Source organism: Actinophytocola sp., from assembly GCF_050699935.1.
In the GTDB taxonomy this organism is placed as follows: domain Bacteria; phylum Actinomycetota; class Actinomycetes; order Mycobacteriales; family Pseudonocardiaceae; genus Actinophytocola.
In genome coordinates this window covers 169,280-212,975 of the sequence record NZ_JBOHGB010000001.1, presented here as the reverse complement: position 1 = coordinate 212,975, position 43,696 = coordinate 169,280, and the positions used below count along the sequence as shown (strand labels likewise).

Sequence of the window (43,696 nt, the reverse complement as noted above, 5' to 3'; positions counted from 1 at the left end):
GCGCAAGGCCTCCGTCATGACCCAGATCCGCAACACGCGGCAGCTGCCACCGGAGGCTCCCGCGGTGCCGGCGGAGGCGCCCGTCGTACCGCCGGAGACACACGCGGTACCGCCGGAGGGCGCCCGTGCTGGCGCTGCGCCGGCCGGGTTCGCCGTGGGCGCTGCGCCTGTCGGCCGCGGCCGCCGCGGTGCTGCTCGTGGTGTCGGGTGTGCTCGGCGTGCTGCTCGTGCGCGCGGAGCGGTCGGGGCAGGACGTGGACACCCAGGCGGCCGCGATCGCCGAGATCATCCGCGCGGGCGACGCCCGGGTCGTGAACCAAAGTGACGCGTCGACCGGCCCGGTGACCGCGCTGATGTCCGTGTCGGCCAACCGGATGCTGCTGCTGTCCGATGACCTGCGCGCGGCGCCGAGCGGCAAGACGTACCAGGCGTGGACGATCGGCGAGCAGATCACGTCGGCAGGCCTGATCGAGCCGGCCGACGGCCACGCGTCGCTCGACGTGGACGGCATCGACGCGGCACAGGCGGTCGGCATCACGATCGAACCGGCGGGCGGCTCCGAGCAGCCCACCATGGACCCGATCCTGACGTTCGACGTGAGCTGAGCGTTGGACTCGCGGGTTCGGAGCGTTGGACTCGCGGGGTGGGTCAGCGTTCGGGTTTGGTCTTGCGGCCGATGAGCTCGCCGGCCATCTCGCGCGGGTCGAAGCCGTCGTGGCAGACCCGGTGCACGACCTCGGTGATCGGCATCTCCACGCCGTGGCGCAGCGCCAGCTCCCGGATCGCCGAGCAGGACTTGACGCCCTCGGCCACCTGTCCGTGCGCCGCGGCCTGCGCCTGCTGCACGGTCTCGCCCCGGCCCAGCCGCTCGCCGAACGCGCGGTTGCGCGACAGCGGCGAGGAGCACGTGGCGACCAGGTCGCCGAGACCGGCGAGCCCGGCGAAGGTCATCGGGTCCGCCCCCAGCGCCACTCCGAGCCGGGCCGTCTCCGCGAGGCCGCGGGTGATCAGCGTCGCCCGCGTGTTGTCGCCGAACCCCAGCCCGCCGGCCATCCCGCAGGACAGCGCGATCACGTTCTTGCAGGCCCCGCCCAGCTCGCAGCCGATCACGTCGGTGATGGTGTACGGCCGGAAGTAGCCGGTGGTGCACGCGTGCTGCACCGCGACGGCGCGATCGTGGTCGGTGCACGCGATGACCGAGGCGGTCGGCTGCTCGGCGGCGATCTCCTTGGCCAGGTTCGGCCCGGACACGACCGCCACCTGGCTCTCCGGCACGTCCATCACCTCGACGACGACCTCGCTCATCCGCTTGAGCGAGCCCAACTCCACGCCCTTCGCGAGGCTGATCAGCGTCACCGACGGGTCGATGAGGCCGCGCCACGCCGTCAGGTTGTGCCGCAGGCTCTGGCTCGGCACCGCGAGCACCACCGTCGCCGCACCGTCCAGCGCCAGTCTCGGGTCCGAAGTGGACCGGAGGCTCTCGGGCAGCCGGACGTCGGGCAGGTAGTCCGGGTTCACCCGATCCTTCGACACGGCCTCGGCGACCTCACGCCGCCGGGCCCACAGCGTCACCTCGCAACCCGCGTCGGCCAGCACCTTCGCGAACGTGGTGCCCCACGAACCGGCGCCGAACACCGCGATCGGACCCATGTCAGGCATGGTCGCCGGAACCGCCCGAACTGTCCTCGCGGGCCTTCGACGGCGCATAGAAACCCTCGGGCGCCGACTCCTGGCGGATCGTCGCGAGCTGGTCCTTGACCCGGCTCATCAGCAGGTCGGTGACCTCGCGCAGCATCTCGTTGGTGATCGGCCGGCCCCGGTAGGCCGACAGGTCGACCGGCTCGGACACATCGATGTACACGCGCTTGCGCGGGAACGGGCGGAACTTCTTGGCGTACCCGTCGAGGATGAAGTTGGTGCCCCACCGGGCCGCGGTCAGCACCGGCACGTCGTTCTCCAGTGCCAGCCGAGCGGCGCCGGTCCGCGAGCGCATCGGCCAGCCCTTCGGGTCCTTGGTGATCGTGCCCTCCGGATAGATCACCACGAACTTGCCGGTGCGCAGCGCCTCGTTCGCGGCCGAGAGGCTGTGGGACGCGCCCGACGTGCGGCGGTACACCGGGATGCTCCCGGAGCCCCGGATCATGTACTTGAACACCGGCACGCGGAACAGGCTGTCCTTGGCGAGGAAGCGCGGCACCCGCCCGTTGCGGTGCACGAACACGGCGTCCACCGGCGGGTCGATGTGCGAGACGTGGTTCATCACGAGCAGAATGCCGCCCGGGCGGCGAATCTGCTCGCTGCCGCTCGGGACGGCCTTTCCGAGCCAGGCGAGCGGGTAGAAGATCATCGCGGTGGCCCACACCCAGAACCCGCTCTTCTCGATTCGCGCCGGCACCAGTCCTCCTCGTTCTGTTGCCCGTGAGTATGGAGCACAATTCGAAACAGGCGCGCGGGTGCCCGGGAGCTGCTGATCAGGAGTGTTCCGAATAGTGCTCCAGCCCCGGCCGCGCGGGCGCCGGTCCGGGCCGTCCTGCACCATGGTTGCGTGGATGTCGACTTGGTGGTCCCGATCAAGCGGCTGGACCGGGCGAAGTCGCGGTTGCGCGGCGCGGGCAACGGCGCGGTCGATGGTGCGCACGCCGACCTGGTGCTCGCGCTGCTGGTGGACACGGTCACGGCCGCGGCCGGCGCCGAGGGCGTGCGGCGGGTGCTGGTGGTCTGCGAGGACGGGCGGGTGCCCGCGGCGCTGCGCGGCACCGGCGTCGAGTGCGTCGACGAGCGCGGGCTGCCGGGCCTGAACGCCGCGCTGTCCTTCGGCGCGGGCATGCTGCGCGAGCGGCGCGGCGGCTCGGGTGTCGGCTCGGGTGTCGGCTCGGGTGTCGGCTCGGGTGTCACCGTCGGCGCGCTGCAGGCGGACCTGCCGGCGCTGCGCACGGAGGAGCTGGCCGCGGCGGTCGCCGAGGCCGACGGGCGGCGGGCGTTCTGCGCGGACCGGGCTGGCACCGGCACGACGCTGCTCCTGGCCGCGGCCGGGGCACCGCTCGAGCCACGCTTCGGGGCCGGCTCGGCGGCCACGCACGCGGCCAGCGGGGCGGTCGTGGTCGGCGCCACCTCGGGTTCCCTGCGTTGCGACGTGGACACCCCGGACGACCTCGCGGCGGCCGCCGAACTCGGCCTCGGACCGCGAACGGCGTACCTGGCCGGGCGGATGGGAAAGTTGCCGCCACCGATCGAACGGGGCTGCCCCATCGGGCGGTAGTTGCAGGACAATGACACCGTGAGCACGGAGAGTATGGAGCAACCAGGCACCCCGCCGACGTCGAACGACAGACCGGCCGACGGCCTCGCCGCGACGCCGACCTCGAGCCCTGCCGCGACCCCCGCCGACGCCGACCGTGACACCGGCAGCGACACCGGCAGCGACACCGGCAACGACACCGGCAACGACGCTGACCGTGACACCGAGACGGTCGTCGCGCCCGAGCCCCGCGGCGTGCCCTCCGCCCCACCGGCCGTCACCCCGGATGTCGAGGAGACCGACCTCCCGGACCTGCCCGACGACCGTTACCTCAACCGCGAACTGTCCTGGTTGGACTTCAACGCCCGGGTGCTCGCGTTCGTCGAGGACGCCTCGCAGCCGCTGCTCGAGCGCGCCAAGTTCCTCTCGATCTTCGCGTCCAACCTCGACGAGTTCTACATGGTCCGAGTCGCCGGGCTGAAGCGCCGCGAGGAGACCGGCCTGTCCGTGCGCAGCGCGGACGGCCTCACGCCGCGCGAGCAGCTGGCCTACATCGCCAAGCGCAACCAGGAGCTGGTCGAACAGCAGTCCGCGGCCTGGGAGCGGCGGTTGCGGCCGATCCTCGCCGAGCGCGGCATCGTCATCGCCAGGTGGGCCGAGCTCACCGACGAGCAACGCGAGCGGCTGTCCCGCTACTTCCGCGAGCAGATCTTTCCCGTGCTCACCCCGCTCGCGGTGGACCCGGCGCACCCGTTCCCCTACATCTCGGGGCTGTCGCTGAACCTCGCGGTGACCGTGCGGGACCCGAAGGGCGGCGGCGAGCGGTTCGCCCGGGTGAAGGTGCCGAACAACGTCTCCCGGCTCGTGCCCGTCGACCACCACCGCGACGACCCGGACGCGACGTTCCTGCCGCTGGAGGAGCTGATCGCGGCGCACCTCGGCGATCTGTTCGCCGGGATGCAGGTGACCGCGGTGCACGCGTTCCGGGTCACCCGCAACGCCGACCTGGAGGTCGAGGAGGACCAGGACGAGGACCTGTTGCAGGCGCTGGAACGCGAACTCGCGCAGCGCCGCTTCGGCCCGCCGGTACGCCTCGAGGTCGCCGACGACATGAGCGAGCACATGCTCGAGCTGCTGCTGCGTGAGCTCGAGGTCGACCCGCACGACGTGGTCGTGGTGCCGGGCCTGCTCGACCTGTCGTGCCTGTGGCAGCTCTACAACGTCTCGCGCAGCGACCTGAAGGACCCGCCCTTCGTGCCCGCGACGCATCCGGCGTTCGGCGAGCGGGAGACGCCCAAGAGCGTGTTCGCCACGCTGCGCGAGGGCGACGTGCTCGTGCACCACCCGTACGACTCGTTCTCCACGAGCGTGCAACGGTTCATCGAGCAGGCGGCGAACGACCCGAAGGTGCTGGCCATCAAGCAGACGCTGTACCGCACCTCCGGCGACTCGCCGATCGTGGACGCGCTCATCGACGCGGCCGAGGCGGGCAAGCAGGTCGTGGCGCTCGTGGAGATCAAGGCGCGGTTCGACGAGCAGGCGAACATCAAGTGGGCGCGCACGCTGGAGAAGGCGGGCGTGCACGTGGTGTACGGCATGGTGGGCCTCAAGACCCACTGCAAGACCGCGCTCGTGGTGCGCCAGGAAGGTTCGGTCATCCGGCGCTACTGCCACATCGGCACCGGTAACTACAACCCGAAGACCGCGCGCCTGTACGAGGACGTCGGGCTGCTCACCGCCGAGCCGTCGATCGGCGCGGACCTCACCGACCTGTTCAACGTGCTGACCGGGTACGCGCGGCAGGACGAGTACCGCAGCCTCATGGTGGCGCCGTACGGGATCCGTCGCGGCATCGTGGAGCTGATCGAGCACGAGGTCGAGCACCGGCGGGCCGGGCGCCCGTCGGGGGTTCGCATCAAAATCAACTCACTCGTCGACGAGCAGGTCATCGACGCGCTGTACCGCGCCTCGCAGGCGGGCGTCGAGGTGGACATCGTGGTGCGCGGGATCTGCGCGCTCAAGCCCGGCATCGAGGGGCTCTCGGAGCACATCCGGGTGCGCTCGATCCTCGGCCGCTTCCTCGAGCACTCCCGGGTGTTCCACTTCGTCGGCTCGGACGAGCACTGGATCGGCAGCGCGGACCTCATGCACCGCAACCTCGACCGCCGCGTGGAGGTGCAGGTGCGGATCACCGACGAGAAGCTCACCGCGCAACTGGACGACATGTTCGCCTCCGCGCTCGACCCGGCGACGCGTTGCTGGGTGCTGGAGCAGTCCGGCGGCTGGTCGGCGTCACCGGCGGAGAGTTCGTCCGTGCGCGACCATCAGGAACAGATGCTCGCCAAGCACCACGCACAGGGCTAACAGATGGACGGGGAGATCGCGGCCGCCGGTGCGGTCGTGTGGCGCCCGGCCGAGCGCGACCGTACCGGCAAGACCGTGGAGATCGCGCTCGTGCACCGGCCGCGCTACGACGACTGGAGCCTGCCCAAGGGAAAGCAGGCGCGGGACGAGCGGTCCCGCGCGGCGGCGGCGCGGGAAGTGGCCGAGGAGACGGGGTTGCGCACCGCACTCGGCCGGCATCTCGGGCGTACGCGGTACCGGGTCACCCGCCCGGAGCCGGCTACCAGAGTCGTGGCGTACAAGGTCGTGGAGTACTACGCGGCACGGGCACTGGGCGGTTCGTTCCAGCCGGGCGACGAGGTCGACGCGCTGCGCTGGGTCTCCCCCGAGGCGGCGCCGGAGCTGTTGAGCTACGAGCACGACGAGCGCATCGTCGCGGCGTTCACCGCGCTGCCACCCGACACCACGACGGTGCTGCTGCTGCGGCACGCGAAGGCGGGCAGCCGCGCGGAATGGGCGGGCCCCGACTCGCAGCGCCCGCTGTCGTCGAACGGCCGCCACCAGGTACCGGCGATCGCCGCCCTGAGCGCACTGTACGGCGTCTCGCGCGTGTACTCGGCACCACTCGTCCGGTGCGTGGAGACCGTGCGCCCGGTGGCCGACTCCGCCGGTGTACCGGTGGCGGAGGAGCCGCTGCTGTCCGAGGAAGGCTACGTGGGCAACGAGGACGCCGCCCTCGCCCGGCTGCTCGAGATCGCGGGTGCGGGCGGGACGCCGGTGGTGTGCAGCCAGGGCGGAGTGATCCCGGACCTGGTGTCGCGAGTGGCCGGTGCGGCGGGGCTCGCGGTCGGTGACGTGGCGAGCAAGAAGGGCAGCGTGTGGGCCCTGTTCTTCGTGCGCGACAGCGAGCCGCGACTGGTGGCGGCGGACTACGTCGCGCAGCCCTGACCCGATCCGGTCGCGTACTTCGCCGATTCCTAAAGGATTCTCAGGATTGGGCGGCGGCGTCCGCCGGTGGCACGTGCCCGTCGTGGTGATCGAGCCACACCGATCTCCGTGTCCCCGGTGGAAAGCCACGAACGGTCCGAAGGCCACCCACCGGCACGGTGGATGGCCTTCGGACCGTTTCGTTTACTACTTCTTGCGAGTCGTGCGCGTCGCGGCCTTCTTCGCGGCCGGACGGGCCTTGGCGGTCGTCTTCGCCGTCGCCTTGGCCGGCGCGGCCTTCTTCGCCGTCGACTTCGCGGCCGTCGACTTCGCGGCCGTGGACCGGGTCGCCTTGGCCGGGGTGGCCTTCTTGGCGGTGGTCCGGGCGGTCGTCTTGGCGGCGCTCTTGGCCGCCGTCGAACGGGTGCCGCTCTTCGTTGCCGTGGCGCGGGTGGCCGGCTTGGCCGCCGTGGCCCGCGTCCTGGTCGTGGCCGCCGCACGGCTCGTCGCCGGGCGCGAGGCAGCGGCACGGGTCGTCGCCGTACGGCTCCGCGAGGTGGCGACCTTCGGCAGCTTCTTGGCGCCGCTCACGACGTCCTTGAACGTGGTGCCCGCACGGAAGGCGGGCACGTTCGTCCTCTTCACCCGTACCGTCTCGCCGGTGCGCGGGTTGCGAGCGGTGCGGGCAGCACGCGCGCGCTTCTCGAACACACCGAAGCCGGTGATGTTGACCTTCTCGCCCTTGTTGACCGTGCGCACGATCACGTCGACGAGACCATCGACCGCAGCGCCTGCGGCCTTCTTGTCGCCGAGGCGATCGGAGAGCGCCTCGATGAGTTGGGCCTTGTTCACCCTTCAGTCCTCCGTTGACCACACTTGCGTTCTCGGCCAAACCGGCCGACTTCTGGCCACCGTATGCCCATATCGCCACAATTTCCACGCGACGCGCCCAAAATCCCCGCTCGGGGGACCGGATTCTGTTGCGTGGCTGCCATTCGGCGGCCAGTTACGAGGGGAGTGTAGAGGTGGTGGTCGGCTTCCAATTCGGCCGGCCCCCTTCGAAGACCCCGATGGCGTCCTCGTGGCGCAGGGACAGGGCGATGTCGTCGAGCCCTTCGAGCAGGCGCCAGCGGGTGTAGTCGTCGATGTGGAACGGCGCGACGAAGTCCTTGGCGCGTACGGTCTTGTCCTCGAGGTTCACCGTGACCTCGGTGCCCGGATCGGCCTCGAGCAGCTTCCACAGCAGCTCCACGTCCGACTGGGAGCACTCCGCCGCGAGCAGGCCCTGCTTGCCCGCGTTGCCCCGGAAGATGTCCGCGAACCGCGCCGAGATGACCACCCGGAAGCCGTAGTCGCCGAGCGCCCAGACGGCGTGCTCGCGGGACGATCCGGTGCCGAAGTCCGGCCCCGCCACCAGGACGCTGCCTGCCCGGAAGGACCCCAGGTTCAGCACGAAGTGTTCGTCCGCCCGCCAGGCCGCGAACAGCCCGTCCTCGAAACCGGTTCGACTCACCCGCTTGAGGTACACGGCCGGGATGATCTGATCGGTGTCCACGTTGGACCTGCGCAGGGGGACGCCGACGCCGGTGTGGGTGGTGAAGGGTTCCATGGGTTAGCCCCTTTCAGCTCAGGTCAGCTCAGGTCAGCTCAGGTCTTCGATGTTGACGCTCGACCCTGCGAGCAGGTCTTCGGTGTTGACGCTCGACCCTGCGAGCAGGTCTTCGGGCGAGGACAGCGTGCCGCGCACGGCCGTTGCGGCGGCAACCAGCGGCGAGACCAGGTGCGTTCGGCCACCCTTGCCCTGCCGGCCCTCGAAGTTCCGGTTCGATGTGGACGCGCTGCGCTCCCCCGGCGACAACTGGTCAGGATTCATTCCGAGGCACATGGAGCAACCCGCCGAGCGCCACTCGGCGCCCGCGTCGGTGAAGACGTCGTGCAGGCCCTCGGACTCCGCCGCGGCCCGCACCCGCATCGAGCCCGGCACGACGAGCATCCGGACGCCCTCGGCGACCTTGCGACCCCGCAGCACCTCCGCCGCCGCCCGCAGGTCCTCGATCCGGCCGTTCGTGCACGAGCCCAGGAACACCGTGTCGACGTGGATGTCACGCAGCGGCGTGCCCGGCGTGAGGTCCATGTAAGAGAGTGCCTTCTCCGCCGAGTGACGCTCGTGCTCGTCCGCGATCTGCTCCGGGTCGGGAACCCGTTCAGACAGCGGCAAACCCTGGCCGGGGTTCGTGCCCCAGGTGACGAACGGGGTGAGCGAGCTCGCGTCGATGTCCACCTCGGCGTCGAACCTCGCACCCTCGTCGGTGCGCAGCTCCCGCCACGCGGCGACGGCCTCGTCCCACTCCGCGCCCGTCGGCGCGTGCGGACGGCCCTCGAGGTAGGCGAACGTCGTCTCGTCCGGTGCGATCATGCCGGCGCGGGCGCCCGCCTCGATGGACATGTTGCAGATCGTCATCCGCGCCTCCATCGACAGCTGCTCGATGACGCGGCCGCGGTACTCCAGGACGTAGCCCTGGCCGCCGCCCGTGCCGATCTTCGCGATGACCGCGAGGATGATGTCCTTCGCGGTCACGCCGGGCCGCAGCTCGCCGTCCACATTGATCGCCATCGTCCGGAACGGGCGCAGCGGCAGCGTCTGGGTGGCGAGCACGTGCTCCACCTCGGAGGTGCCGATCCCGAAGGCCAGCGCACCGAACGCGCCGTGCGTGGAGGTGTGGCTGTCACCGCAGACGACCGTGGTGCCGGGCTGGGTGAGGCCCAGCTGCGGGCCGATGATGTGCACGATGCCCTGCTCCGCGTCGCCCATCGAGTGCAGGCGGATGCCGAACTCCGCACAGTTCTTGCGCAGCGTGTCGACCTGCGTCTTGGAGACGGGGTCGTCGATCGGAAACTCGATGCCGACCGAAGACCCGCCGACCGAAGACCCGCTCGCGGGGTCGAGCATCAGCGTCGTCGGAACGTTGTGGTCCTCGGTGGCGAGGGTCAGGTCCGGCCGGCGCACCGTGCGGTTGGCGAGCCGCAGGCCGTCGAACGCCTGCGGGCTGGTCACCTCATGGACGAGATGGAGGTCGATGTAGAGCAGGTCGGGTTCGGCCCCGCTCCCCTGCCGGACCACGTGCTCGTCCCATACCTTCTCGGCAAGCGTCTTCACCATCTGGATTCACCGTCGACTTCCACCATGCGTGTGCCAATGTGCGTTCCACGAACCGGGAGACTGGACTTCCCATATACCGGGAACCTAATATCGAGACGTGGGACAGCATAGCGGCATCGGCGTTCTCGACAAGGCAATGGCCGTCCTCGAGGCCGTGGCGAAGGAACCGTGCGGGCTCGCCGAGCTCTGCACGCGGACCGGACTGCCCCGTGCGACGGCGCACCGGCTCGCGGTCGGGCTGGAGGTGCACCGCCTGCTACGGCGGGGATCCGACGGCCGCTGGCGTCCCGGCGCGGCGCTCGCGGAGCTCGCCGGCGGCGCGGTGGATCCGTTGCTGGACGCGGCGAGCGCGGTGCTGCCACGGCTGCGGGACCGTACCGGTGAGAGCGTGCAGCTGTACCGCCGCGACGGCGCGCACCGCATCTGCATCTCCACCGCGGAGCCGCCGAGCGGCCTGCGCGACACGGTTCCGGTCGGCGCGCGGCTGTCGATGTCCGCCGGCTCGGGCGCGAAAGTGCTGGCCGCGTGGACGGATCCGGCCACGCAGCGCACCCTGCTGGCCGACGCGGTGTACGGCGAGCGGGCGCTGCTGGAGGTTCGGCGCCGGGGCTGGGCTCAGAGCGTGGGCGAGCGGGAACCGGGAGTAGCCAGCGTTTCCGCGCCCGTGCGCGACTCCGCGGGCGCGGTGGTCGCGGCGGTGTCGGTGTCCGGTCCGATCGACCGCATGGGCCGCCGGCCGGGTGCGCGGTGGGCGGCGGACCTGCTCGCCGCCGCGGACGCGCTGCAGGCCCGCCTCTGATCCTTCCGGCGCACGCTCACACGCAGTCCGGACTGGCCACGGCGAGCCAGGTGCTGACCCGGCGGGCCGCTGTCATACTCGCCCACGCGGCCAGTTCGACCAGCGTGTCGTCACCGGGTGCGGTGCGGCGGAACGCATCGACGAGGCCCTCGTCGACCTGGTAGGAGGCCAGCGCGATGGCCAGGGCCAGGCTGCCGGCCGGGCGGTCGGCGGCCGCGAGCTCGGCGACCGCCTCGTGCACCCAGGACCGGCTGATGCCCGGCGCCTGGCCTTCCCATGTAGACAGTCGATCGCGGACGAGGTCGCGCACGCTCCGCGGTACCGACCGGGCGCCGGCGGCCTCCGTGGCCGCGTAGGCGCGAGCGAACGCGTCGGCGACGACCGCGTTCGGACGCGCCCAGCACAGGTCGTCCGGCAGCGGCGCGGCCGGCAGCAGGTTCAGCGACGCGCCCGGCCGCGGCCCGCCGCTCGCCGAGGGCCGCAGGACCCCGCCGAGCACCCGCCGGGCCCGTGGCTTGGCGGACTCCGGCACGTGCGCCGGGAACGGAGACTCGCGAAGGAACACGTTGACCATGCGGTTGTAGTAGTGGAACGCCACGGCGACGCCGATCAGCTCCGACGCGGGCTCCGGCGGGAACGGCGGCGGGACCGTCGCCGTCGCGGACGCGCGTGCCCACCCGATGATCGCGTCGGGGTCCGACCGGCCGGCCGCGTCCGCGATGCCGTCCAGCGTCATGCTGTGCACGTCCTCGCAGTACGGGCAGCTGTTGGCCATCGACACCCCGGTGGCCACCGCCTCCTTGCTCGCCCGGTCGGCGACGCCGTGTGCCAGAAGGGTTTCCCGCAGGACCATCCAGGACGCGGCCAGCGTCCGCGGAGCCGCGGAGTGCAGCGCGACCGGCGGCGCGAGCATCCTGAAGTCCCGCTCCACCTGCCGGTACACGTCGGCGACCAGCCCGCGGGCGTGCCGCCGCTTGACGACCCGGATGTGGCGGGTGTCGTTGAGCGACCGGCGTACCGCGAACCGGACCAAACTGGCGACCATCGCTGCTCCCTTGATCAGGCAGAAGGGTTCGTGCGGGCCAGCACGGCACCTACCACGAAGTCCGGGTACCGCTCGGCGATCGCGTCCACGTCGGGGAGGACCGTCACGTCGGCGAATCCCGCCGCCTCGAACGTGGCACGCCATGCCGCGGGCGTCAGGAAGCCGTGCGTCGGCCGCTTCACCGGATCGGTGGCGACGTCGGTGAAGCTGTCCAGGAAGTCGAAGATGATCTCGGCATGGATGGGCCGTGCGAGCTTCGTCGGCCGCACGCACTCCGAGACCACGACCGTCCCACCCGGCCTGAGCGCCTTCGCCGCCTCGGCGATGACGAAGTCGAGATCCGGTGCCACGTGGAAGCAGTTGACGGAGTAGACGGCGTCGAACGTGCCTGGCCCGACGCCCTGCGCCTCCCAGGACATCGTCATGTCCAGGCGCGCCGACTCCACGGTCGTCGACGGCGAGGCAGCCGCCTGCGCCGCCTTCTCACCGTGCCGGGCGAACGTCTCGGCGACCTCGGTGAACCGGTAGCGCGTGACTCCGGAGCCGAGCTCGCGCAGGGCCTGCTCGGCCGCGCTGCCGCAGCCGCCGCCGATCTCGAGGATCTCTAACCGGCCGCCGGCCGCGGGTACCAGGCGGGACAGTGCCTCCGCGCCGATCGTGTTGTTGATGGCGTAGAGGAGGTTGTCGTTGGAGAAGTACTTCAGCCAGAGCGGGAGCTGCTTGGGCGCGAAGAGGATCTCGTCGCCCGTCGCCTCGCCGCTGAAGTAGGTCTTCGCCTCGTCCACCAGCGTCCGCAGGATGTCGACGGCCACCGCGGCACCCGGCTCGCGCGCGGCGAGCTCGGCCGCCACCTCGGCGAAGTCCTGCGGCTCCACCGGCCCGAGGTAGTACTTTCCGTTCTCCCGCTCGAGGATGTCGGAGTCCGCGAGCTTCTCGTAGAGGAACCTCAGCGGAACCGTGCGGCGCCACGGGATCGAGAGCTCCTTCTTGGCCTGCTGGACCGAGATCCCGGCGTTCGAGGGCAGCGCGCCGATCGAGTCGAGGATGCTGTTCGCCGTCGCGTCGACGAGCCGGGCGAAGGTCTCGTTCGCCGCCAGGAACCGGTACGGGAAGAGCTCACGGACCCGCTCGTCGGCGATGGCGGCGCGCAGCTCCGCGAACTCGGCCGCCTTGGGGTGCTCCTCTGGTGGACCGTAAGGGCTGTCCGCGAGGTTCTCCATGGTGCTCTACCCGACTTTCCGTGCTCATGCCGCGATGCGGCCTGCCGATGTCCAGGGGTGGACGGTCATGGGGAGGCCGCCGCCGAGGCGCAGCGACATCATCGGCTCCGGCTTCACCCGGAAACCGGGCACCTTCTCGAGTCTCAACTCGCGCGCCAGCGTGGAGATGATGAAGGTGGCCTCCATCATCCCGAGGTGGTTGCCTACGCAGAACCGGGGCCCGGCGCCGAACGGGATGTGCGCGTAGCGAGGCCGGTCCGTCCGCACGTCCGGGTCGAACCGCTCCGGGTCGAACCGGAGCGGGTCGACCCAGTACCTCGGGTGCCGGTGCAGGGTGTACGGGCTGATCAGCACCTCCGCGCCCGCGGGCACGTGGTAGCCGCCGACCTCGTCGTCGCCGACCGCCCGGCGCGGGAGGATCCACACCGGCGGGAACAGGCGCATGGCCTCCTGCAGCACCATGTTCGTGTAGCGCAGCCGGGGCAGGTCCTCGTAGGTCGGGCGGCGGTCGCCGTAGACGGCCACCGCCTCCTCGCGCAGCCGGTCGGAGACCTCCGGGTGCTGGCTCACCAGGTCCAGCGTCCAGCCGACCGTGCTCGCCGTCGTCTCGTGCCCGGCGAGCAGCAGGGTCACCAGCTCGTCGCGCATGCGGCGGTCGGCGACCCGCTTGTCGGCCTCCTTGGCGGTGGAGGCGATCAGCCGGGTCAGCACGTCGTCGCCGGACTCGGACGGGTTGGCCTTCCGTTGCGCGACAAGGATTCCCACGACGCGCTCGAGGTGGGCGCGGGCCGCGCGGAACGCCCGCTGTCCCTTCAGCGGCAGCCACCGCGGCACCAGGCCCAGGGTCTCCATCTCGAACATGGCCTGGTCCTGCACGGCCTCGAAGGAGTGCTCGACCGACTCGAACGCGCCCAGGTCGGTGTCCAGCAGGGTGGCGCCGAGCACGCCCAGGGTGAGCGCGGTGACCTCGGACAGCACGTCCACCGGGTCGCTGCCCTGGTGCGCACGCAGCCGCTCGACCAGGCCGAGCGACTCGTCGACGATCACGTCCGCCTGCGCGGCGATGCGCTTGTGCTGGAACACCGGCTGGATGGTGCGCCGTTGTTCCTTCCACAGCGCGCCCTCGGAGGTCAGCAGCCCGTCGCCCAGCGCCCGCTTGGCCTCGGTGTAGCCGATGCCCTTGTGGTAGTTGGCCGCGTTGTCCGCGAGCACGTGCTTGGCGTGATCGGGGTGGTTGAAGATGTAGAGCTTCTTCGGGCCGATCGCCACCCGCACCGCGTCGCCGTACTCGCTGACCGCCTCGCTCATCAGGCCGAGCCGGTCCGCGCGAAGTTGGCGCAGGATCCCCGGGGCCGCCCGGCGGGGCGGCCCCGGAGGCACGCGGCCGCGTGGGGCGGTCATGCCGCGGCCGGGCGAGCCGCGGGCCCGCCGGTGTCGGTGCGGCTGTCGGTGCCGCTCTCATTGACCACCTCGAGCGGCGACGTGGCCGCCTCGGCCGCGGCGCGCTGCTCGGCCTCGAACCGCACGCGAGCCTTGTTGACGAAGTGCAGGCCCCACAGGAACATCCCGCGGATCAGGCACACGATCGCCGTGGCGAAGAACAGGCCGTAGGCGATGTGCGCGACCATGAAGAGCCCGTAGAACACCGCCACGCCCGCGCCGAACGCGAACTGTGCCCCCGGCTTCGACGGGGTGGTGCCCGGGTCGGTCACCATGTAGTTGGTGTAGAGGATGAACGCGACGCCGGTCATGACCGCCAGCGCGCCCAGGATCGACGTGTCGAACAGCAGACCGCGCAGGATCGCCTGGAGGGCGAACACGCTCAGCCAGCCGAAGATCAGCCACATCCTGTTGGTCAGCTTGGCGTTGAGCATCGTGCCGGTCACGACGATGACACCCACGATGATCCAGCTGACCGTGTCGTCGACGTGCTCGGTGAAGTGGTATGGCGGCGCGATGCTGCCCCAGGGGAACAGGATGAGCACCATCAGGATCCCGAAGTTGGACGGGTTCATGTAGTGCCGCAGGTTGCCGCGCACCGGGGCACGCAGGATCCACTTCGCGGCCACCGCGAGGGTCACCGCGAACATCATCACCCAGATCCGGTCGTTGACGTAGATCAGCATGTTCAGCGCGAGGCTGGTGATGTGCGCGGGGAACAGGAACTCGATCAGGCCCCTCGCCCCGCCGCCGGCATAGCGGGGGGCGCGGCCCTCGACGCGGGCGCCGATCGCCTCCAGCACCAGTTCGACGGTGTAGCCGGTGGCCACGGCCACGAACGGCCAGATCCACGGCTGCTCGAAGCCGAGCACGGTGAAGCCGAGGATGTTGAAGATCGTGATCGAGATCGCGAACCTGCGCAGCGCCTTGACGACCTTGGCGTTCTTCGGCGGCCCCCCGGCGGGCGGCTTCCCGCCGGGCTTCGCTTCCTGGACAACCATTTCCCTTCTCACCTCTCCATGACCCGGTCGCCAAGCACGAGCGAGTGCCGGCCCTGGCTGAGCTCGAGATCCTGCTGGTGCACGTCACCGTGGCGGTCCCGCCACCGCAGGTGCACCTGGACGGGGCCCTTGGCGTCGCCGAGGCCGATGTGCACCTCGCTGCTGCGCCGGCCCGCGTGGCCGCTGCCGCCGTCGACGCGCTGGATGTACGTCTCTCCGTCCGCCGTGGTCACCGTGACCTGGGCACCGGTGACCGGCGAGCCCGGCGCGGGGGCGGTGCCCACCGTCTCCTCCGGCTCGTGGGACAGCGCCAGGTTCAGGTGCCCGCCCGGTGCGGGTGCCTCGTTGTGGTAGAAGATCGGCTCGCCGTACTGGCGGGCCACCGCCATGTCGAGCAGTCCGTCGCCGTCGGCGTCACCGGTGGCGATGCCGCGGGTCGGGATCGGCACCGCCAGGCCCAGCTCGGGGGCCAGGTCGGTGTAGCGGCCGTCCTCGCCCTTGACGAAGAAGCGCAGCGTCTCGCTGCCGGCGATGTCGTCACCGGAGTTCGCGTTGGGCCAGGTCAGCGGGTTGGCCACCAGGGAGTCGTTGGCCATGGCCAGCTCCTGCAGCTGCGGCCAGCGGTTGGTGCTTCCCTTGATGAAGCCGTTCGTCTGAGCGATCTGCTGCTCGCCGGAGTTGGCGAAGTCGGCGATCTTGACGTCCCAGGCCCAGCCCGCCCAGGCGGTGCCGTTCTCGCCACTGTCGTCGCGGAACGGCGCCTCACCGTCGCGCAGCTGCGCGCGTAGGTCATCGGAGTTCTCGGCGGTGTTGGTGTAGAAGAAGTTGCTCTCCACGATGCCCCACGAGACGGTCAGGTTGGAGACGAACGCGTCGTAGAGCCCGTCGTGGTCGAAGTCGCCGAAGTCGACACCCATGCCCTTGAACGAGTCGGAACCGATCCGCTTGGACTTCGGCGTCCCGGGTGTGCGGGTGGTGGTCACGTTGGAGAACTTCACCTGACCTGGCCCCGACCGGTTGTACAGCAACCGGTCGGGGCCGAAGTCGTTCGCGATGTACAGCTCGGGCAACAGGTCCCCGTCCAGGTCGTTGGCGCTGACCCCCAGCGCCCAGCCACCCCTGGCCTCCTCGGGGATCGCCTCGGCGGGGACGCGCTCGAAGGTGGCGGTCGGGTTGTCACCCGCCGAGGCGCCCGTGCTCAGCAGGATGTGCGGCCCGCCGCCGTTCTGGGCATGCGAGAGGGAGTGGTTCATCGTCACGCCGCCGTCGGCCGACGGGTCGAGGACCGGGCTGTCGGGGAAGTAGTTGCCGATGAAGATGTCGTCGTGGCCGTCACCGTCGAAGTCGCCGACGGTCGCCGCGTTGCTGTTCCACTGTGGACCGTCGTACACCCCGTTGGCGTCGGCGTTGTCGCCGGTCACCGCCTCGACGGGCGCGTACGCCGCCGGAGAGAGGCCGTCGTGGTCGGCCCTGGCGAGGTGGATGACCGGGGTGCGGCCCCACATGTAGACCAGCAGGTCCATCCGGCCGTCCTCGTTGACGTCGGCGGGCACGCAGCCCATCGGTGCCATCACGTCGTTGACCGGCAACGGCTCCGGGCGCAGCTCGAAGGGCTCGTAGCGCCCGTCGTTCCCGCCCGGCGTCGGCGTGATGATCACCTGGTCGGTGCGCGGGTCGACGAGGCACAGGTCGTTGGGCAGGCCGTCACCGTCCAGGTCGTTCATCGCGACGGACGCGCCGACCGAGGAGATCCAGGCGTCGATGTGCTTGTACGCCTGGTTGACCTGCCTGATCGACTGCTGCTTGTCCGACGCCGGCAGCGCCAGGCTGTGGCCGGCGAACGCGTAGTCACTCGCCAGGTCGGTCCGCTCTTCGGCCGAGCTCTGCGGCAGGGCGACCGCGAAATAGCAGCCGACGACGACCACGAGCGCGATGACACCGGTCAGCTGCCTGCGCAGCAGGCCTCGTACCGCGTTCATGTGTTGACACCTCCAAGGGAAACGAATTCGTCGGCGAGTCGCCGCCGCCAGACCTCATACGCCGGCAGTTCGCCCTCGACCTGGTGCTCCGGGCGCAGTTCGCTCGTGATCCGGGCCGCCTCCTCCGGCGTCGTGCCGCAGAACACCTGGGTGGCCAGCGCCGTGTGCGGGGGCACGATGCCGGCACGCACGCGCGCGTCCGCGGCGAACGCGCACCCCTGCGCCACGTTCACCCGGTGCTGGCCGGCGCGGCGCGCCAGTGTCCGCAGGTCCTGTTCGGCCGCGCCGTCGTCCGCGCCGCCGGCATAGGTCGCCGCGAGCCCGGTGCCGCTGTAGAGCTCGGCACGACGCGAGGCCGGGAACGCGTCGACCAGGTCGGCCACGCGGTTCGGGTCGGCGCCGCCGACGAACCACATGGCCCGACCGATGCCCTGGTCGATGGCCTTGTCCGCGTAGGACCCGTGCGGGCCGCCCGGCCACGGGAACTTCGGGTCCTGGTACTGGCCGTCGACGTAGCGGGCGGTGTGGAAGTAGGCCTGGTGGAAGCCGTAACCGTCGAGCACCAGCGGCAGCAGCACCGGGTCGAGGGTCCGCGGCTTGGGCCAGCGGAACCGGGGAAGCCTGGCCATCGCCCAGCCGATCCCGACGTAGACCAGGTAGCGGTTCACGTCGCCAAGCGGGCTTCGCAGGAACCGAAAGACGTTGTCCGAGCGGCCGAACGGCAGACCGTCGAGCACGGCCAGGCCCATACCGGCGCCCTCGTAGGCGAAGCCGCGCAGCCAGCCGGGCAGCTGCTCGAGCTGTCCCTCGGCATCGGCGGGCGTACGGGCCTCCACCGCGCGGGCGTAACCGTCCAGAAACGCCTTCCCAACCGTCTCCAGTCTTTCTTGAGCGGCGGGAGATTTCTTGTGGAAGCCGCGTTTGTCGAGGCTCGTCTCGGCGACGTCTGGTGTCAGTAAGCGACGCCGCAGCGCCCGCCACGAACTGGTCAAGACCTTCCCCTAACCGTCGGTCAAAACGGTTTCTTCGTTTGCTGACAATCGTCACACGCCGCCGGAACGGTTTACGACTTCACGCGTGCCGGATCCCGCGCTGGTCGGGCCCGCGTGGCTGCCGACCATTCCGGTCGACCGGCGACGATGTCGTGGCCGTGAAATGCGCACGAATTCGGCTGCGCCACCGCTCGTACAGTGGCTCCGTGTCCCGAGCCGCGTCGTGGCCGGTCGAGTCGGCCTCGGTGCGGTCGGCGATCGTCACGGCGTCCGAAACGGACAGACCGGCCAGCACCTCGGCGGCCAGCGCCGAGTGCGCCGGCACGTGGCCGGCGAACGTCCGCGCCTTGATCGCGAAGACCACGCCGAGCCCGAGCTGTGGCCAGAGGCCGCCGGCCGCCTCGCGCAGTGCGGCCAGGCCATCGGCGGTGCAGCCGCCGGCGAACGTCGCGGCGAGCCCGACGCCACTCCACAGATCCGGCCGGCGCGCTTCGTCGAACCGGTTGACGGCGGCGGCGGTGGCCCTCCAGTCGGCGCCGTTGATGAACCACAGCGCTCGCCCGATGCCCTGGTCCACCGCGCGCGGGAAGTAGTCGGGCGATCCCTCCCACGGGTAGGGCGCCGGCACCCGTTGCTCGTCGACGTAGCGGCTGGTGTGGAAGTAGGCGAGGTCGAAGCCGTAGCCGTCCACGGCAAGCCAGGTCATGGTGGGGTAATAGGGCGAGTCGGTCAGGTCGGGAATGATGTTGCGCCAGAGCGGCCTCGGCAGCCGCGCCATGGCGAACCCGATGCCGATGTAGGTGAGGAACACGTGCGGCGCGCCCGGCCCGAGCAGCAGCTCGCGGGTACGCCGGCCGCTGCCGCCCGCCATCGCGTCGCGGACGGCGAACGCCATGGCCGCACCCTCGTAGGCGAACCCGCGCTGCTCCGGCTCGACCAGCTCCAGCCGCCGTCGCACCTCCCACAGGTCGCGCGCCGCGATGCCCCACTCGAACCCGCACACCACGGCCTGCGGGATTGCCTCCAGCCGCTCCGTCGCGGGCGAGTCGGCCCCGGGGAACTCGCGCTCGGCGAAGGTGACCGCGGACAGCTTCGGTGCCAGCACGAACTGGCGCAGCGAACCGAGAAATGACGGCATCGATTCCTCCGGTGACGGTGGCATTGTCAGGGTCGGCTCGGCAATCGTCGCCGCGCATCTCCACCAGTGCGGTATCTGCCTTTCCGGCCGCATTGATCATCCGGCCGAAGGAGTCTTCGGGACAGAAGCAATATCGGAGAAGCGGGTAGACGGCACATGATGAGAAGGCATATGCCGCTGCGCTGGTGCAACCTTGAACCCAAACGGAAAGCGTGTCGAGGACTGTCGCCGAACTCGGCTCATCGCCGCGGTATGTGGCCGGCGCGAATGGGCGCGCCGATTCGGGTCGAGTGGTCGTCGAGAATAGGCGGTATAGGTTGAGCACCGAGCGAATCGCGATCGTCGGCATCGGACTTCGTTACCCCGACGCCGCTAGCACCGAAGATCTCTGGGAGAACATCCTGGCTGGGCGCCGCGCGTTTCGCAGGCTGCCCGACGAGCGGATGAACCAGGCGGACTACTACTCGCCAGACCAGAACGCACCGGACCGCTTCTACGCCAAGAAGGCGGCCGTGCTACGCGACTTCGAGTTCGACCGGCTCAAGTACAAGGTCGCCGGCAGCACCTACCGGTCGACCGACCTCACGCACTGGCTGGCGCTGGACGTCGCGGCGACGGCGCTGGCCGACGCCGGCTTCCCGGATGCGGCCGGCCTGCCCCGCCAGGCCACCGGCGTCGTCTTCGGCAACAGCCTGACCGGCGAGTTCTCCCGCGCCAACCTGATGCGGCTGCGCTGGCCCTACGTGCGGCGTACCCTCGCCGCCGCGTTGGCCGCCAAGGGGTGGGACGACGACGAGACCAGCGATTTCCTGCGTGAGCTGGAGCCGGTGTACAAGGCACCGTTCCCGCCGATCGACGAGGACACGCTCGCCGGCGGGCTCGCCAACACCATCGCCGGGCGGATCTGCAACTACTTCGACTTCGCCGGCGGCGGCTACACCGTCGACGGCGCCTGCTCCTCGTCGCTGATCTCGATCGCCACCGCGGCCAAGGCGCTGACCGACGGCGACCTGGACGTCTGCCTCGCCGGCGGCGTCGACCTGTCCATCGACCCGTTCGAGGTGATCGGCTTCGCCAAGACCGGGGCGCTGTCCTCCGGCGAGATGAAGATCTACGACAAGGACTCCAACGGCTTCTGGCCGGGCGAGGGCTCCGGCGTCGTCGTGCTGATGCGCGAAGAGGACGCCATCGCCCGCGACCTTCGGATCTACGCGTCGATTACCGGCTGGGGCCTGTCCTCCGACGGCAAGGGCGGCATCACCCGCCCGGAGGCCGCCGGCCACCGGCTGGCCATCAGCCGCGCCTACGCCCGAGCCGGGTACGGCGTGGAGACCGTCGGCTACTTCGAGGGCCACGGCACCGGAACCGCGCTCGGGGACGCCACCGAGCTCGAGGCGATCGGTTCGGCCCGGCGCGACTGCGACCCGCGGGCCCGCCCGGCCGCGGTCAGCTCGATCAAGGGCAACTTCGGCCACACCAAGGCAGCCGCGGGGGTCGGCGGGCTGATCAAGGCGGCGCTGTCGGTGTACCACCAGGTAATCCCGCCCGTCACCGGGCACTACGAGGCGCACCCGAAGCTGACCGGCGACGCCCCGGCCCTGTATGTGCCGCGCGATGCCGAGCTCTGGCCGGCCGGGGCGCCGATCCGGGCCGGCGTGTCGGCGATGGGCTTCGGCGGCATGAACACGCACATCGCGATCGAGCAGGGCCCCGGCCGCAAGCGGCGCACCGCGCTGCCCCGGCGGACCAAGGCTCTCGTCGCCGGCCGCCAGGACGCCGAGCTGCTGATGCTGGACGCCGCCGACACCGCCGCGTTGCGCGAGCGGGTCGCCGGGCTGGTCGACGTGGTGCCCAAGCTGTCCTTCGCCGAGGTCGCCGACCTGGCCGCAACGCTGGCCGGGCAGCTGTCCGGCGCGCGGGTCCGGGCCGCGGTCGTCACCACCAGCCCCGAGGACGCCGTCGACAAGCTCGGCCGGCTCCTCGAGGCCCTCGACGCAGGCGAGCAGCGGCTGTTCACCGCGGACGGGGTGTTCCTGGGCCAGGGACAGAACCCCCCGAAGATCGCCTACCTGTTCCCCGGCCAGGGTTCCGGGCGGGGTGCGGTCGGCGCGATCCGTCGCCGGTTCCCCGCGGCGGAGGCCGTGTTCGCGGACGCCGAGGTGCCGACCGGCGGCGACCAGACGGCCACCGAGGTGGCCCAGCCGCGCATCGTCGCCGGGTCCGTCGCGGCCCTGCGGGTGCTGCAAACGCTGGGCCTCGACGCCGACGTCGCCGTCGGGCACAGCCTCGGCGAGCTGACCGCGCTGGCCTGGGCCGGTGCCATGGGCGGCAAGGACGTGCTTCGCCTGGCCGCCGCGCGCGGGCAGGTCATGGCGAACGCCAGCCGGGGCGGCGGCGCGATGGCGGGCCTCGCCACCGCGCCGGACCGGGCCGAGCAGCTGTTCGGGGACGACCCCGTGGTCATCGCCGGGTACAACGGGCCGGAACAGACGGTCATCGCCGGTGACGCCGATGCCGTGGACCGCGTGTGCGAGCGGGCACGGGCCGACGGCGTGACCGCCACCAGGATCAACGTCTCGCACGCCTTCCACTCGCCGCTGGTCGAGCCCGCGGCCGAGGCGATGATGGGGCAGCTCGCCGAGTTCACCTTCGCCGCGCCTGCCCGCCCGGTGGTGTCCACTGTGACCGGTGACGTGCTCGAGCCGGGCACCGACCTGCGGGAGCTGCTGCGCGACCAGATCGTGCGGCCGGTGCGCTTCGACGAGGCGGCCACCACGGCCGCCGCCGACGCTGACCTCGCCATCGAGGTGGGCCCCGGCCGGGTGCTCGCCGGCCTGCTGCGCGACATCGTGCCGGGCACGCCGGTGCTGGCCGTCGACACCGACAACCAGTCGCTGAGCTCGCTGCTGTCCGTCCTCGGCGCCGCGCACGCGCTGGGGGCCGAGCTGGACACCGAGCCGCTGTTCGCCGACCGGGTGGTGCGGCCGCTGCCGCTAGACGGCGGGTTCACCTTCCTGGCGAGCCCCTGCGAGGCCGCCCCCGACCTCTCCGTCGGGCTGACTCAGCCCGGCGAGGAAGCCACCTCCGCGAGCACCTCCGCCGAGCTGCCGGCGGAGGCCGGTGGCTCGGGCGAGGACGGCCCGTCCACCCTCGACCTGCTGCGCAGTCTCGCCGCGGAGCGCGTCGAGCTGCCCCTGGAAGCGGTCACCGCGGACACCCACCCACTCGACGACCTGCACCTCAGCTCGATCACCGTCGGCCAGCTCGTCAACGACGCCACCCGCCAGCTCGGCCTCCCCACGTTGGAGGCGACGACCAACTTCGCCACGGTGTCGCTCGGCGAGCTCGCCAAGCTGATCGACGAGTTGGCCGAGTCCGCGCAGGGCGGAGGTACGAACGGCGGCAGCACCGAGGTGGCCGGCGTGGCGCAGTGGGTGCGGCCGTTCTCCGTCGACTACGTGCCGGCCAGGGCGCCGAGGGTGAACGTCGGCACCGGTCCGGTCGGCACGTGGCAGATGTTCGCGCCGGCCGGCCACCCGCTCGCCGAGCGGCTGCGGGTCGCGCTCGCCGAGGCCGGCATCGGCGACGGTGTGCTGCTGTGCCTGCCGGACAGCGGCGAGCAGCACGTCGAGCTGTGCCTGAAGGCGGGCCAGCTGGCCGCCGACTCCCCCGCCGGCACCCGGTTCGTCGTGGTACAGAACAAGTTCGGGGCGTCGGGCCTGGCCAGGACCGCGTTCCTGGAGGCGACGGGCGTGCCGACCACCGTCGTCAGCCTGTCGGACCTCGCCCCGTCGACCGCGGCCGACGTGGACGAGGCGGTGCGGCGGGTGATCACCGAGGCCGCCGCCACCACGGAGTTCAGCGAGGTCCGCTACGACGCCGACGGCCAGCGGACGGCGCCGGTGCTGCGCGTGCTGCAGCCGCCCGCCGAGCCGCACACCGGCACGCCGCTGGACGGCTCCGACGTGCTGCTGGTCACCGGCGGCGGCAAGGGCATCACGGCCGAGTGCGCGCTGGCGATGGCCGAGGACTCCGGAGCCAAGCTCGCGCTGATCGGCCGGGACGACCCGGCCGACGACGAGGAGATCTCGACCAACCTGGCCAGGATGACCGCGGCCGGCGTGGACTGCCGGTACGAGCGCGCCGACGTCACCGACGCCGAGCAGATCGCCACGGCCGTGGCGCGGTTCGAGGCCGAGCTCGGCCCGGTCACCGCGGTGATGCACGGCGCCGGCCGCAACGAACCGGCCGCGCTCACCAACCTGACCGAGGAGAGGTTCCACCAGACGCTCGACGTCAAGATCGCCGGCCTGCGCGCGGTGCTCGACGCGGTGGAGCAGAACAAGATCAAGCTGCTGGTGACGTTCGGCAGCATCATCGGCCGGGCCGGGCTGCCCGGCGAGGCGCACTACTCGACCGCCAACGACTGGATGACCGAGCTGACCGTCGACTTCCAGCGCGCACACCCGCAGGCGCGGGCGCTGGCGATGGAGTGGTCGGTCTGGTCGGGCGCCGGGATGGGCGAGCGGCTCGGCGTCGTCGAGATGCTGGTGCGCGACGGCATCACCCCGATCTCGGTCGAGGACGGCCTGAGCGTGCTGCGCCAGGTGCTGGCCGACCCGTCGGCCGGGCCGGTGCTGACGATCACCGGCCGGATGGGCGGCCTGCCGACGCTGCCCCTGGACATGAGCCAGGAGCTGCCGCTGACCCGGTTCGTCGACCGGGTGCTGGTGCACTACCCGCACGTCGAGCTGATCACCGAGGTCGAGCTGTCCTCCGGCAGCGACCCCTACCTGTCCGACCACCAGCTGGACGGCGACCTGCTGTTCCCCGCGGTGGTCGGAATGGAGGCGATGACCCAGGTCGCGACGGCCGTGCTCGGCCAGACCGGCGCACCGCTGCTGCAGGACGTCGAGTTCCTGCGGCCGATCGTGGTCCGCCCCGGCACCGCGACGAGCATGCGGTTGGCGGCACTGGTCCGCGACGCCGGGACGGTGACGGTGGCCATTCGCGCCGAGGACACCGGGTTCAGCGCGGACCACTTCCGGGCCACGCTGCGGCTGCCGCGGCCGGCCCTGCCCGACAGCGCCATCGAGGGAGCCACCGACGGAGCCACCGACGCGGGCGCCTCGCGGACGGCCACCCAGCTGCCGCTGGCACCGGTCGACCCGATCGCCGAGCTCTACGGCGGCGTGATGTTCCAGGGCAAGCGGTTCCAGCGCCTGCTCGGCTACCGGAGGGCGAGCGCCCGGCACGCGGTGGCGGAGCTGTCCACCACCACGCCGGCGCCGTGGTTCGCCGCGTACCTGCCGCAGGACCAGGTACTGGCCGACCCGGGCACGCGGGACGCGGTGATGCACGCGCTCCAGTGCTGCGTTCCAGACGCGACCCTGCTGCCGCAGGGTGTCGAGCGGCTGTACCTGTCGGCGCCCGCCGACCAGCACGTCGAGTTCGTGATCCTGGATGCCCGGGAGCGGTCGCAGGACGGCGACACCTACGTCTACGACGCCGACGTGCTCGACCCGTCCGGCCGGGTGGTCGAACGCTGGCAGGGTCTGACGCTGCGGGCGGTACGGAAGAAGGACAGCTCGGGTCCGTGGGTGCCCTCGATGCTCAGCGGCTACCTGGAGCGGACGTTGGAGCAGGTGCTCGGCGGACGCCGCGCCGTGGTCGTCGAGTCCGACCCCGTGCCGGGCGTACCGGCCGACCGGCAGGCGCAGACCGAGCTCGCCGCCAGCCGCGCCGTCGGCGGCCCGGTGGCCGTGCGGTACCGGCCGGACGGCAAGCCGGAGCTGGACGGCACGGCGATCTCGGCGTCCCACGGTGCCGGTGTGAGCGTGGTGGTGACCGGGTCGGGCCGGCTGGGCTGCGATGTCGAGACCGTGGTGCACCGCGCGGAGGAGGACTGGGCCGGGCTGCTCGGTGACGGGCTGCGCCGCGTCCGCGACCTGGTGATGGCCGAGGCCGGCGAGGACGCCGACACGGCCGGCACCCGGGCGTGGAGCGCGCTCGAATGCCTGCGCAAGACCGGCACGACGACGCGGGACCTCACCGTCGACCGGGTCACGCCGGACGGTTGGGTCGTGCTCTCCACCGGAGACGCCCGGATCGCCACCTGGGTGACCACCTTCAACGACCTCGCCACCCCGGTGGTGTTCGCCGTCCTGTCCGGACAGGAGTGAGTGTGGCCAGTCCGCCGGCTGCCGGCAGAGAAAGGCGTTGACCGCAGGGATCGCCGCCGCCCGAGAGCGGCGGCGATCCCTGCGGTCCTAGTGCGTCACCGCTCGCTGGGAAGCACGGCGGTCGCTCCCGGGGTGAGCATGAACAGACCGCCACCTACACGTCTCCGGGGTCGACGAGTGCGACTCCGCAGCAACTCCCCATCCCGCCGTCGCAGTCCTCCTCAAGATTCCCCGAGGACGACCGGACCTCGCCCGGTGCAACAGCATCAGGGCCGCTGCCCGTCTTCTGACGGACAACGGCCCTGGCGTGAGCTCGCGGTCAGGCGGCGCGGTCGGCGCTCCCACGAGTCGCGTTCGCGTCGAAGCGCGGGGTGTTCTGGTACGCGATCAACCGCCACTGGCCGTCCTGGCGGACCACCAGCCAGGAGGCATGGATGGCGCTGCCCTCCGAGACCTCGGTCTCGCCGGACTCCAGGACACCGCCCTGGCTCAGCAGGATCGCCGCGTCCTCGCCGAGCGACCGGATGCTGATCGGCTTGCCGGTCACCTGGGTGCCCTTGTACCGGCCCTCGAACTCCGCGGCCATGTGGTCGCGGATCTCGTCGCGGCCGGTGCAGAACACGCCGGCCAGGATCATGGTGCCGTCCTCGGTGAACACGCTCGCGAAGGTCGCCGCGTCCTGGTACGCCCAGGCGGCGACGACTTTCTGGGTCAGCGCGGCGATCGCGGCCTTGTCCGCATCGGTGGTCATGCTGGCTCTCCTCCTGGTGTCGACGAACCCCGGGCTAGATGTAGAGCGTGTTGGGCTCGAGGCCGCACAGCACCCGGCCGTAGAGCTCGGCGTTCGTGTTCGGGTGCATCAGCGCGTGCTGGTGAACCGCCTGGACGTCACGATTGATCCGCTGGATGGGGATCCCGCTGTAGATGGAGGTGCCGCCACTGGCCGTCGCGAAGATGTCCACCGACTCCTTGGCCAGCCGGACCACCGCGCCGACGTCGGCCCGCGACCGGGCGCGCTCCTCGAGCTTCCACTCGGTGCCCTCCGCGCACTTGGTGTCCACCAGGTCCGCGAGGCGCCGCGCGTGGAAGTCGGCCTGGTCGATCTTCAAGGTCGCCTCGGCCATCTGGAAGTGGGTGATCGGCGCCTCGCGCTGGCTTTCGTACTCGGTGTAGGTGATCTTGCGGCCGGGGAGCCGGTTCAGGAACACGTCCCTGGCGCCCTTCGCCATGCCCACGATCGTGCCGACCGAGGACGCGGAGGCGACCGGCAGCAGCGGCGCGCGGTAGATGGGCGAGGTGGCGTTGCGCTTGGAGGCGGTCTGCCCCTGCAGCACGACCGGCAGTGGAAGGACGCGTTCCTGCGGGATGAACAGGTCCTTCGCCACCGTGCTGACACTGCCCGTGCCGCGCAGCCCCGACGTGTCCCAGTCGTCCACCACGAGCAGGTCCGACATCGGCACCAGGGCCATGATCGGGTACGGCTCGCCGTCCGGCGGGACCAGGATCGCGATGATCTCCTGCCAGTGCGCGTGGTGGGCGCCGCTGATGAAGCCCCACTTGCCGTTCACCACGACGCCGCCGTCGACCGGGGCGGCCATCCCCGACGGGCTCAGCGTCCCGCACACCCGGACATCCGGGGTCGCGAACACCTCGTCCTGCACCACGTCCGGGAACTGGCAGGCCATCCAGGTCGGGATCCAGTACACCGACGCCACCCACGAGGTGGAGCCGCAACCCCGGCCGAGCGCCGTGCCGACGTCGACCAGCGTGCTGGTGTCCACCTCGTACCCGCCGTAGTGCTTGGGCCGCCGCAACTTGAACACGCCGGCGTCGGCCAGCGCCTCGATCGCCTCGTCGTGCAGCCGGCGGTTCTCCTCGGCCCAGGACGCGTGCTTGCGCAGGAGCGGGGTCAGGTCCGACGCCTTGCGCACGAGTTGCTCGCGCGCTGGGATCGTGGTGGCCAAGATGTCCTCCAAGCAACGGAAACGGGGCGAGAACGAACACCAAGTCGCGCGAGGCTGGGCCGGCGTCCGCGGCTGTTCGTCTCGAGATTGCCCTGACGGGGGGCCGGATGCATCTCCCGGCTTGCGGGTTTCGCTCACGGTCGACATGAGACTCTCACTCGGCTTCGTCGAGGACTCCCGCTCCCCCGTGTCCTAGGACTCCAGCCTGCGACGAGAACACCGCATTCACAAGGATGTCCGCCCCCGAACACCGGTGTGATGCTCGGAGCCGACCCTCGTGCGGGAAGGAATGACCAGGACATGACAGCCGCCAGGAGCGTGCCAGCGAACGGCTACCCGTCCCCACCAGAGCCTGGGCTGACGCCCGAGGAGGTCGTCACCCGCGCCAAGCGGATCGCGGCGACCCTCGTCGACCGGCAGGCGGAGACCGAGCAGCGCGGGTACTACGCGCTGGACACGCACAACGAGTTCCTCGGCGCGGGCATGTACCGGCTCCTGGTGCCGCGGCGCTACGGCGGCTACGAGTTCGGCCTCGGCACGTACCTGCGGGTGGTGTCCGCGCTCGCCCGCGGCTGCCCGTCGACGGCGTGGATGTACACGTTCGGCGCGGCGCACGCCCTCCTGGCCGCCGCGCTGTTCGACGAGTCCACACAGGACGAGCTGTTCGCCGGTGGCGACTTCATCTGCCCGGCCACGGTCGCGCCGGTCGGGATCGCCGAGCGGGCCGAGGACGGCGGCTGGATCATCGACGGCGTTTTCGGCTACAGCTCGGGCTCGCCCTACGCGACCCACTTCATCGGCCACACCCTGGTGGCGGGTGCGGACGGCGAGCCGCCCGCGCCGATGATGTTCGTCGTGCCGCGCGCGCAATGGCGGCGGCTCGACGACTGGGGCGCGCAGCTGGGCCTGAGGGGCAGCGGCTCGCACAGCGTCGCGATCGAGAAGGCGCACATCCCCGCGCACTTCGCACTGCCCGGCACGCACATGGGCCAGGCGACCGTCGTCGACGGCACCGTCGGGCGGGAGCTGCACGGCAACGCCATGTACGGCGGCGGGGTGCTGAGCTCGCTGCAGTTCCAGCTCGGCGCGCTCTCGGTCGGCATGGCCACCGGCGCCCTGGACGCCTACGCGGAGCTGATGCGCGGCCGAATGACGATCTTCCCGCCGATCACCCTCCGCGCCGAGGACCCGGACTACCAGCTCCGCTACGGCGAGGCGGCGGGCCGGATCGCGGCCGCCGAGGCGGCGCTCGCGGACGCCGTGCGGCAGTGGGAGCAGACGGCCGAGCGCGGCTCGGCGGCGTTCACCCGCGAGGTGGACCTGCGACTGTCCACGATCAGCCGCGAGGCCGTCCGGCTGTGCTGGAGCGCGGTATCCGACCAGCTGTTCCCGACCGCGGGGTCGAGCGCGGTGCGTGCGGGGGCTCGCATCGAGCGGGTCTGGCGGGACATGTCGACCCTGCACAGCCACGCGGGGGTGAGCATCTTCCTGGCCAGCGTGGCGAACCGCGAGCTCGCCAAGCTGGTCTTCGACGTGGCGAGCTGACCATGCCAGCACACGAGAGCGGTGACCACGTGACCGAGCAGACCCGGCCGCTCACCGGCGCCGAGTACGTCGAGAGCCTGCGCGACGACCGCGAGATCTACCTCTACGGCGAGCGGGTCAAGGACGTGACCGAGCATCCCGCGTTCCGCAACCCGGTGCGGATGACGGCGCGGCTCTACGACGCGCTGCACGACCCCGAGCACCGCGACGTGCTCACCACGGCCACCGACGCCGGCGGCCCCGGCGGCTACACCCACCGCTTCTACACCACGCCCCACAGCGCGGAGGATCTCGTCGCCGACCAGCGGGCGATCGCCGCGTGGGCGCGGATGAGCTACGGCTGGATGGGCCGCAGCCCCGACTACAAGGCGTCGTTCCTCGGCACGCTCGGCGCGAACGCCGACTTCTACCGCCCCTTCGCCGACAACGCGCGGCGCTGGTACCGGGAGTCGCAGGAGAAGGTCCTGTACTGGAACCACGCGATCGTGCACCCGCCGGTGGACCGGGACCGGCCGCCGGACGAGGTCGCCGACGTGTTCGTCCACGTGGAACGCGAGACCGACGACGGGCTGATCGTCAGCGGGGCGAAGGTCGTGGCGACCGGGTCGGCGCTGACCCACTACAACTTCATCGCCCACTACGGGCTGCCGATCAAGGACCGCAAGTTCGCCCTCGTGGCCACCGTGCCGATGAACGCGCGCGGGATGAAGCTGATCTGCCGTCAGTCCTACACGGCCGCGACCGCCCTGACCGGCAGCCCGTTCGACTACCCGCTGTCGTCCCGGCTGGACGAGAACGACACCATCCTGGTGCTGGACAAGGTGCTCATCCCGTGGGAGAACGTGTTCATCTACGGTGACGTCGCCAAGGTCGGCATGTTCACCGGGCAGTCCGGGTTCATCGAGCGGTTCACCTTCCACGGCTGTACCCGGCTCGCGGTGAAGCTCGAGTTCCTCGCCGGCCTGCTGGCCAAGGCGCTGGAGATCACCGGGGTCAGCGACTTCCGCGGCGTGCAGTCGAGGCTGGGTGAGGTGCTCGCCTGGCGGAACCTGTTCTGGGCCTTCTCCGACGCGGCCGCCCGCAACCCGGTGCCGTGGCGGGGCGGAGCGGTGCTGCCCAACCCGCGCTACGGCCTGGCGTACCGGTGGTTCTCCCAGCTCGGCTACGCGCGGATCCGCGAGATCGTCCTGCAGGACGTCGCGAGTGGACTGATCTACCTGAACTCCAGCGCGAAGGACTTCCAGAACCCGGACGTCCGCCCGTACCTGGACAAGTATCTGCGTGGCTCGCACGGCGTCGACGCGGTCGAGCGGGTGAAGGTCATGAAGCTGCTGTGGGACGCGGTCGGCACCGAGTTCGGCGGCCGGCACGAGCTCTACGAGCGCAACTACGCGGGCAACCACGAGAACACCCGGGTGGAGCTGCTGTTCGGGCAGCTGGGCGACGGGCAGCTCGACGGGTACAAGGAGCTCGTCGACCGGTGCCTGGCCGAGTACGACCTGGACGGGTGGCGGGTCGCGGACCTGACGTCGTTCGAGGAACTGGGCGAGCTGGGCCGCGGGCTGCTCGGCGGCTGACCGCGGCCGGACGACCGGTGGGCAGCCCGGAGAGGTCAGCTGCCGGCCGGGATGTGCGACGGAAGGAACGGATTGAACCTGTCGGCGGGGCCGGTCGCCCCGATGAGCGGACATCAGATTCTGGTCTTCCTGCTCCTGATCGGCCTGTTGCTCGGGACCGCCCTGGTGCTCGGCCAGCTGGCACGGCGCGTGGGCCTGCCCGCGGTCATCGGGGAGCTGTGCGCGGGAGTCCTGATTGGACCGTCGGTTGTCGGGCACCTCGCCCCGGGCGTGTCGACATGGCTGCGGCTCGACCAGGCGGCGCAGCTGCACCTGGTGGACGCGGTGGGACAGCTCGGGGTGCTGCTGCTGGTCGGGATGACCGGCATCGGCATCGACGTCGGGCTGCTCCGCCGCCGGGCGGGCATGACGGTCTGGGTGAGCACGACCGCTCTGGTCATACCGCTCGTCGGTGGCGTCGCGCTGGGTTTCGTGTTGCCGGTGGACCTCGTGGCCGAGGGCGCCGACCGCATCACGTTCGCCTCGTTCGTCGGCGTGGCGCTGTGCGTGAGCGCGGTTCCGGTCATCGCCAAGACGTTGCTGGACCTGCGTTTGCTCCACCGCGACATCGGCCAGTTGATCATCGGCAGCGCCACGGTCTCCGACCTGGTGGGCTGGCTGCTGTTGTCGGTGGTGTCCGCCATGGCGACCGTTGGCGTGCGCGCGACGAACGTGCTGCTGCCCGTCGCCTTCCTGGTGGGGGCGCTGGTGGTCTGCCTGACCATCGCGCGGCCCGTGGTGGGACGGGTGTTGCGCTTCGCCGTCCGGTCGCGGGACCCGGGCGTGGTGACGACCACCGTCGTGCTGCTGCTGTTCGCGTTCGCGGCGGGCACCCACGCACTTGGCCTGGAGGCCGTGCTCGGCGCGCTGCTCGGGGGTGTGGTGATCGGTTCGTCGAAGTGGCTCAACCGGGAGTTGCTGGCGCCGTTGCGGACCTTCGTCATGGCGGTGCTCGCGCCGCTGTTCTTCGCCACCGCCGGGCTGCGCATGGACCTCACCGCGCTGGCCCGGCCGGAGATCATCGGTTCGACCGGGCTCGTGCTGGTGGTCGCGATCGTCACCAAGTTCGCCGGTGCCTACCTCGGGGCACGCACCGCGCGCCTGGGGCGTTGGGAGGCGATGGCGCTGGGTGCGGGCCTGAACGCACGCGGGGCCATCGAGGTGATCATCGCGATCATCGGGTTGCAGCTGGGGGTGTTGTCCACGGCGATGTACACGGTCGTCGTCCTGGTCGCGATCATCACCTCGCTGGTCGCCCCGCCGATGTTGCGCCTGGCGGGCCGGCACATCGAGGTGACCGACGAGGAGATGGCGCGGGGCCGCTGGCTGACCGGTCACGACGACGACGGGCCGGTTCGTCCGTTGCGCGCCGCGTGACGAACCGGAAGGCGCGCACGACAGGAGCCCGCGCCGTGGGGCGCGGGCTCCTGTCGGTTCCGTCAGTAGTTCAGCTCGGTATCACCGGTGCCGGCGCCGAGGGCAGTTGGAACAGCTCGACGAAGGTGTCCAGAAGGGCGGCGTCACCGGTCACCGTCACCTGCCCGGTCGCGATCGCGTCGGCGATGTCCACCGCGCCGCTGAGCATGCCCTTGAGTACCGTCCCCAACTCGACGATGACGTCGGCGCCGGGCAGCGGACCCGCGTTGACCGTCAGGTTGCCGTGGTCCACCACGGCGTGCACCACGTTCCCGTCGACACGCAGCTCGAAGCCCACCGTGAGCTCGCGCGCCGCCTCCGGGCGGAAGGTCGAGCGCAGCGCCACCACCAGGGAGTCCTCGGTGACGATGTCCTCCGGGCGCGGGGTGGCCAGCGTCATCGCACCCCACCTGCTCAGCGCCAGCAGGACGTCCTCGACCGACCGGCCGTACTCGGTGAGCTCGTAGACGGCCTGGTCCAGGTCCCGCGTGGGGTCCTGCCGACGGACCACGCCGCTGAACTCCATCTCCCGCAGCCGCATGGCGAGCAGGTCGGCCGAGATCCGCGGCAGGCCCATGCGCAGCTCGGTCACGGACTTCGGGCTCACCAGCAGGTCCCGCAGGATCAGCAAACCCCAACGTTCCCCGATCATCTCGGCGGCCCTGGCGAGGCCGCAGTACTGACCGTAGGCGTCGCGCGTGACGCCCTGAAGCTCGGTTACCACGGAGCCCAGTTGGGTCGACTCCGAGGAGTTGGTGGTGAGTTGGAAGAGGTCACTCGAGATGGTGACACCGTCCTGGTTCATGACAACTTTCCAGCCGTTGCCAGCCATGTGCGGCCTCCTATCTGCGCTGTCCCGCCATGGTCGAACACGACCGGTTCGAGACGCACCTTCTCGCGTGCCGTGCGTCGCCACCAGGACTTCCTGCCATCGCTGGCGATAATGCGGACATGACACCGATCCGCGTCCATCCGCGCTGGGTGACGCACCCGCGCGTGCAGCCCTGATCGAGATCCCGCGCGGCACCTGGGCTACATGCGATGACTCACCAGACGACGACTGTGCGAAGAGAGCACTTTGGAGGATGCCGCGTCGCCTACCCCTGTCGACGATGTGAGGGTGCGGCGACCGTTCGCCATCCGCCGGCGGTCGAACGGGATGGCGGGCGTGGCCAGCGGACAGGCCGGCCGGTTGATCTGTGCGCATGACAACAAGCGTTCGTACCTAGGAGGACATCGTGAGCGAGGCTGTGGTCGACTCCACCGGTCAGAGTGGGTTGCCGGGAGTGGTGGCCGGTACGTGGGTGATCGACCCCGCTCACTCCACGGTCGGTTTCTCCGTGCGGCACCTGATGAGCCGCGTACGAGGCAGGTTCACCGAGTTCTCCGGTGAGATCGTGGTCGCCGACACGCCGGCGAACTCCTCGGTGACGGCGACCATCGAGCTGGCGTCGGTGAACACCGGTAACGACATGCGCGACAACCACCTGCGCACCAAGGACTTCTTCGACGTCGAGCAGACCCCGAAGATGACGTTCGCCAGTACGGACGTGCGCGCGTCGGGCGGATCCTGGGTGCTCACCGGCGATCTGACGATCCGGGACGTGACCAAGGCGGTGGAGATCCAGTTAGAGTTCCTCGGCGTGGATCCGACGGGTCTGCAAGGAGAGCAGCGGGTCGGCTTCGAGGGGCACACGTCGATCACGCGCAGCGAGTTCGGGGTCAGCTTCGGGGTGGCGACCGAGGGAAGCAAGGTAGTCATGGGAGACCGGGTCGACATTCACCTGGAGATCGAGGCCACGTTGAGCGAGTGAGCGACCGACACGTCACGACGGAAGCCCCATGACCGCGCCGCCACGGGTAGGCGCGGGCGACGACAGGACCAGATCGTGACCATTGGGACCACACCGGCACGGACCGGACGGCGGGAATGGGCCGCGCTGGCGGTGCTCGGGATGTCCACGCTGCTCGTCGCGATGGATTTCTCCGTGTTGTACCTGGCTGTTCCGCATCTGAGCGCCGACATCGCGCCCAGCGGGATCGAACAGCTGTGGATCGTCGACATTTACGGGTTCCTGATAGCGGGATTCCTGGTCACCATGGGAACCCTCGGGGACCGGATCGGCCGGAAAAGGCTGCTGCTCATCGGTGGCGCGGTATTCGGCATCGCATCGGTGGCCGCGGCCTTCTCCACCAGCCCGGAGATGCTCATCGCCAGCCGCGCGCTGCTCGGGGTCGCCGGCGCCTCGGTGATGCCGTCGACGCTGGCCCTGGTCACCGGCTTGTTCACCGACCAGCGACGGCGCAGCCGCGCCATCGCGATCTACCTGAGCTGCTTCATGGGCGGGCTGACGGTCGGCCCGGTCGTCGGTGGCGTGTTGTTGGCGCACTTCTGGTGGGGCTCGGTGTTCCTGGTGGCCGTGCCGGGGATAGCGCTGCTGCTGCTGTTCGGCCCGTCGTTGCTGCCCGAGCAACGCTCGAGCGACGCCGGCCGGCTGGACCCGGTCAGCGTCGCGCTTTCCCTCGCCGCGATCCTGTCGTTCATCTACGGGCTCAAGGAACTGGCTCGCAACGGTTGGGAGTCGTTCCCGGCCGTGGCGACGGTGTTCGGCATCGCGGTGGGCCTGGTGTTCATCCAGCGGCAGCGGACCCTCGCACAACCCCTGCTCGACCTGCGCCTGTTCGGCAACCGCACGTATCGCTCCGCGCTGATCGTGATGTTCGTGGCCGGCGTGGTGGGCACCGGGACCTACCTGGTCGTCACCCTCTTCCTGCAGAACGTCGCGGGTCTGTCACCGTTGGCGGCCGGCCTGCTGCTGGTGCCGCCCGCACTGCTGATGGTCATCGGCAACCTGGTCAGTCCGACCATGGCCAACCACGTCCGCCCGGCGTACCTCATCGCCGGCGGGCTGTTCGTCGCGGGTCTCGGCTACCTGATGTTCACCCTGTCCTCCGCGACCTCGGGGCCTGCCATGATCTTCGTCGCGTTCTGCGTCGCCATGGTCGGCACCGGCCCGATGGCCGCGCTCGGCAACCACCTGGCCATGGGGTCCGCCCCGCCGGAGAAGGCCGGCGCCGCGGCGTCGATCATGCAGACGGGCACCGAGCTCGGCCTCGGCCTCGGCGTCGCCGTGTTCGGCACCCTCGCCACCGCCGTGTACCGGGGCGACGTGGAGGGCGCCCTCGGCTCGGTTCCGCCCGACCTGGCGGACGCGACCCGCGAGAGCATCGACCGCGCGGCCACCGCGTCGGCGCAGCTGCCCGCCGGGCAGGGTGGCGAACTGCTGGCCGCGGCCCGCGACGCGTTCACCTCCGGCGTGCACGCGGTGGGCATCGTCAGTGCCGTCACCTTCGCCGGCCTGGCCGTACTCGCCGCGGTGGCGCTGCGGCACGCGCGGAACGCACACGGTGGCGGTGACGTCTCGGCGAAGGAGGAGACCGAGGTGTTGGTCTGAGCCCGCGGGCAATATGTGTCTCTCCAGATCGGGCGGGATGCCTCGCCTCCTGAATTCGACGGACGGGATCGCCGAATGCACGACAAGTACGGCCCCAGCCGACTGCGGGCGCGCCACGACAAGGTCCACGTAACCGACGAGGCCGCGGCGGAAATCTCATCGTTCAAGGCCAAACCGATCAACTTCAAGATTGGCATCTGGGACCCGGAGGCGAACGGCGTCCGATACCTGAAGGCGTTGGTGTACAACCTCGCCGCCAGTCTGAGCGACGAGAGCTGGAAACGCCTGCGGCGCATCGACAACCGCGAAGTCGGCCAGCCGATCACGATTACCTACGACGGCGAGCCGGTGTGCATGGACTACCTGCTCGCCGTGCTCGAACTCGAGTTCGTCGCCGGCCAGATCGAGCTGGACGGCACGCGGGTGCTGGAGATCGGCGCCGGCTACGGGCGCACCTGCCACACCATGCTCGCCAACCACGACCTGGTCGAGTACCACATCATCGACCTGCCGAACTCCCTGAAACTGTCCTCGGGGTACCTGCGCACCGTGCTCGACGAGGAGCGGTTCGCCAAGATCCGGTTCACCCCGATCGACGACGTGGACGAGCGGTACGCCACCACCGACTTCGACCTCGGCCTCAACATCAACTCGTTCGCCGAGATGAACGCGGAGACGGTCGACAACTACCTGACGATGATCGACGAACGAAGCCGCTACTTCTACATCCGGGATCCGGTCGGGAAATACCTGGACGGCAGCCTCGACGGTCATGCGGAAGGCCGCGAGATCGTGGAGCTGGCACTGAGTACCGGCAAGCTGCGGGACGTGATCGACATCCACGACAGCCAGGCAGTCGAGTCGCGCGCGCCGGCATTCGTCGACGCGTACCGGCCGGGTCCGCGGTGGACCTGCCTGGCCAACGGGTGGGCACGGCCGTGGAGCTACTACTGGCAGGCTCTCTTCGGCAAGGAGGCGACCGAGCAGATCGCCTTCGGTGAGCAGTTGCGGCTGGAGAACGAGATCCGCCCATGATCCCGCTGTTCAACGTCGCGATGTCGGAGCGGGAGGCCGTCGACCGGGTCGCCGCGGTCATCGTCGGCCGCCGGCTCGAACACGGCCCGGTCGTCGCCGAGTTCGAAGGCGCACTGGCCGGCGCGCTCGGCAATCCCCGGGTGGTCGCGCTCAACAGCGGCTCGTCCGCCCTGCACCTGTCGATCGACCTCGTCACCCGCCGTATGGCACAGAACGAGGGGCCGGGTGAGGTGCTGTGCACCCCGCTGACCTTCGAGGGCACCAACTGGCCGGTGCTCGCCAACGGGCAGCGGATCCGCTGGGTGGACGTCGACCCGGCGACGTTGAACATGGACCCCGACGACCTGGCCAGGAAGATCTCGCCGGCGACCCGGGCGATTCTCGTCGTGCACTGGACCGGGTACCCGGCCGACCTCAACGGGATACGGGCCGTCGTGGAGGAGGCACACGCCCGGTTCGGCACCCGGCCGGTCATCATCGAGGACTGCGCGCAGGCCTGGGGCGCGACGTATCGCGGCGCCCCGCTCGGCAACCACGGCAACATCTGTGTGTTCAGCTTCGGCGCGCTGAAGATGCTCACCTGCGGCAGCGGCGGCCTGCTCGTGCTGCCGGACGACGACCTGTACGAGCGGGCGAGGTCGCGCCGCTTCTACGGCATCGACCGCCGGTCGGATCGCACGTATGGCGACTACGACGTGGCCGAGTGGGGCTACCGCTTCTACCTCAACGACATCGCGGCCGCGGTCGGCCTCGCCAACTTCTCCTCGGTCGAGGAGTTGCTGGCGCGGCACCGCGAGAACGCCGCCCACTACGACAAGGAGCTCGCCGGGCTCGCCGGACTGGAGCTGACCGAGCGAGCCGACGATCGAGAGCCCTCGTTCTGGGTGTACCCGGCCAAAGTGGACAACCGGGAGTCGTTCATGCGCACGCTCGCCGGCGCGGGCATCGCGACGAGCATCATCTCCCGACGCAACGACGCACACAGTTGTGTCGCCGCGTCAGGCACGACCCTTCCCGGTCTGGACAGCGTGTACGACCGTGTGGTGTACCTCCCGGTCGGTTGGTGGCTGTCCGAACAGGACCGCGAACACATCGTGGACACGATCAGGTCGGGTTGGTGATGATCGCCGGCGACCATCCGCGCGCGGTCAGCAGCCGTCCCGGGACGGGTTGTGCACGATCTCGTCCCTCGGCGTGCCCATGTAGTGCACCACGATCTCGTGGTTGGTGGAGGTCACCGCCGACTCGGCCCCCTTGCGGTAGTACAGGTCGACCGTGCAGTCGGTCGCCGACAGGTCGGGGTCCTGACCCGCGCGCAGCCCGGAAACGATCCTCGGGACGTCGTAGGAGAGCGGCACGTCCCGCAGGAGGTAATAGGACTCCTTGAACTCCGTGATCACCTCGTCCTCCGGCAGGTCGCCCTCCGGCCGGTAGACCGGCCGGGTGAGCAGGTCGTACCGGAACACCTCGGCGAGCAGCGGGGCCAGGTCGGCCGGGAGCAACGGGTGGATCGACTCGGTCCACCACCGGTTGAGCAGGCGTTCGGCGTCCGGCTCGGTGAACAGGAACTTGATCGCCTCACCAAGGCCGTTGGTGCCCAGCTCGGCCTGCCACTGGCGCAGCTGCTCCGCCGCCGGATCCTGGGCGGCGGCTATCCATGCCTCCAGGTTGAGCAGCACCTGGGACTGGCTGAGACCCGCCAGCCCGCGGAGGGCGACCCAGCTGTGCCGCAGGATGGCGTTCTCGGCGACGACCCGGGCCCAGAAGAGGAACCGCTGAAACTCCTGGTTCTCCGCGAAGGACATGGTGTTGTGCTCGAGGATGTACTCGAAGTCGTCGGTGTCGCCGCGGACCGTCTTGATGCCGAACAGCTCCTTCTTCTCCATGTAGTCGGTGTTCGGCAGCAACAGCATCGGGTAGACGGCGATGCGCGACATCCGCTCGGCCAGCCTGTCGTAGCCCGCCATGAACGACTCGACGGTCTCGCCAGGGGCTCCCCAGATCAGCTCCGCGTAACAGTCCAGCCCCTCCTCCGCGAGCCAGGTCGTCAGATCCTCCCAGTCGTTGACCTTCATGTTGCGCCGTCGCATGCCTTCGAGGGCGTTGTCGCTGAGCGACTGCAGGGCCAGCGTGAAGGAGCTCTTCATGCCGGCTTCCTTCATCCGCCGGACGATGCGGTAGAAGTTCTTCGACTTGTTCTTCGCCCACGAGGTCTCCAGCGCGCGGGGAAAGCCGAACCGGTCCCTGGTCTCGACCATCGCCTCGATGAAGTCGTAGTCGCCGGGGAGCAGGCCGAAGTTGGCGTCGCAGGCGACCACCGTGTGGACCTCGTGCTTGCCGAAGACCTCGAGCTCCTCACGCAACCGCTCGATGGAGAAGGCCCTGACCTTCTGGCCGGTCGCACCGCCCCAGTAGCAGAACGAACACTTGTACGGGCAGCCCCGGTTGGTCTCCATCAGGGCCACGTCGTAGCGGAACTCCCCGTCGGCGTCGACGAGGTCGAGCGCGCCGGTGAGGACCGGAGAGGGGATCGTGTCCAGGTCCTCGATCCGGGCGCGATCCTCGTTGGTGATCACCTGACCGTCGGCGCTCTGGTACGAGAGGCCGGCGATGGCGCCGAGGTCGTGCTTGCTCGTGCCGTCCAGGTAGGCCAGGAGGAACTCCCGGAAGGTCAGCTCCCCTTCGCCGTTGATCACGACGTCGACCTCGGGGTACATCCGGAACACCCGGGCCGCCTGATTGCTCACGTGGTTGCCGCCGAACACCACCCAGCCGTCCGGGTTCAGCTGCTTGAAGGTCTCCGCGAGCGCGCCGAACTTCTCGTAGTTCCAGCCCAGCACGGAGAAGGCGATGATGTCCGGCACACCGGTGGTGAACATCGAGTTCGCGATGAAGGTATTGGTCGTGCCGCCCCGGAAATTCTGGATCTGGATGTCCATCGCGCGCTCGATGCGGCTGTCCGCCATTGCCGTCGACTTGAGATATCCGGATGCCAGCGGCATTGACTCCAGGGGCATGTCCCAGACACCTTGCTGCACCAGATATACCGATGAATTTGCGGAGAGTTCCTCTCCACGATCGCTTAGCACAGGCTTACTCCTTGCTCCGTCAGGAAGCCGTGTCGAGGGCCGGGTGGCATCGGGTCAGCAGCGGATGGCGAAGCCCGTGATGTAGCGGGTGTTGGAGCGGTAGAGGATCTCCTCCGACAGGTCCCGCAGGATCTCGTCGACCTGGTGGGTGTAGAGGACCTCCGACCGGTACGACCCCCAGTTGACGCGGCCGTTCGAGACCCGCAACGCGATGGCGTTCGCCAGGAACAGCACGCCGCGGCCGAAGTGCCGCAGGGAACCGTGCACGTTGCGCTGGTACTCGTGGTAGTTGTCCATCGTCCACACGTTCCCGATGAGCACGCCGCCGGGTTTGACGAACGTCTTGAGCCGGTCGACGACCTCGCGCACGCGGCCAAGGTGGTGGATGGCGCCGACGCAGATGACGACGTCCGCCTGGCCCAGCTCCAGGTCCTTCCAGAAGTCTCCGTTGACCAGGCGCAACCGCGGGTCGTTCACCCGGCGCTTGGCGAGCTCGAGGGCCTTGGCGGAGACATCCACCCCGACGATCTCGGGCGCCGGGGTGTACTTCGCCACGGCCCTCAGGTAGTCGCCCGGTCCGCAGCCGAACTCGATGGTGCGCTGCGCGTCTTGGGCGTACTTCTCGATGAGGTCGACGATGCGCCGCTCGTTGTCCTCGATCTCGGGACCGCCGAGCGTGGACCGGTTGTAGCGGGTGGGGTCCCAGGCGCGCCGGGCGAAGTACTCACGCCCCCTGGGCCGGAGTCCCTTGACCAGCCGACGGCCGATACCGAACAACGCCTCTGCAAGCATGTGTGCCCTCCCAGGGCTTTCGAATTGGACCTGAGCCAATGGGGCCGCGGCTGGCGGGGCCGGGGCCCGCGATATGCCCGACCGGTCGAATCGTCACATCGGGGCGAATGGCCCGGCATCTTCGACGGTGCGCGATCGGCTGCCCACCGCACCGGCCCGAATGAGATGACGCACGCACAGAGTTGTTTATCGATACGGCCGAAAAATATCCTCTCTTTGCGAGAGCCCGGTCCGGTCAGGACGAGAACGTTCGAGGAGAATCATGCGAATCCTGTTCACCTGCTACCCAGCGAATGTGCACGTTTATCCGCTGACACCGGTCGCGACCGCGCTGCAGAACGCCGGGCACGAGGTGCTCATCGCGTTCCACGACCACCCAGGCATCCGCGGCTCCATCGAGCGCGTCGGCCTCACCCCGGTCCCCCTCGGCGACTCGAACGAGCACGACCCCAGGTTCCGCAAGGACGCGGCGCAGCTCAGGAGCGCCGAGGAGGTCCTCGCCTACGCCAAGGCGATGAACCTCAGCGACAAGGAACTCGAGCACTGGATCCCCTACTTCCAGCAGGTCAGCTGCGGGATGTCCGACTACGGCCGGCCCGACCTGCCCTACGCGGCGGACTTGGTGAACTTCGCCCGGTCCTGGAAGCCGGACCTGGTGCTGTGGGACCCGGTCTTCGGACCGGCAGGCGCGGTGGCGGCCCGAGTCAGCGGGGCCGCGCACGCTCGTTTTCTCGGAAGCTGCCTGGACTGGCCGGCCTACTTCCACCGGAGGATCGAGGCCGCCAGGCCGCAGATCCGCGCCGCGGGGTTGGCGGACAACCCCATGACCGACCTGATCCGACCGCTAGCCGACAAGTACGGCGTCTGGGTCGACGAGGAGCTGCTGTTCGGACAGTGGACGATCGACCCACTGCCGGAAGGCGTCCGGCTGCCCACCATCCAGCCGAAGGTTCCGGTCCGCTGGGTGCCCTACGCCTACCCGGAGCCGCTGCAGGACTGGCTGGTCCAGAAGCCGGAGAAGCCGCGCGTGACGCTGTCGCTCGGCGAGTCGCTGCGCCGGTTCGTCGACGGGGACTGGGGCCGCACGCCCAAGATCTTCGAAGCCGTGGCGGACCTGGAGATCGAGCTCGTCGCGACGGTGAACGAATACCAGCTGCGGGGCATCGACCGCATTCCACCGAACGTGCGCGTCGTCGAATGGGTGCCGATCAACCGGCTGCTGCCCACCTGCTCGCTGCACATCCACCACGGTGGCAACGGCACCTCCCTGGCTGCGGTGGCCAACAAGGTGCCGCACATCGTCACCGACACCGACGAGTCGATGCTGATGGAGGCGCTCCCGTCGGCCGAGTCGTCGGAGTTCGTGATCAATTCCGGGACCGACTTCGGCGTCGTCGAGGACGACGAGCCCGAGGCCACGTTCAAGGTGCCAGCCAAGCACGTGATGGGCCCGATCTGGGCCGAGCACGTCACCAAGTACGGCGCCGGTATCCGACTGAACTACCAGAAGGAATCGGTGGAGGAGATCCGTGCCAAGATCGAGCACGTGCTCACCGACAAGTCGTTCCAGAAGGGCGCTCAGGCGCTTTACAACAACTGGCTCGGCACGCCGACGCCCAGCCAGATCGTGCCCATCGTCGAACAGTTGGCCGCCGAGCACCGGCCATGAGCGTCAATGCCACTTGCTGAAGCAGAATGCCGTGGCCACCGGGATTAGGTGGCCACGGCAGATGGTAGCTGTGAGCCGGAGGGAACCTCACCCTCCGGCTTTCACCCGTCAGCGGTATCGGGTCATGGCCGGCACCGCGTCATTTGCTTACCGGATAACAGAGGTGGACCACCCGGTCGCCGACGAATACCCGGGGGTTCTCCAGCATCCGCTGCGTGCCGCCATCGTGGAAGAAGCGCTTTCCGGTGCCGAACAGCACCGGCACGAGCTCGAGGTGAACCTCATCGGCGAGGCCGGCCTCGATGACCTGGGTGCCGATGTCGCCAGCGGTCACCGAGACGGCCCCGTCGCCGGCGAACTCCCTCGCCTGGGCGATCGCGCTGGCGACGCCGTCGGTGACGAAGGTGAACGGCGCGTCCGGGTACGCCCAGTCGGCAGGCGGCTCGTGGGTCACCACGTACGCGTGGTCGGCACCAGGCACTTCGCCGTTCCATCCGTTGGCGTGATCGAACGACGTTCTGCCGACCACGACGGCGCGCACGGGCATGAACTCCTCGCGGATGTATTCGGCGCTGGCCTGAGTGACTCGAAGCCCCGCATAGGCGCCCTCGGTATCCACCGCGACGTCACCGTTACCCATCCAGTCGAACATCGGGCCGATTCCGTCGTTCTCGTCCGCGATGAACCCGTCAACCGAGACCGTCGCGCTCACAAAAACTTTGGCCATGACTTACTTACCGCTCCCATGCAGATTCGGAAAGATTCCCGGAAAGGCTAACAGACCAAGCCGCCGAACACCAGCGCACATGACACACGGAATGTCATGTAAGTAAAATCGAATGCCGAACTGGCCGGGCGGCCACAACCGCCCGGCCAGCGCCGTCGTCATCACCTATTTCACTATGGCCGGATCCGAGTCGTGGGCCGGTTCGTCGGGCCGCGACGGGTTATCGGCGACGCGTTTCTTCGAGCGGCTCCAGTACTTCATCGCCGGCTGTTCGACGCAGGTGTGGAGCAGCCAGCCGCAGAACACGTTCGTCACGAGCAGGCCGACGATGAGCAGGATGCCGCCGACCGTGCCGTGCTCGGCGTCGCCGAACACCGCGGGCCGGATCGCGAATATGACGATCGACTGTGTCAGGAAGAACCCGAACGACACCTTGCCCAACCACACCATCGGCCCGGTGCCCAGCACGGTGCGGCTATCACGCAGGTTGGCCGACGCGAGCGTGCCGATCGCCAGCGCCAGCGGGACCATCGTGACGAGCACGATCTTGTACGGAGCCGGCACGACGAGCGTGAGCAGGTAGCCGCCCACGACCAGCGCCCCCACTAGGGAGAAGGGGATCCGCGGCCACCGGCCACTCATCACGATGCGCGCCACGATCATGCCGAGGACGAACTCGAACAACCGCATCGGCGGAAAGAAGTAGATGAACCAGAACTGCGGGAGCGACACCTCGTCGAGCGGTGGGGTGTCCGGGATGGCCCACAGCGTGACCAGGCAGGCAACGGCCGTCAGCGCCACCACGCCGCCCGCCCACAGCCACAGCCTGTCCTCGGCGATCCGCTTGATCGGGAACAGCAGGAACGGGAAGAGAATGTAGAACAGCAACTCCGCGTTCAGCGACCAGGCCGGAGTGTTCGCGCC

The 43,696-nt window shown here is 70.0% G+C and carries 33 protein-coding genes (1 of these 33 only partly in view); 14 read left to right on the top strand and 19 right to left on the bottom strand.

The window, feature by feature from the left end; translation table 11 throughout:
• Positions 1 to 125 precede the first annotated feature (125 nt).
• Positions 126 to 605, top strand: a complete 480-nt coding sequence (locus ACRDTB_RS01045) for an anti-sigma factor (RefSeq protein WP_431427903.1) — start codon at positions 126 to 128, stop codon at positions 603 to 605.
• A gap of 43 nt (positions 606 to 648) precedes the next feature.
• Here the strand turns inward: ACRDTB_RS01045 and ACRDTB_RS01040 are convergent, their stop codons facing one another.
• Together ACRDTB_RS01040 and ACRDTB_RS01035 are read right to left on the bottom strand one after the other, a co-directional pair.
• Complete coding sequence (locus ACRDTB_RS01040; protein ID WP_431427902.1) at positions 649 to 1,650, bottom strand: NAD(P)H-dependent glycerol-3-phosphate dehydrogenase; 1,002 nt, start codon at positions 1,648 to 1,650, stop codon at positions 649 to 651.
• 1 nt (position 1,651) lies between these two features.
• Positions 1,652 to 2,347 (bottom strand): lysophospholipid acyltransferase family protein, encoded by a 696-nt coding sequence (locus ACRDTB_RS01035; RefSeq protein ID WP_431427915.1) that lies wholly within the window; start codon positions 2,345 to 2,347, stop codon positions 1,652 to 1,654.
• Between the two features lie 198 nt (positions 2,348 to 2,545).
• Between ACRDTB_RS01035 and ACRDTB_RS01030 the strand changes: the two genes are divergently transcribed.
• The 3 genes from ACRDTB_RS01030 to ACRDTB_RS01020 are packed head-to-tail and all read left to right on the top strand — an operon-like array spanning position 2,546 to position 6,529.
• Positions 2,546 to 3,259 (top strand): 2-phospho-L-lactate guanylyltransferase, encoded by a 714-nt coding sequence (locus ACRDTB_RS01030; RefSeq protein WP_431427901.1) that lies wholly within the window; start codon positions 2,546 to 2,548, stop codon positions 3,257 to 3,259.
• A gap of 33 nt (positions 3,260 to 3,292) precedes the next feature.
• A complete protein-coding gene (locus ACRDTB_RS01025) occupies positions 3,293 to 5,602 on the top strand; it encodes an RNA degradosome polyphosphate kinase (RefSeq protein ID WP_431427914.1) in 2,310 nt (769 codons plus the stop codon).
• Positions 5,603 to 5,605: 3 nt separating this feature from the next.
• Positions 5,606 to 6,529 carry an NUDIX hydrolase gene (locus ACRDTB_RS01020; protein WP_431427900.1) on the top strand — a complete coding sequence of 308 codons (924 nt, stop codon included), beginning with the start codon at positions 5,606 to 5,608 and terminating at the stop codon, positions 6,527 to 6,529.
• A gap of 186 nt (positions 6,530 to 6,715) precedes the next feature.
• Here ACRDTB_RS01020 and ACRDTB_RS01015 read toward each other — a convergent pair whose 3' ends face one another.
• The 3 genes from ACRDTB_RS01015 to leuC form a co-directional block, all read right to left on the bottom strand.
• Entirely contained in the window at positions 6,716 to 7,360 is a 645-nt protein-coding gene (locus ACRDTB_RS01015) for an HU family DNA-binding protein (RefSeq protein ID WP_431427899.1), read from the bottom strand.
• 154 nt (positions 7,361 to 7,514) lie between these two features.
• Complete coding sequence (gene leuD, locus ACRDTB_RS01010) at positions 7,515 to 8,117, bottom strand: 3-isopropylmalate dehydratase small subunit (RefSeq protein ID WP_431427898.1); 603 nt, start codon at positions 8,115 to 8,117, stop codon at positions 7,515 to 7,517.
• 33 nt (positions 8,118 to 8,150) lie between these two features.
• A complete protein-coding gene (gene leuC, locus ACRDTB_RS01005; protein ID WP_431427897.1) occupies positions 8,151 to 9,668 on the bottom strand; it encodes a 3-isopropylmalate dehydratase large subunit in 1,518 nt (505 codons plus the stop codon).
• Positions 9,669 to 9,765: 97 nt separating this feature from the next.
• Between leuC and ACRDTB_RS01000 the strand changes: the two genes are divergently transcribed.
• Positions 9,766 to 10,467, top strand: coding sequence for an IclR family transcriptional regulator (locus tag ACRDTB_RS01000; protein WP_431427896.1), 702 nt, complete (start codon positions 9,766 to 9,768; stop codon positions 10,465 to 10,467).
• Between the two features lie 16 nt (positions 10,468 to 10,483).
• Here the strand turns inward: ACRDTB_RS01000 and ACRDTB_RS00995 are convergent, their stop codons facing one another.
• The 7 genes from ACRDTB_RS00995 to ACRDTB_RS00965 all read right to left on the bottom strand — a co-directional run bounded on the left by ACRDTB_RS00995 (position 10,484) and on the right by ACRDTB_RS00965 (position 19,282).
• The gene (locus ACRDTB_RS00995; RefSeq protein ID WP_431427895.1) at positions 10,484 to 11,512 is read right to left on the bottom strand and encodes a carboxymuconolactone decarboxylase family protein; all 1,029 of its coding nucleotides are present in this window, start codon (positions 11,510 to 11,512) and stop codon (positions 10,484 to 10,486) included.
• A 14-nt stretch (positions 11,513 to 11,526) separates the two neighbouring features.
• Positions 11,527 to 12,732, bottom strand: coding sequence for a methyltransferase (locus tag ACRDTB_RS00990; RefSeq protein WP_431427894.1), 1,206 nt, complete (start codon positions 12,730 to 12,732; stop codon positions 11,527 to 11,529).
• Positions 12,733 to 12,756: 24 nt separating this feature from the next.
• Positions 12,757 to 14,133: a cytochrome P450 gene (locus ACRDTB_RS00985; protein WP_431427893.1), complete on the bottom strand. Its 1,377-nt coding sequence runs from the start codon at positions 14,131 to 14,133 to the stop codon at positions 12,757 to 12,759.
• Positions 14,130 to 15,173, bottom strand: coding sequence for an enediyne biosynthesis protein (locus ACRDTB_RS00980; RefSeq protein WP_431427892.1), 1,044 nt, complete (start codon positions 15,171 to 15,173; stop codon positions 14,130 to 14,132). The genes ACRDTB_RS00985 and ACRDTB_RS00980 overlap by 4 nt, the downstream gene beginning before the upstream one ends.
• 8 nt (positions 15,174 to 15,181) lie before the next feature.
• A complete protein-coding gene (locus ACRDTB_RS00975; protein ID WP_431427891.1) occupies positions 15,182 to 17,152 on the bottom strand; it encodes a CRTAC1 family protein in 1,971 nt (656 codons plus the stop codon).
• Positions 17,149 to 18,144, bottom strand: a complete 996-nt coding sequence (locus tag ACRDTB_RS00970; RefSeq protein ID WP_431427890.1) for a DUF1702 family protein — start codon at positions 18,142 to 18,144, stop codon at positions 17,149 to 17,151. Before ACRDTB_RS00970 ends, ACRDTB_RS00975 begins: the two co-directional genes overlap by 4 nt.
• Positions 18,145 to 18,223: 79 nt before the next feature.
• Positions 18,224 to 19,282, bottom strand: a complete 1,059-nt coding sequence (locus ACRDTB_RS00965) for a DUF1702 family protein (protein WP_431427889.1) — start codon at positions 19,280 to 19,282, stop codon at positions 18,224 to 18,226.
• A gap of 317 nt (positions 19,283 to 19,599) precedes the next feature.
• Between ACRDTB_RS00965 and ACRDTB_RS00960 the strand changes: the two genes are divergently transcribed.
• Entirely contained in the window at positions 19,600 to 25,464 is a 5,865-nt protein-coding gene (locus ACRDTB_RS00960; RefSeq protein WP_431427888.1) for an SDR family NAD(P)-dependent oxidoreductase, read from the top strand.
• Between the two features lie 319 nt (positions 25,465 to 25,783).
• Here ACRDTB_RS00960 and ACRDTB_RS00955 read toward each other — a convergent pair whose 3' ends face one another.
• Positions 25,784 to 26,215, bottom strand: a complete 432-nt coding sequence (locus tag ACRDTB_RS00955) for an SgcJ/EcaC family oxidoreductase (protein WP_431427887.1) — start codon at positions 26,213 to 26,215, stop codon at positions 25,784 to 25,786.
• 34 nt (positions 26,216 to 26,249) lie between these two features.
• Positions 26,250 to 27,428 (bottom strand): acyl-CoA dehydrogenase family protein, encoded by a 1,179-nt coding sequence (locus ACRDTB_RS00950; RefSeq protein WP_431427886.1) that lies wholly within the window; start codon positions 27,426 to 27,428, stop codon positions 26,250 to 26,252.
• Between the two features lie 300 nt (positions 27,429 to 27,728).
• Here ACRDTB_RS00950 and ACRDTB_RS00945 point away from each other — a divergent pair, with 300 nt between their 5' ends.
• The 3 genes from ACRDTB_RS00945 (at position 27,729) to ACRDTB_RS00935 (ending at position 31,966) form a co-directional block, all read left to right on the top strand.
• A complete protein-coding gene (locus ACRDTB_RS00945; RefSeq protein ID WP_431427885.1) occupies positions 27,729 to 28,973 on the top strand; it encodes an acyl-CoA dehydrogenase family protein in 1,245 nt (414 codons plus the stop codon).
• A gap of 2 nt (positions 28,974 to 28,975) precedes the next feature.
• Positions 28,976 to 30,550 carry a 4-hydroxyphenylacetate 3-hydroxylase family protein gene (locus ACRDTB_RS00940; protein ID WP_431427884.1) on the top strand — a complete coding sequence of 525 codons (1,575 nt, stop codon included), beginning with the start codon at positions 28,976 to 28,978 and terminating at the stop codon, positions 30,548 to 30,550.
• Between the two features lie 102 nt (positions 30,551 to 30,652).
• On the top strand, positions 30,653 to 31,966 hold the full coding sequence (locus ACRDTB_RS00935) for a cation:proton antiporter (protein ID WP_431427883.1): 1,314 nt from the start codon (positions 30,653 to 30,655) through the stop codon (positions 31,964 to 31,966).
• Positions 31,967 to 32,036: 70 nt separating this feature from the next.
• Here ACRDTB_RS00935 and ACRDTB_RS00930 read toward each other — a convergent pair whose 3' ends face one another.
• Positions 32,037 to 32,837, bottom strand: coding sequence for a winged helix-turn-helix transcriptional regulator (locus tag ACRDTB_RS00930; protein ID WP_431427882.1), 801 nt, complete (start codon positions 32,835 to 32,837; stop codon positions 32,037 to 32,039).
• Between the two features lie 406 nt (positions 32,838 to 33,243).
• Between ACRDTB_RS00930 and ACRDTB_RS00925 the strand changes: the two genes are divergently transcribed.
• The 4 genes from ACRDTB_RS00925 (at position 33,244) to ACRDTB_RS00910 (ending at position 37,616) form a co-directional block, all read left to right on the top strand.
• Complete coding sequence (locus ACRDTB_RS00925) at positions 33,244 to 33,819, top strand: YceI family protein (RefSeq protein WP_431427881.1); 576 nt, start codon at positions 33,244 to 33,246, stop codon at positions 33,817 to 33,819.
• A gap of 75 nt (positions 33,820 to 33,894) precedes the next feature.
• Positions 33,895 to 35,460 carry an MFS transporter gene (locus ACRDTB_RS00920; RefSeq protein ID WP_431427880.1) on the top strand — a complete coding sequence of 522 codons (1,566 nt, stop codon included), beginning with the start codon at positions 33,895 to 33,897 and terminating at the stop codon, positions 35,458 to 35,460.
• A gap of 75 nt (positions 35,461 to 35,535) precedes the next feature.
• Positions 35,536 to 36,495 carry a putative sugar O-methyltransferase gene (locus ACRDTB_RS00915; protein WP_431427879.1) on the top strand — a complete coding sequence of 320 codons (960 nt, stop codon included), beginning with the start codon at positions 35,536 to 35,538 and terminating at the stop codon, positions 36,493 to 36,495.
• On the top strand, positions 36,492 to 37,616 hold the full coding sequence (locus tag ACRDTB_RS00910) for a DegT/DnrJ/EryC1/StrS family aminotransferase (RefSeq protein ID WP_431427878.1): 1,125 nt from the start codon (positions 36,492 to 36,494) through the stop codon (positions 37,614 to 37,616). Before ACRDTB_RS00915 ends, ACRDTB_RS00910 begins: the two co-directional genes overlap by 4 nt.
• A gap of 27 nt (positions 37,617 to 37,643) precedes the next feature.
• On the opposite strand, the gene ACRDTB_RS00905 is transcribed toward ACRDTB_RS00910, so the two are convergent.
• Both ACRDTB_RS00905 and ACRDTB_RS00900 read right to left on the bottom strand, forming a co-directional pair.
• On the bottom strand, positions 37,644 to 39,533 hold the full coding sequence (locus tag ACRDTB_RS00905; RefSeq protein ID WP_431427877.1) for a KedN5 family methylcobalamin-dependent radical SAM C-methyltransferase: 1,890 nt from the start codon (positions 39,531 to 39,533) through the stop codon (positions 37,644 to 37,646).
• A 105-nt stretch (positions 39,534 to 39,638) separates the two neighbouring features.
• The gene (locus tag ACRDTB_RS00900) at positions 39,639 to 40,376 is read right to left on the bottom strand and encodes a class I SAM-dependent methyltransferase (protein WP_431427876.1); all 738 of its coding nucleotides are present in this window, start codon (positions 40,374 to 40,376) and stop codon (positions 39,639 to 39,641) included.
• Between the two features lie 262 nt (positions 40,377 to 40,638).
• On the opposite strand from ACRDTB_RS00900, the gene ACRDTB_RS00895 reads away from it, so the two are divergent.
• Positions 40,639 to 42,045, top strand: a complete 1,407-nt coding sequence (locus ACRDTB_RS00895; protein WP_431427875.1) for a nucleotide disphospho-sugar-binding domain-containing protein — start codon at positions 40,639 to 40,641, stop codon at positions 42,043 to 42,045.
• 139 nt (positions 42,046 to 42,184) lie between these two features.
• Here the strand turns inward: ACRDTB_RS00895 and ACRDTB_RS00890 are convergent, their stop codons facing one another.
• Both ACRDTB_RS00890 and ACRDTB_RS00885 read right to left on the bottom strand, forming a co-directional pair.
• Positions 42,185 to 42,772: a dihydrofolate reductase family protein gene (locus ACRDTB_RS00890; RefSeq protein ID WP_431427874.1), complete on the bottom strand. Its 588-nt coding sequence runs from the start codon at positions 42,770 to 42,772 to the stop codon at positions 42,185 to 42,187.
• A 165-nt stretch (positions 42,773 to 42,937) separates the two neighbouring features.
• Positions 42,938 to 43,696 carry the 3' portion of an acyltransferase family protein gene (locus ACRDTB_RS00885; RefSeq protein WP_431427873.1) on the bottom strand. The gene runs 417 nt beyond the window's last position, so the window shows 759 of its 1,176 coding nt (coding positions 418-1,176); its start codon lies off the right edge, out of view; the stop codon is at positions 42,938 to 42,940.

Excerpts from the sequence above, each read along its gene's own strand:
- ACRDTB_RS00895 (WP_431427875.1), top strand. The coding sequence starts at position 40,639 with ATGCGAATCCTGTTCACCTGCTACCCAGCGAATGTGCACGTTTATCCG.
- ACRDTB_RS00965 (WP_431427889.1), bottom strand. The coding sequence starts at position 19,282 with ATGCCGTCATTTCTCGGTTCGCTGCGCCAGTTCGTGCTGGCACCGAAG.
- ACRDTB_RS00915 (WP_431427879.1), top strand. The coding sequence starts at position 35,536 with ATGCACGACAAGTACGGCCCCAGCCGACTGCGGGCGCGCCACGACAAG.
- ACRDTB_RS00930 (WP_431427882.1), bottom strand. The coding sequence starts at position 32,837 with ATGGCTGGCAACGGCTGGAAAGTTGTCATGAACCAGGACGGTGTCACC.
- ACRDTB_RS00985 (WP_431427893.1), bottom strand. The coding sequence starts at position 14,133 with ATGACCGCCCCACGCGGCCGCGTGCCTCCGGGGCCGCCCCGCCGGGCG.
- ACRDTB_RS00990 (WP_431427894.1), bottom strand. The coding sequence starts at position 12,732 with ATGGAGAACCTCGCGGACAGCCCTTACGGTCCACCAGAGGAGCACCCC.
- ACRDTB_RS01035 (WP_431427915.1), bottom strand. The coding sequence starts at position 2,347 with ATGATCTTCTACCCGCTCGCCTGGCTCGGAAAGGCCGTCCCGAGCGGC.
- ACRDTB_RS00955 (WP_431427887.1), bottom strand. The coding sequence starts at position 26,215 with ATGACCACCGATGCGGACAAGGCCGCGATCGCCGCGCTGACCCAGAAA.
- ACRDTB_RS01025 (WP_431427914.1), top strand. The coding sequence starts at position 3,293 with ATGGAGCAACCAGGCACCCCGCCGACGTCGAACGACAGACCGGCCGAC.
- ACRDTB_RS00935 (WP_431427883.1), top strand. The coding sequence starts at position 30,653 with ATGAGCGGACATCAGATTCTGGTCTTCCTGCTCCTGATCGGCCTGTTG.
- ACRDTB_RS00940 (WP_431427884.1), top strand. The coding sequence starts at position 28,976 with ATGCCAGCACACGAGAGCGGTGACCACGTGACCGAGCAGACCCGGCCG.
- leuD (WP_431427898.1), bottom strand. The coding sequence starts at position 8,117 with ATGGAACCCTTCACCACCCACACCGGCGTCGGCGTCCCCCTGCGCAGG.
- ACRDTB_RS00890 (WP_431427874.1), bottom strand. The coding sequence starts at position 42,772 with ATGGCCAAAGTTTTTGTGAGCGCGACGGTCTCGGTTGACGGGTTCATC.
- ACRDTB_RS00910 (WP_431427878.1), top strand. The coding sequence starts at position 36,492 with ATGATCCCGCTGTTCAACGTCGCGATGTCGGAGCGGGAGGCCGTCGAC.
- ACRDTB_RS00975 (WP_431427891.1), bottom strand. The coding sequence starts at position 17,152 with ATGAACGCGGTACGAGGCCTGCTGCGCAGGCAGCTGACCGGTGTCATC.
- ACRDTB_RS00995 (WP_431427895.1), bottom strand. The coding sequence starts at position 11,512 with ATGGTCGCCAGTTTGGTCCGGTTCGCGGTACGCCGGTCGCTCAACGAC.
- ACRDTB_RS01020 (WP_431427900.1), top strand. The coding sequence starts at position 5,606 with ATGGACGGGGAGATCGCGGCCGCCGGTGCGGTCGTGTGGCGCCCGGCC.
- ACRDTB_RS00980 (WP_431427892.1), bottom strand. The coding sequence starts at position 15,173 with ATGGTTGTCCAGGAAGCGAAGCCCGGCGGGAAGCCGCCCGCCGGGGGG.
- leuC (WP_431427897.1), bottom strand. The coding sequence starts at position 9,668 with ATGGTGAAGACGCTTGCCGAGAAGGTATGGGACGAGCACGTGGTCCGG.
- ACRDTB_RS00945 (WP_431427885.1), top strand. The coding sequence starts at position 27,729 with ATGACAGCCGCCAGGAGCGTGCCAGCGAACGGCTACCCGTCCCCACCA.
- ACRDTB_RS01040 (WP_431427902.1), bottom strand. The coding sequence starts at position 1,650 with ATGGGTCCGATCGCGGTGTTCGGCGCCGGTTCGTGGGGCACCACGTTC.
- ACRDTB_RS00900 (WP_431427876.1), bottom strand. The coding sequence starts at position 40,376 with ATGCTTGCAGAGGCGTTGTTCGGTATCGGCCGTCGGCTGGTCAAGGGA.